Annotated in this window: 58 protein-coding genes and 2 tRNA genes (2 of these 60 only partly in view); 39 read left to right on the forward strand and 21 right to left on the reverse strand. The window is 50.4% G+C overall.

What is annotated here, in order from left to right:
* Positions 1 to 360: the 5' portion of a 3-hydroxyacyl-[acyl-carrier-protein] dehydratase FabA gene (gene fabA, locus ACIDE9_RS07905; protein ID WP_024929930.1), read on the reverse strand. The gene continues 156 nt to the left of window position 1, outside the view; only the first 360 of its 516 coding nucleotides appear in the window; its start codon is at positions 358 to 360; its stop codon lies beyond the left edge, outside the window.
* Between the two features lie 266 nt (positions 361 to 626).
* Between fabA and ACIDE9_RS07910 the strand changes: the two genes are divergently transcribed.
* From ACIDE9_RS07910 to ACIDE9_RS07935, 6 genes are read left to right on the forward strand one after another with little or no spacing between them, the layout of a single operon-like run.
* Entirely contained in the window at positions 627 to 1,643 is a 1,017-nt protein-coding gene (locus ACIDE9_RS07910) for an AAA family ATPase (protein ID WP_194753403.1), read from the forward strand.
* Between the two features lie 21 nt (positions 1,644 to 1,664).
* On the forward strand, positions 1,665 to 2,522 hold the full coding sequence (locus tag ACIDE9_RS07915) for a DUF58 domain-containing protein (protein ID WP_411994002.1): 858 nt from the start codon (positions 1,665 to 1,667) through the stop codon (positions 2,520 to 2,522).
* 12 nt (positions 2,523 to 2,534) lie between these two features.
* Positions 2,535 to 3,515, forward strand: a complete 981-nt coding sequence (locus tag ACIDE9_RS07920) for a hypothetical protein (RefSeq protein WP_194753401.1) — start codon at positions 2,535 to 2,537, stop codon at positions 3,513 to 3,515.
* Positions 3,515 to 4,501 carry a vWA domain-containing protein gene (locus ACIDE9_RS07925; RefSeq protein WP_194753400.1) on the forward strand — a complete coding sequence of 329 codons (987 nt, stop codon included), beginning with the start codon at positions 3,515 to 3,517 and terminating at the stop codon, positions 4,499 to 4,501. The genes ACIDE9_RS07920 and ACIDE9_RS07925 overlap by 1 nt, the downstream gene beginning before the upstream one ends.
* The gene (locus ACIDE9_RS07930) at positions 4,486 to 5,025 is read left to right on the forward strand and encodes a hypothetical protein (RefSeq protein WP_411994003.1); all 540 of its coding nucleotides are present in this window, start codon (positions 4,486 to 4,488) and stop codon (positions 5,023 to 5,025) included. Before ACIDE9_RS07925 ends, ACIDE9_RS07930 begins: the two co-directional genes overlap by 16 nt.
* 54 nt (positions 5,026 to 5,079) lie before the next feature.
* Complete coding sequence (locus ACIDE9_RS07935) at positions 5,080 to 6,111, forward strand: vWA domain-containing protein (RefSeq protein WP_194753398.1); 1,032 nt, start codon at positions 5,080 to 5,082, stop codon at positions 6,109 to 6,111.
* A 22-nt stretch (positions 6,112 to 6,133) separates the two neighbouring features.
* Here the strand turns inward: ACIDE9_RS07935 and ACIDE9_RS07940 are convergent, their stop codons facing one another.
* Positions 6,134 to 6,631 (reverse strand): hypothetical protein, encoded by a 498-nt coding sequence (locus ACIDE9_RS07940; protein WP_228519743.1) that lies wholly within the window; start codon positions 6,629 to 6,631, stop codon positions 6,134 to 6,136.
* 57 nt (positions 6,632 to 6,688) lie between these two features.
* On the opposite strand from ACIDE9_RS07940, the gene ACIDE9_RS07945 reads away from it, so the two are divergent.
* Entirely contained in the window at positions 6,689 to 7,690 is a 1,002-nt protein-coding gene (locus ACIDE9_RS07945; RefSeq protein WP_411994004.1) for a YgfZ/GcvT domain-containing protein, read from the forward strand.
* A gap of 45 nt (positions 7,691 to 7,735) precedes the next feature.
* On the opposite strand, the gene ftsB is transcribed toward ACIDE9_RS07945, so the two are convergent.
* The 4 genes from ftsB to ACIDE9_RS07965 are packed head-to-tail and all read right to left on the reverse strand — an operon-like array spanning position 7,736 to position 11,950.
* On the reverse strand, positions 7,736 to 8,116 hold the full coding sequence (gene ftsB / locus ACIDE9_RS07950; protein ID WP_194753396.1) for a cell division protein FtsB: 381 nt from the start codon (positions 8,114 to 8,116) through the stop codon (positions 7,736 to 7,738).
* Positions 8,117 to 8,149: 33 nt separating this feature from the next.
* Positions 8,150 to 9,436 (reverse strand): phosphopyruvate hydratase, encoded by a 1,287-nt coding sequence (gene eno / locus ACIDE9_RS07955; protein WP_411994005.1) that lies wholly within the window; start codon positions 9,434 to 9,436, stop codon positions 8,150 to 8,152.
* 30 nt (positions 9,437 to 9,466) lie between these two features.
* The gene (gene kdsA / locus ACIDE9_RS07960) at positions 9,467 to 10,306 is read right to left on the reverse strand and encodes a 3-deoxy-8-phosphooctulonate synthase (protein ID WP_411994006.1); all 840 of its coding nucleotides are present in this window, start codon (positions 10,304 to 10,306) and stop codon (positions 9,467 to 9,469) included.
* 9 nt (positions 10,307 to 10,315) lie between these two features.
* On the reverse strand, positions 10,316 to 11,950 hold the full coding sequence (locus ACIDE9_RS07965) for a CTP synthase (protein ID WP_411994007.1): 1,635 nt from the start codon (positions 11,948 to 11,950) through the stop codon (positions 10,316 to 10,318).
* Between the two features lie 100 nt (positions 11,951 to 12,050).
* Here ACIDE9_RS07965 and ACIDE9_RS07970 point away from each other — a divergent pair, with 100 nt between their 5' ends.
* Positions 12,051 to 12,947 carry an NAD(P)H-hydrate dehydratase gene (locus ACIDE9_RS07970; protein ID WP_411994008.1) on the forward strand — a complete coding sequence of 299 codons (897 nt, stop codon included), beginning with the start codon at positions 12,051 to 12,053 and terminating at the stop codon, positions 12,945 to 12,947.
* Positions 12,948 to 13,008: 61 nt separating this feature from the next.
* Here ACIDE9_RS07970 and ACIDE9_RS07975 read toward each other — a convergent pair whose 3' ends face one another.
* Positions 13,009 to 13,209 (reverse strand): hypothetical protein, encoded by a 201-nt coding sequence (locus tag ACIDE9_RS07975; RefSeq protein ID WP_194753393.1) that lies wholly within the window; start codon positions 13,207 to 13,209, stop codon positions 13,009 to 13,011.
* Positions 13,210 to 13,465: 256 nt separating this feature from the next.
* Positions 13,466 to 13,921 carry an SsrA-binding protein SmpB gene (gene smpB / locus ACIDE9_RS07980; RefSeq protein WP_194741031.1) on the reverse strand — a complete coding sequence of 152 codons (456 nt, stop codon included), beginning with the start codon at positions 13,919 to 13,921 and terminating at the stop codon, positions 13,466 to 13,468.
* Positions 13,922 to 14,013: 92 nt separating this feature from the next.
* Between smpB and ACIDE9_RS07985 the strand changes: the two genes are divergently transcribed.
* A complete protein-coding gene (locus tag ACIDE9_RS07985) occupies positions 14,014 to 14,448 on the forward strand; it encodes a type II toxin-antitoxin system RatA family toxin (RefSeq protein ID WP_194753392.1) in 435 nt (144 codons plus the stop codon).
* Between the two features lie 5 nt (positions 14,449 to 14,453).
* A complete protein-coding gene (locus tag ACIDE9_RS07990; protein WP_411994009.1) occupies positions 14,454 to 14,777 on the forward strand; it encodes an RnfH family protein in 324 nt (107 codons plus the stop codon).
* A 14-nt stretch (positions 14,778 to 14,791) separates the two neighbouring features.
* Here the strand turns inward: ACIDE9_RS07990 and ACIDE9_RS07995 are convergent, their stop codons facing one another.
* Positions 14,792 to 15,265, reverse strand: coding sequence for a DUF4124 domain-containing protein (locus ACIDE9_RS07995; RefSeq protein WP_411994010.1), 474 nt, complete (start codon positions 15,263 to 15,265; stop codon positions 14,792 to 14,794).
* Between the two features lie 142 nt (positions 15,266 to 15,407).
* Here ACIDE9_RS07995 and guaB point away from each other — a divergent pair, with 142 nt between their 5' ends.
* The 12 genes from guaB (at position 15,408) to ACIDE9_RS08055 (ending at position 28,280) form a co-directional block, all read left to right on the forward strand.
* A complete protein-coding gene (guaB, locus tag ACIDE9_RS08000; protein ID WP_194741027.1) occupies positions 15,408 to 16,868 on the forward strand; it encodes an IMP dehydrogenase in 1,461 nt (486 codons plus the stop codon).
* A gap of 103 nt (positions 16,869 to 16,971) precedes the next feature.
* Positions 16,972 to 18,579 (forward strand): glutamine-hydrolyzing GMP synthase, encoded by a 1,608-nt coding sequence (gene guaA, locus ACIDE9_RS08005; protein ID WP_411994011.1) that lies wholly within the window; start codon positions 16,972 to 16,974, stop codon positions 18,577 to 18,579.
* A 44-nt stretch (positions 18,580 to 18,623) separates the two neighbouring features.
* Positions 18,624 to 19,643 carry a tryptophan--tRNA ligase gene (gene trpS / locus ACIDE9_RS08010; protein WP_411994012.1) on the forward strand — a complete coding sequence of 340 codons (1,020 nt, stop codon included), beginning with the start codon at positions 18,624 to 18,626 and terminating at the stop codon, positions 19,641 to 19,643.
* Positions 19,644 to 19,660: 17 nt separating this feature from the next.
* Positions 19,661 to 20,158: a GreA/GreB family elongation factor gene (locus tag ACIDE9_RS08015; RefSeq protein WP_411994013.1), complete on the forward strand. Its 498-nt coding sequence runs from the start codon at positions 19,661 to 19,663 to the stop codon at positions 20,156 to 20,158.
* A gap of 12 nt (positions 20,159 to 20,170) precedes the next feature.
* Positions 20,171 to 20,773, forward strand: a complete 603-nt coding sequence (locus ACIDE9_RS08020) for a nitroreductase family protein (protein ID WP_194753386.1) — start codon at positions 20,171 to 20,173, stop codon at positions 20,771 to 20,773.
* Positions 20,774 to 20,864: 91 nt separating this feature from the next.
* Complete coding sequence (locus ACIDE9_RS08025) at positions 20,865 to 22,460, forward strand: ABC-F family ATPase (RefSeq protein ID WP_194753385.1); 1,596 nt, start codon at positions 20,865 to 20,867, stop codon at positions 22,458 to 22,460.
* Between the two features lie 107 nt (positions 22,461 to 22,567).
* Positions 22,568 to 23,026, forward strand: a complete 459-nt coding sequence (locus ACIDE9_RS08030; protein ID WP_194741021.1) for a Spy/CpxP family protein refolding chaperone — start codon at positions 22,568 to 22,570, stop codon at positions 23,024 to 23,026.
* Positions 23,027 to 23,125: 99 nt separating this feature from the next.
* Positions 23,126 to 23,893: a response regulator gene (locus tag ACIDE9_RS08035; protein WP_194741020.1), complete on the forward strand. Its 768-nt coding sequence runs from the start codon at positions 23,126 to 23,128 to the stop codon at positions 23,891 to 23,893.
* Between the two features lie 32 nt (positions 23,894 to 23,925).
* Positions 23,926 to 25,302 carry an ATP-binding protein gene (locus tag ACIDE9_RS08040; RefSeq protein ID WP_411994014.1) on the forward strand — a complete coding sequence of 459 codons (1,377 nt, stop codon included), beginning with the start codon at positions 23,926 to 23,928 and terminating at the stop codon, positions 25,300 to 25,302.
* 159 nt (positions 25,303 to 25,461) lie between these two features.
* Positions 25,462 to 25,552: transfer RNA gene (locus tag ACIDE9_RS08045), tRNA-Ser, on the forward strand.
* A gap of 102 nt (positions 25,553 to 25,654) precedes the next feature.
* Complete coding sequence (locus ACIDE9_RS08050; RefSeq protein WP_411994015.1) at positions 25,655 to 27,214, forward strand: DUF6538 domain-containing protein; 1,560 nt, start codon at positions 25,655 to 25,657, stop codon at positions 27,212 to 27,214.
* 433 nt (positions 27,215 to 27,647) lie between these two features.
* A complete protein-coding gene (locus tag ACIDE9_RS08055; RefSeq protein WP_411994016.1) occupies positions 27,648 to 28,280 on the forward strand; it encodes a recombinase family protein in 633 nt (210 codons plus the stop codon).
* A gap of 81 nt (positions 28,281 to 28,361) precedes the next feature.
* Here the strand turns inward: ACIDE9_RS08055 and ACIDE9_RS08060 are convergent, their stop codons facing one another.
* Complete coding sequence (locus ACIDE9_RS08060; RefSeq protein ID WP_411994017.1) at positions 28,362 to 28,682, reverse strand: helix-turn-helix domain-containing protein; 321 nt, start codon at positions 28,680 to 28,682, stop codon at positions 28,362 to 28,364.
* A 104-nt stretch (positions 28,683 to 28,786) separates the two neighbouring features.
* On the opposite strand from ACIDE9_RS08060, the gene ACIDE9_RS08065 reads away from it, so the two are divergent.
* On the forward strand, positions 28,787 to 29,530 hold the full coding sequence (locus ACIDE9_RS08065; protein WP_411994018.1) for a hypothetical protein: 744 nt from the start codon (positions 28,787 to 28,789) through the stop codon (positions 29,528 to 29,530).
* A 3-nt stretch (positions 29,531 to 29,533) separates the two neighbouring features.
* Here ACIDE9_RS08065 and ACIDE9_RS08070 read toward each other — a convergent pair whose 3' ends face one another.
* Together ACIDE9_RS08070 and ACIDE9_RS08075 are read right to left on the reverse strand one after the other, a co-directional pair.
* Positions 29,534 to 30,826, reverse strand: coding sequence for a Y-family DNA polymerase (locus ACIDE9_RS08070; RefSeq protein WP_411994019.1), 1,293 nt, complete (start codon positions 30,824 to 30,826; stop codon positions 29,534 to 29,536).
* Positions 30,804 to 31,517, reverse strand: coding sequence for a LexA family protein (locus tag ACIDE9_RS08075; protein WP_411994020.1), 714 nt, complete (start codon positions 31,515 to 31,517; stop codon positions 30,804 to 30,806). The genes ACIDE9_RS08070 and ACIDE9_RS08075 overlap by 23 nt, the downstream gene beginning before the upstream one ends.
* 612 nt (positions 31,518 to 32,129) lie before the next feature.
* On the opposite strand from ACIDE9_RS08075, the gene ACIDE9_RS08080 reads away from it, so the two are divergent.
* A complete protein-coding gene (locus ACIDE9_RS08080) occupies positions 32,130 to 33,329 on the forward strand; it encodes a reverse transcriptase domain-containing protein (protein ID WP_411994021.1) in 1,200 nt (399 codons plus the stop codon).
* Positions 33,330 to 33,552: 223 nt separating this feature from the next.
* Here ACIDE9_RS08080 and ACIDE9_RS08085 read toward each other — a convergent pair whose 3' ends face one another.
* Entirely contained in the window at positions 33,553 to 33,807 is a 255-nt protein-coding gene (locus ACIDE9_RS08085; protein ID WP_411994022.1) for a hypothetical protein, read from the reverse strand.
* Between the two features lie 199 nt (positions 33,808 to 34,006).
* Here ACIDE9_RS08085 and ACIDE9_RS08090 point away from each other — a divergent pair, with 199 nt between their 5' ends.
* On the forward strand, positions 34,007 to 34,363 hold the full coding sequence (locus ACIDE9_RS08090; RefSeq protein WP_411994023.1) for a hypothetical protein: 357 nt from the start codon (positions 34,007 to 34,009) through the stop codon (positions 34,361 to 34,363).
* Between the two features lie 366 nt (positions 34,364 to 34,729).
* Here the strand turns inward: ACIDE9_RS08090 and ACIDE9_RS08095 are convergent, their stop codons facing one another.
* From ACIDE9_RS08095 to uvrB, 4 genes are read right to left on the reverse strand one after another with little or no spacing between them, the layout of a single operon-like run.
* Positions 34,730 to 35,281, reverse strand: a complete 552-nt coding sequence (locus tag ACIDE9_RS08095; protein ID WP_411994024.1) for a hypoxanthine-guanine phosphoribosyltransferase — start codon at positions 35,279 to 35,281, stop codon at positions 34,730 to 34,732.
* 6 nt (positions 35,282 to 35,287) lie between these two features.
* Positions 35,288 to 36,157 (reverse strand): UTP--glucose-1-phosphate uridylyltransferase GalU, encoded by an 870-nt coding sequence (galU, locus tag ACIDE9_RS08100; RefSeq protein ID WP_194741016.1) that lies wholly within the window; start codon positions 36,155 to 36,157, stop codon positions 35,288 to 35,290.
* Between the two features lie 52 nt (positions 36,158 to 36,209).
* Complete coding sequence (locus tag ACIDE9_RS08105; RefSeq protein WP_194753379.1) at positions 36,210 to 36,476, reverse strand: SemiSWEET transporter; 267 nt, start codon at positions 36,474 to 36,476, stop codon at positions 36,210 to 36,212.
* Positions 36,473 to 38,506, reverse strand: coding sequence for an excinuclease ABC subunit UvrB (gene uvrB / locus ACIDE9_RS08110; RefSeq protein WP_411994025.1), 2,034 nt, complete (start codon positions 38,504 to 38,506; stop codon positions 36,473 to 36,475). The genes ACIDE9_RS08105 and uvrB overlap by 4 nt, the downstream gene beginning before the upstream one ends.
* 182 nt (positions 38,507 to 38,688) lie before the next feature.
* Between uvrB and ACIDE9_RS08115 the strand changes: the two genes are divergently transcribed.
* Both ACIDE9_RS08115 and ACIDE9_RS08120 read left to right on the forward strand, forming a co-directional pair.
* Positions 38,689 to 39,681, forward strand: coding sequence for a trypsin-like peptidase domain-containing protein (locus ACIDE9_RS08115; RefSeq protein WP_411994026.1), 993 nt, complete (start codon positions 38,689 to 38,691; stop codon positions 39,679 to 39,681).
* Between the two features lie 139 nt (positions 39,682 to 39,820).
* Positions 39,821 to 41,032, forward strand: a complete 1,212-nt coding sequence (locus ACIDE9_RS08120) for a pyridoxal phosphate-dependent aminotransferase (protein WP_411994027.1) — start codon at positions 39,821 to 39,823, stop codon at positions 41,030 to 41,032.
* Between the two features lie 65 nt (positions 41,033 to 41,097).
* Here ACIDE9_RS08120 and ACIDE9_RS08125 read toward each other — a convergent pair whose 3' ends face one another.
* Positions 41,098 to 41,637, reverse strand: coding sequence for a hypothetical protein (locus ACIDE9_RS08125; RefSeq protein ID WP_411994028.1), 540 nt, complete (start codon positions 41,635 to 41,637; stop codon positions 41,098 to 41,100).
* A 221-nt stretch (positions 41,638 to 41,858) separates the two neighbouring features.
* On the opposite strand from ACIDE9_RS08125, the gene ACIDE9_RS08130 reads away from it, so the two are divergent.
* Positions 41,859 to 41,934: transfer RNA gene (locus tag ACIDE9_RS08130), tRNA-Asn, on the forward strand.
* Between the two features lie 100 nt (positions 41,935 to 42,034).
* Here ACIDE9_RS08130 and ACIDE9_RS08135 read toward each other — a convergent pair.
* Complete coding sequence (locus ACIDE9_RS08135) at positions 42,035 to 43,276, reverse strand: type II toxin-antitoxin system HipA family toxin (RefSeq protein WP_411994029.1); 1,242 nt, start codon at positions 43,274 to 43,276, stop codon at positions 42,035 to 42,037.
* Positions 43,266 to 43,610 carry a helix-turn-helix domain-containing protein gene (locus tag ACIDE9_RS08140; RefSeq protein ID WP_411994030.1) on the reverse strand — a complete coding sequence of 115 codons (345 nt, stop codon included), beginning with the start codon at positions 43,608 to 43,610 and terminating at the stop codon, positions 43,266 to 43,268. Before ACIDE9_RS08140 ends, ACIDE9_RS08135 begins: the two co-directional genes overlap by 11 nt.
* Positions 43,611 to 43,881: 271 nt before the next feature.
* On the opposite strand from ACIDE9_RS08140, the gene ACIDE9_RS08145 reads away from it, so the two are divergent.
* The 3 genes from ACIDE9_RS08145 to ACIDE9_RS08155 are packed head-to-tail and all read left to right on the forward strand — an operon-like array spanning position 43,882 to position 46,420.
* The gene (locus ACIDE9_RS08145) at positions 43,882 to 45,312 is read left to right on the forward strand and encodes a cytochrome ubiquinol oxidase subunit I (protein ID WP_411994031.1); all 1,431 of its coding nucleotides are present in this window, start codon (positions 43,882 to 43,884) and stop codon (positions 45,310 to 45,312) included.
* The gene (gene cydB, locus ACIDE9_RS08150; RefSeq protein WP_411994032.1) at positions 45,313 to 46,314 is read left to right on the forward strand and encodes a cytochrome d ubiquinol oxidase subunit II; all 1,002 of its coding nucleotides are present in this window, start codon (positions 45,313 to 45,315) and stop codon (positions 46,312 to 46,314) included.
* Positions 46,298 to 46,420 (forward strand): DUF2474 domain-containing protein, encoded by a 123-nt coding sequence (locus ACIDE9_RS08155; protein ID WP_411994033.1) that lies wholly within the window; start codon positions 46,298 to 46,300, stop codon positions 46,418 to 46,420. The genes cydB and ACIDE9_RS08155 overlap by 17 nt, the downstream gene beginning before the upstream one ends.
* Before the next feature lie 48 nt (positions 46,421 to 46,468).
* Here ACIDE9_RS08155 and ACIDE9_RS08160 read toward each other — a convergent pair whose 3' ends face one another.
* Entirely contained in the window at positions 46,469 to 47,053 is a 585-nt protein-coding gene (locus ACIDE9_RS08160; RefSeq protein ID WP_411994034.1) for a hemerythrin domain-containing protein, read from the reverse strand.
* 240 nt (positions 47,054 to 47,293) lie between these two features.
* Here ACIDE9_RS08160 and ACIDE9_RS08165 point away from each other — a divergent pair, with 240 nt between their 5' ends.
* The 8 genes from ACIDE9_RS08165 to ACIDE9_RS08200 all read left to right on the forward strand — a co-directional run.
* Entirely contained in the window at positions 47,294 to 48,577 is a 1,284-nt protein-coding gene (locus tag ACIDE9_RS08165; protein WP_411994035.1) for a PqiA/YebS family transporter subunit, read from the forward strand.
* Positions 48,564 to 50,237 (forward strand): intermembrane transport protein PqiB, encoded by a 1,674-nt coding sequence (gene pqiB, locus ACIDE9_RS08170; RefSeq protein WP_411994036.1) that lies wholly within the window; start codon positions 48,564 to 48,566, stop codon positions 50,235 to 50,237. The genes ACIDE9_RS08165 and pqiB overlap by 14 nt, the downstream gene beginning before the upstream one ends.
* A 12-nt stretch (positions 50,238 to 50,249) precedes the next feature.
* Entirely contained in the window at positions 50,250 to 50,852 is a 603-nt protein-coding gene (locus ACIDE9_RS08175; protein WP_411994037.1) for a membrane integrity-associated transporter subunit PqiC, read from the forward strand.
* A 93-nt stretch (positions 50,853 to 50,945) separates the two neighbouring features.
* The gene (gene lysM, locus ACIDE9_RS08180) at positions 50,946 to 51,443 is read left to right on the forward strand and encodes a peptidoglycan-binding protein LysM (protein WP_194753321.1); all 498 of its coding nucleotides are present in this window, start codon (positions 50,946 to 50,948) and stop codon (positions 51,441 to 51,443) included.
* Between the two features lie 49 nt (positions 51,444 to 51,492).
* Positions 51,493 to 51,741: a hypothetical protein gene (locus ACIDE9_RS08185; protein ID WP_411994038.1), complete on the forward strand. Its 249-nt coding sequence runs from the start codon at positions 51,493 to 51,495 to the stop codon at positions 51,739 to 51,741.
* Between the two features lie 166 nt (positions 51,742 to 51,907).
* On the forward strand, positions 51,908 to 53,479 hold the full coding sequence (locus tag ACIDE9_RS08190; RefSeq protein WP_411994039.1) for a GGDEF domain-containing protein: 1,572 nt from the start codon (positions 51,908 to 51,910) through the stop codon (positions 53,477 to 53,479).
* A 198-nt stretch (positions 53,480 to 53,677) separates the two neighbouring features.
* Positions 53,678 to 54,883, forward strand: coding sequence for a cation:proton antiporter (locus ACIDE9_RS08195; protein ID WP_411994040.1), 1,206 nt, complete (start codon positions 53,678 to 53,680; stop codon positions 54,881 to 54,883).
* 81 nt (positions 54,884 to 54,964) lie between these two features.
* Positions 54,965 to 56,311: the 5' portion of an EAL domain-containing protein gene (locus ACIDE9_RS08200; protein ID WP_411994041.1), read on the forward strand. It continues 897 nt past the right edge of the window; the window shows 1,347 of its 2,244 coding nt (coding positions 1-1,347); the start codon lies at positions 54,965 to 54,967; the stop codon falls past the right edge of the window.

A 56,311-nucleotide genomic window follows, 5' to 3' on the forward strand; every position in this document is an offset into this window, starting at 1 on the left:
TGATGGCAATACCTGGCCGGTAAACTTCACTTCACCAGAACCCAGGGCACGGCCACGGCCAGGGCCACCTTTCCAACCCAGGAAGAAGCCAACCAGTTGCCACATGGCATCCAGGCCCAAACAGCCAGGCATCACCGGGTCACCGGTAAAGTGGCATTCAAAAAACCACAAATCAGGACGAATATCGAGCTCTGCAATAATTTCGCCCTGGCCGTATTTTCCACCCTCGTCAGAAATCTTTACGATACGGTCAAACATCAGCATTGGTGGTAATGGCAATTGTGCGTTACCTTCGCCGAACATTTCGCCGCGGCCGCACGCCAACAAATCCTCTTTGCTGAAACTACTTTTTCTAGTCATGTATTTTTAGATTTTTAGTATAAAACAATATTTTCGCCGGAAATTGCGTTTAGTGAAAGCTTTTTGTCATCCAATAACTATACCGACCTGTATACTTTTTGGAAGAATATAGGTAGTATTCACTAAATTGTTACTGAATTTTACAACTTGATAATGACCAGCCTATCAGGCTTTAAAGGATAATTTCGCATCATCAAGCCGTTTTCAATTACAAATTAGTTACAATTCAGCACCAACTAACGTTCAACCTTATCAGGAAATCAGGCATGCAAGATCAACAACTAAACGATTGGCGTACCCATGCGCTCACATTAGAGTCGGAAGTTAACAAAGTCGTCGTCGGTCAGGAAAATCCAGTACGCCTGATCACCACTGCCGTATTTGCACGCGGCCACGTGTTGCTGGAAGGCGATGTCGGTGTGGGTAAAACCACTTTGCTGCGCGCCTTTACGCGCGGCATTGGCGGCGGTTACCAACGGATTGAGGGTACGATTGACCTGATGCCAAATGATCTGGTGTATCACACCTATCTGGGTGAAGATGGCAAACCTCATGTGAGCCCAGGCCCACTGTTGATGTCCGGCCAGGATTTATCGATTTTCTTTTTTAACGAAATCAACCGCGCCCGCCCGCAAGTACACTCACTGATGTTGCGCGTGATGGCAGAACGCACGCTGACGGCTTTTAATAAAGAACATTACTTCCCGCACATGCTGGTTTTTGCTGACCGCAACCAGGTCGAGCGTGAAGAAACCTTTGATATCCCGTCTGCGGCGCGTGACCGTTTCATGATGGAAATCCCGATTGTGGTGCCGCCTGCGCATGACATTATGGAGTCATTGATTTTTGACACACGCTTCCACGATGTAGACCAGCTGATTTCCAACGTGCCCGCTGACATTCTCAAGTTTGACCAGTTAAACAGCTTCGCCAAGGTCATCCAGGAAAATATCCAGGCCAGCCCTGCCCTGCGTAAATATGCGCTGGACTTGTGGTTAGCAACTAAAGACCCAGTGGCTTACGGCGTCAAAGTATCCAATGTCGATATGAAACGCCTGGTACTGAGTGGCGCCAGCCCGCGTGGGATGGGCATGTTGCTGCGTGCGGCCCGCGTTAACGCCTGGCTCAATAATCGCCAGGCCGTGGTGCCGGAAGACATTCATGCCGTGTTCCACGAAACAATTGCGCACCGCCTGGTATTCAGTCCGGTTTACGAAATGCGCCGTACCGAAATCGCACGCGAATTGCTGACCGGCATTATCAATGCCGTCGCAGCACCTTAAAGTTTTTGTTGCTGGAACGTTATGGAAACCATTAAGGAATTCAGCTACCACATCGGCTGGCGTTCCCGTTCGCGTCGCCCTGGCCGCCACAAGAGCAACCAGCGCGGTATGGGCATGGAGTTTCGTGGCCACACCACGTTGCTGTCATACCCTGACCCGCGCCGGATCGACATCCGCCAGACCATCCGCGACCCGATGGAGCAGGTCTATGTGCGTATCTTTAACCAGAAAAGCGCCACGCCGGTATTTGTGATGTGCGATATGTCGGGCTCCATGCAATATGGCACACCGCACACCAAACTGGTCACCGCCGCCCATATCACCCGTTCGGTGGCACAATCGGCTAGCCGCAATACGGATCCGGTCGGTTTTATAGGCTTTGATGATGATGTGCATGACGAATGGCTGAGCACGCTCTCGCTGCGCCCGCACACCATGTTTGACCTGGCGGACCGCCTGGAAAACCATTTACCGAATGAAGTCGGTGCAGGCGCGCTGCTAGAGAGCGTACGCCTGTTGCCTCGCGAACGCTCGCTGATATTCCTGGTATCTGACTTTCATATGCCGCTGGAGCAGCTGGAAGAAGCGCTGCTACTGATGCTGCGCCACCATATCGTGCCAGTGATCCTATGGAACAGCACCGAATACAAAGAGTTGCCGGAGTTTGGCATTACCAGTATCAACGACCCGGAAACTGGTGAACGGCGTACCTTGTTCCTGCGCGCTTCTTATCGTGAACGTATCCTGGAAGCGTTTGCGGCCAGACGCCAGGCGATTGAAGATATTTTTATGAGATTTGATATGCAGCCATTTTTTGTGGAAGACGCGTTTGATGCAGACCTGCTCACCGACTACTTCCACCAATATGTGCCTGCCTGAGGAAAGCGACCGATGAAAGCGCGCAACCATTTATTGTCATTATTTCTCGCATCGACCTTGCTCTGCACCGCATTGAGCAGCGCGGCCGATGTCGTTCTACCTTCGGTAGACAGCAAGTTTGTCAGCGTTAAAGAAATCAACCCCAGCCGCGATGCCGGCTATGTGGTCGGCGACAAATTGCAACGCACCATGATACTGACAGTCAAACAGCCTTACGACCTGATCAAGGAATCGCTGCCTATCGTTGGTTATGAGCACAGGTACCGCGGCCAGGTATCCGGCATAGAATTGACTGCCATTGACGTTGAGGAACAACGTGAAAGCAAGCAATCCGTCTATACCATTCACCTTGAATACCAGGTGTTTAAAATCGGCCGCGTCGCCAAACCGGCCATTTTAAGAGGCGAAATCGTCAAAGTGCGCCAGCAAGGCAGCAAAGACGTCAAACAATTCCGCATGCCATCGTTTAACTTCCGCACTTCACCGCTCTCGGTGTATGGCGAGGTCAACCTTAAAAATGAAATGAGCCCTTTTGTGGCGCCACTCAAACTGCATGCAGACAAAGAATGGCTGGCCCTCAAAGTCGCGGCAGGCGTGTTAGCCGCCAGCCTGTTGGCTTTGTTATACATCTTAGGCGCACGCACCTGGCTGCCATATATGGGCGGCGCCTTTGCCAAAGCCTATCGCAAGATCAACAAACTGCCTGAAGATGAACAAGGCTTGCAACAGGCTATTTCAACCGTGCATGCCGCTTTGCACCAGGTGGCAGGCCACAGCGTATTTGGTAATGGTGTTGAGCGGTTTTTACAAACCAAGCCCGCTTTTGCTGTAGCCAAACCAGATATCGAACGGTTTTTTGCGCTATCACGCCAGGTGTTTTTCGATACCAACACACCGCTAGAGCTGGGCATGCCGCCCAAACAATGGCTGAAAAAGTTCTGTCGCCATATGCGTGACTGCGAGCGCGGCTTACGCCCTGAGGTAAAAGCATAATGGCATTCACACATCCCTGGCTGCTATGGGCGCTGCCATTAGCGCTATTGCCACTATTGCTGGAGCGTGCACACAGCAGACATTATTCGTGGATAGGTCTGCTGCCGCCGGATCCACTGTCCAGTACCATCGGATTTCTGCTCAAGGTGCTAGCCGTGGTCAGTATCTTGTTTATCATTCTGGGCCTGGCCGGGCCACACAGCCTGGAACAACAAATTGAACGCACTGGCATCGGCGCGCAGATTGGCCTGGTGCTGGACCGCAGCGCCAGTATGGATGACCCGTTTGCAGGCGATAAGGACGGCCATGTCGGTGAAACCAAGTCGGTCGCAGCGGCCCGCATCATGACCAGCTTTGTCGAGCACCGTAGTAACGACATGATGGGCCTGATCACCTTCAGCAACTCTGCCATGTATGTGCTCCCGCTGACTGAAAACAAAGAGGCCATGTTATCCGCCATTCAGGCCACCGCAGGCAACTCCTTGTTTCAAACCAATATTGGCGGCGGCTTAACCAGCGCGGTGGAACTGTTTAAAGATGTGCCGGACTCTGGTTCGCGCGTCATCATCCTCATTTCGGATGGTGCGGGCCGTGTCAGCGACATGGTGCAGCAAAAACTGCGTGACTGGCTGCAACGCTACAACATTGGCCTCTACTGGATCGTGCTACGCCAGCCTGGCGGCGTCACTATTTTTGACCCGAAATATGCCGAAAGCAGCTACGACGGCCCGATGCCTAGCGAGGTCTTGCTGTACCAGTTTTTTCAAACCCTGCGCACACCTTTTAGCGCTTATGAAGCGGCTGACCCCAAATCACTCGAAGCCGCGATTGCCGACATTAATAGCAAAGAGAAAAAGCCGATTCAATACCTGGAGAAAATTCCAGGCCACGATTACACCAATGTCTGTTACTGGATTGCATTTGTCATGATTGCTTTCCTGCTGGCGGTTAAATATCTGGAGATACACACATGGCGCTCAGCGTAAATAAACTGGTGACCGGCCTGCTGGTCGTGGCAGTCGCGTCACTCGCCACCATGGCTTATAGCTGGCAACGCATACAGCAGGTAGAAGCCTTCAACGAAGCCGTGATGGCCGCCAAAAGCCCGCAAACCGACCAGCAAAGCTTTGAGGCAAAGTTTGCTGTCGCCTATTGGCTAGGCAAAAACGAGCGCTATAAAGAGTCTACATTGCTGTTCACCAAGCTCATAGACCAGGCCAATGCCAGCCAACGAGCGGCCATATTGCACAATGTAGGCAATATGTTCTTCCTGCGCGCCATCCAGTTAACGGGCGGCAACGACAACAGCACGCGTGACGAGCTTGAATACCTGCTGTCACAAGCGGCCACCTCTTACAAAACGGCCCTCAAGGCAGATAACCGTAATTGGGGTACACGTCGTAACTTTGACCGCGTACTGGGCCTGCTGCCGGAAAAACCGACCCCAGGCGTGGGCGAATCAGACAACCCTGGGCTGATCATGGGCAATATCCCTAACGGCTTGCCATAACAAGTTGTGTGTAACGCGTAAATCATTTGACTGAACATTATTGACTGGCACCCCATGAAGATCTGGCTACGACACTTTATCAAACACCGTGACACCGCCCTGCTCGGACTGGCCCTGCTATTTTTGCTGATTGCTATCCTACGGCCCAGCATTCCGTTCAAACACAATATCTACGCCTATTTTTTGATTGCAGATATCTCGCAGAGCATGAACGCAGAAGACATGACCTTGCATGGCAAAAAAGTCACGCGCATGGCCTATATGCAGAATATGATGCACGAGGTCGTCGCCTCCCTGCCCTGCGGCACCAAGGTCAGTATCGGCATGTTCGCTGGCAACTCGGTGGCCGCCATGTACTCACCGATTGAAGTATGCAGCAACTTTGCGGCGATTCAGGACACGATTGCACACCTGGACTGGCGTATGGCCTGGTCGGGCAATAGCCGCGTGCGCGAGAGCCTGTTTGTGACGGCCAAAGTGGTACGCGCCATGCCAGAACCGGCACAAGTGCTGTATTTCACCGACGGTGAAGAAGCCCCTAAACTACATGCGTTTAACACCAAGAACCTGGAAGAATTCCAGGGCGGTGACGACTGGCTATTTGTCGGTATCGGCTCAGAAGAAGGCGTGGCCATTCCCAAACTCAGCCCAGAAAATCAGGTCATTGGTTACTGGTCTAACGAGAGCTTTGCCATGCAGCCAGGCATTGCCCAGATTTCTGAAAGCACCTTGGGCGTGCGCGATGACAACATTGCCTTTGGCGACAATGACCGGTTTATTTCAAAACTATCGACAGAATACCTGGAAAGCCTGACCAAAGAGATTGGTGCTAAATATATCAAAGGCGACAGTACTTACAACGTGCTACAAGCCATGAAGGCGCAGAAACCTGCTCGCCACGATATTGCCCCGCTGCCACTCAGCTGGCTGTTTGCCATCCTGGCTGGCCTGTGTGTGTTGGGCACCTATGCCAGCCGCCACCCATGGCGCCAAATCAAACAGAACCTGCATCTATACCGTAACCAGATCCGCTCAAAATTCTCGGTACGTGCGGAATCTGTCGCGCACGACAATCATTTTCAATAAATACCTTTAATCAATACGGCAATTACTCGCGTAGCCCCCACTTTAACCAGACACGTAAGGCCTGCAAAGCTTGCGTGTCTGCCTGGTCAGACAGAATCAACAAGCGTTTAGGCCGCAGCCAGCGCATCATTGGCGTTGAGGGCGTTTGCACCAACGTACTAGCATCAGCTTGCAGCGCCAAAGCCGAGATATGCAACACGATGCACGCCGGATGCACTACCGTGTCGGGCAAGACAATCAAAGACCAGATCTGGCCACGCTTGTCCGTCAACGTCATCTGCCCAAACACATCTACCCTTAATGACTGCACGCTCCATGGCCAACGCGTGGCGGGTAACTGCGTCCATTGCCAAACGCACGCCAGCAGATAAGCCAGCACGCCCAGCGCCGCCCATACTGGTGGCAGGCAATCAACCAGGCTGAACACCACCAGTATTGAAAACAGCCACCACCACCCCCATAAAAATTTAGAGGGTCTGAGACGCAGACCGATTTCACTTGATAGAATAGCTTTTTTCATCGCAATCATACGGGTGGCACATACAAGCATGTCCTGCCCCGGAAGGAACCCTTTTTTATGTCCAGTCCAGCAAACGCCTGGCAATCTTTTTTGATCTCACAAGGCGCAGCATTTAATGCTTTGGGCGAAGCCGCATTCCCGGCCACCAGCGCCAGTGCACAATTGTTTGACCTTTCCAGCCAGGGGCTGATTGCCATCAGTGGCGCAGACAGCCAGACCTTTTTGCAAGGGCAAGTGACTAACGATATTAAACTGCTAGCCCAAGGCGCGCAATTCAATGGTTACTGCACGCCCAAAGGCCGCTTACTGGCACTGTTCTTCAGTTTTATCATCGATGATGTCATTTATCTGCAATGCCCGCGTGACTTGATCCCGGATTTGGTCAAACGCCTGCGTATGTACGTGCTGCGCAGCAAAGTGCTGGTAGAAGACGCCAGTGAGCGACTCGTGGCTTTAGGCCTGGCCAGCGACACACTTGCAACAACCATGGAAGCGTTACCCGCCACGCCATACCGACAAGCACAGACGCCTTACGGCACCCTGATACGCCTGGCCGACACAGGCGTACAGCAACGCGCCCTGTTAATCGCCGCCAGCGAACAGGCACAAGCCAGCTGGCAAGCATTGTCGGCTACATTCACGCCAAGCAGCACCTCACAGTGGGAGGCATTGGAAATCCAGGCAGGCATTCCGCAAGTCTATGCCGCCACCAAAGAGCAGTTTGTACCGCAAATGGTCAATCTGGATGCACTTAATGGCATCAACTTCAAGAAAGGCTGCTATACCGGCCAGGAAATCGTGGCGCGCACGCACTACCTGGGCAAGGTTAAACGCCGCACACTGCTGGCACAACTCACTAGTGAACACGCGCCTCAGCCAGGCGATGTATTACAGGATGCGCAGCAACAGGAAGCCGGGCAACTGGTACGTGTCGCACCAGCGGCAGGCAATACCTGGTGGGTGTTGGCTGAATGCCGCCTGGAGGCTAAAGAGGCAGGCACGATCAGTTGGCAAGGCCAAGCCCTTACCTTTCAAGAATTACCTTATGTGCTGTCATAACGCCATAACCATCAGACAATAAAAAAGGCGCTGTAAGCGCCTTTTTTATTGTGCGTGCGGACTGGTTTCCGGTAACACTGGTTTAATTTCTACTGTTTTTGGTTCTGCAGGTTTAGCATCCAGCGGCGACGTCGGCTTGTTGCTTGCAGCTTGTTTATTCTGGATGACCTGGAAAAACACTTCATCCTGCTTGACCAGCCCCAGCTCGCTACGCGCGCGCTCTTCAATCGCTGACTGGCCCTGTTTCAGGTCGCGCACTTCTTCACGCAAAGTATCATTACGCTGACGGTAATATTCATTACGTTTTTCGTGCGCCTCGATCTGCTGCGAATACTGCCAGACGCGCAACCAGCTGCCCTTGCCCAGCCACAATGGATATTGCAGCAGGGCAATCAGGACCACCAATACGACCGTCAGTTTACGCACGTTGACCTATCAGTGACCTGAATGAGGTTGCGGTTATTTAAACAACTGGTAGAACGCGGACAAGCCAGCGTAGCTGGTTGCGTCACCCAACTCTTCTTCAATACGCAGCAACTGGTTGTACTTGGCTACGCGCTCGGAGCGGCACAGGGAACCGGTTTTGATCTGCAATGCATTGGTTGCCACGGAAATATCGGCAATCGTCGTATCTTCAGTTTCACCGGAACGGTGTGACACCACCGCCGTGTAGTTGGCACGCTTAGCCATCTCGATGGTCTGGAACGTCTCAGTCAAGGTACCGATCTGGTTCACTTTGATCAACACAGAGTTGGCCACGCCTTTCTGGATGCCTTCACGCAGGATTTTCGGATTGGTCACGAACAAGTCATCGCCGACCAACTGTGTGGTTTTACCTAAGCGTTGTGTCAGCAGATCCCAACCAGCCCAGTCAAACTCATCCATACCATCTTCAATGGTGATGATAGGATATTTGCCTGCCAGCGTCGCCAGATAGTCACAGAACTCTGCAGAAGTCAGCGCAGCGCCTTCTGATTCCAGGTGATATTTACCATCTTTAAAGAACTCGGTGCTGGCGCAATCCAGACCCAGGTAGATGTCTTTACCTGGCTCGTAACCGGCCGCTTCAATCGATTCCATGATCAATTGCAAGGCAGATTCGTTGGATGGCAGGTTAGGCGCAAAACCACCTTCATCCCCCACAGTCGTTGCCAGGCCTTTGGCATGCAAGGTTTTCTTCAAGGCATGAAATACCTCGGCACCTGCACGCAAGGCTTCACGGAACGTTGGCAAACCGGCTGGCACAATCATGAACTCCTGGATATCTACGGAGTTATCAGCGTGTGCACCACCGTTAATGATGTTCATCATCGGCGTTGGCAATTGCATGAAAGCAGAACCACCCAGGTAGCGATACAAAGGCAAACCGCTTTCTTCAGCCGCTGCACGGGCGCAGGCCATAGATACGCCCAAAATCGCGTTTGCGCCCAAACGGTCTTTATTGTCCGTGCCATCCAGCTCAATCAGGGTTTTGTCGATAAAGCTTTGCTCTTCAGCGTCCAGACCGATAATGGCTTCGGTAATTTCTGTGTTGACGTTTTCAATCGCATTTAACACGCCCTTACCCAGGTAACGGCTCTTGTCGCCATCACGCAGCTCTACGGCTTCTTTGGCACCGGTAGAAGCGCCTGAAGGCACTGCAGCACGGCCAATCACACCACTTTCCAGCAATACATCGACTTCAACGGTCGGGTTACCGCGTGAATCCATAATTTCGCGGGCGATAATATCTACAATAGCGCTCATGATTTATCCTTATCTTAAGATGTCAAAAAATTATAGGGTCTGTTCTGCGAAACCGGCTTTTTTCACCAGTTTGTCGAGGTCGACCAGCAGATGCAACAAATCTTCCATTTTGCCCAAGGGCCAGGCGTTTGGTCCGTCTGACAAGGCTTTGCTTGGGTCTGGATGCGTTTCCATAAAGACACCGGCAATGCCGCTTGCAACCGCTGCACGCGCCAACACTGGCACAAACTCTCGCTGACCACCACTCTTGTCGCCCTGCCCACCAGGTTGTTGTACCGAGTGTGTCGCATCAAATACTACCGGGCAATCGGTTTCACGCATAATGGCCAGGCCACGCATATCAGACACCAGGGTGTTATAGCCGAAAGAAGCCCCGCGCTCGCAGACCATAATGTTGTCGATACCGCCGTTGGCTTCTTTCGCCTTATTAACCACCTGTTTCATATCACCAGGCGCCAAAAACTGGCCTTTTTTGATATTCACCGGCTTGCCGGACTGGGCACAAGCCACAATAAAATCGGTCTGGCGGCACAAGAAGGCAGGCGTCTGCAGCACATCGACTACGGCTGCCACATGTGGCACCTGCTCTTCAGTATGCACATCAGTCAAAATCGGCACGCCAATCTGTGCTCGCACTTCGTCCAGAATCTTCAAGCCTTCATCCATACCAAACCCTCGAAAAGTTTTGGTGGAGCTACGGTTGGCTTTGTCATAAGAGGACTTATAAATAAATGGCACGCCAATACGCGCAGCCATTTCTTTTAACTGGCCAGCTGTATCAATCGCCATTTGTTTGGATTCGATGACACAAGGACCCGCGATCAAAAACAGCGGATGCTCCAGGCCAACGTCAAAACCACATAATTTCATCAGTATTCCTTACTTTTTGGACGCTTTTTGCGCCAAGGCTGCCTGCACATAGGCTTTAAATAATGGATGGCCGCTACGTGGATTAGAAGTGAACTCAGGGTGGAACTGGCAAGCCACAAACCATGGATGTTCTGTTTGCGGCAATTCAATCATTTCACACAGTTCCTCACGTGGCGTACGTGCAGAAATCACCAAACCTGCAGCTTTCAACTGATCCACGTAATGGTTGTTGACTTCATAACGGTGACGATGACGCTCATTCACTTCATTGCCATAAATGCTGGCCGCCAGGGTATTTGGCACGATAGGACAGCTCTGTGCGCCTAAACGCATGGTGCCACCGAGATCAGAATGCTCGTCACGTTTTTCAATCTTGCCAGAAGCATCCTGCCACTCATCAATCAGGCCAATGAGTTTGTGCTCTGCTTTCGGGTTGAACTCGGTACTGTTAGCATCTTTCAGACCAGCAACATTACGTGCATATTCAATCACAGCCAGTTGCATGCCCAGGCAAATCCCCAGATAAGGCACTTTGCTTTCACGTGCATAACGAATGGCAGCAATCTTGCCTTCGGTCCCGCGCACGCCAAAGCCACCAGGAATCAGAATCGCATCCATGCCATTCAGGCCATTGGTGCCATTCTTTTCAATATCTTCACTATCAATATAATGAATTTTGACTTTGGACTCGGTATGGATACCGGCATGGATCAAGGCTTCAGTCAGCGACTTGTAAGACTCAGTCAGGTCTACGTATTTACCGACAAAAGCGATATCGACGATTTCTTTCGGGTTGGCCTGCGCGTGCGTAATTTTTTGCCAGGCGGACAAATCGGCCGCCTTGGCCAGAATATTCAATTTATGACAGACGATTTCGTCCATCATTTGCTCATGCAGCAAGCCTGGAATCTTGTAAATAGAATCGCTATCAATCGCGCTAATCACAGCCTCAAAAGGCACGTTGGTGAACAAGGCAATCTTGCGCTTTTCATCTTCAGGGATTTCACGCTCGGCACGACACAACAGGATGTCTGGCTGAATACCAATCTCGCGCAATTCTTTCACTGAGTGCTGTGTCGGCTTGGTTTTCAATTCGCCAGCGGTCGGAATCCAGGGCAACAGGGTCAGGTGCACATAACAGGCGTTGTTTCGGCCTTCTTCAAAGCCCATCTGGCGGATGGCTTCCAAAAACGGTAAAGATTCAATATCGCCTACCGTGCCACCGACTTCAACAATCGCTACATCTGCGCCTTCGGCACCACGTTTGACGTGTGCCTTGATTTCATCGGTAATGTGCGGAATCACCTGCACGGTTTTGCCCAAATATTCACCGCGACGCTCTTTTTTAATCACGGTTTCGTAAATCTGGCCCGTCGTAAAGTTATTGCGCTTGGACATCTTGCTACTGATAAAGCGCTCATAATGGCCAAGATCGAGGTCGGTTTCTGCACCATCATCGGTCACGAACACTTCGCCGTGCTGGAATGGCGACATGGTGCCTGGGTCAACGTTAATATAGGGATCGAGTTTCAACATGGTGACTTTAATGCCACGGGACTCGAGAATCGCGCCAAGACTGGCGGCTGCGATACCTTTTCCAAGAGAAGAAACAACACCGCCGGTTACGAATACATATTTGGTCATGGATAAGGTACTTAGAGATTGTTACAGACGGGAGAACATTTTACCGTAAAGCCCTCTCGCCGACAATGAAGGCAAACGATAAATCCTGCGCAGATTCGCCATGATGCTCGCTCAGGCATACAATAAGCAAATGCACAATCACGCCATCAACCAGCCAAAATACTGGCAACACCTATTACCCAAGCTAGGCCCATCCAGCCATAAATACAATCGCGGTTATGCTTTTATCTATGGCGGCTACCCGATCACGGGCGCTGCCAGGCTCGCCGCGCTGGCAGCGGCACGTGTAGGCGCAGGTATCACTGCCATCGCCGTGCCCGAGATTGCCTTTCATGTTTATGCCAGCCAGTTACTGAGCATCATGGTCAAGCCATATGGCGATGACACAGGAATAGACCAACTGATTGCCGACCCTCGCATTAATGCTTACCTGATTGGGCCTGGCGCCGGCCTGAATCAGCAAACCCAAACGAACACCTTGCGCATGCTGCAAACCGGTAAACCCGTGGTGATTGATGCAGATGCGCTGACTATATTTGCTGGCGAGGCCGAATCTCTCAGCCGCGCGATCACGAGCACTTGCGTACTCACGCCTCATGCAGGTGAATTTGCCAGGCTGACAGGCACAGAAGTCGCCTCGCCACTCTCACTTAGAATCTCACAAGCGCAGCAGGCAGCGCAGACGTTTAATGCCACCCTATTGTTAAAAGGCGCAATCTCCATTATCGCTGCGCCAGATGGTCGCGTCCTGCTCAATGACAATGCGCCGCCCACGTTGGCAACGGCGGGTGCAGGCGATGTCTTAGCCGGGTTGATTACGGGATTATTAGCGCAAGGCCTGCCAGCGTTTGAAGCCACTGCAGCAGCGAGCTGGATGCATGGCAGAGCCGCCGCAACATTTGGCCCAGGCCTCATTGCAGATGACCTGCCTGCCATGATCCCTGCCATATTACAGGCGCTTGAATCCCCTGCCCCTGGACTCCGCCTTAATCAATAGAGTAGCCAAAAAAAAGCGCCATTGCACGATGTGCCATGGCGCTTTTTCTAACAGCTTAAATTTAGAATGGACGTGGTGTCGCAATACCCAATGCTTCATTCAAGCCCAATGCCAGGTTAGTACCGGCAACCGCGATAATGTAACCAGCGCCAGTCAGGATCGTAGCGATGCCACCTACCAGGCCCAGAGATGTTGGAAACTCAGGAATAATGGAAAAACCACCAGAAACCACTTCTACTTCAGTCATTGTTAATTCACGCATAACTTCTTCCTTATTTAATATTGTTAATCAAAATAGTTGGGCCTTAAACAAGTGAATCTCCTCCACTCAAAACGGCACCAACCGACTTAAGATTAACACAATTTAATTACATTAAAACAACTTATATTAATAAAAATTAACAATTAGGATTGCGCAAGAAAGACCATTCATGGATACGAACTGAGAACAAACACAAAGAGATTGAAAATAAAAACGCACCATGAATATGGTGCGAGTCATAAGGAATAAGCTGGATTTAACGACTGCGCTGCTTGTTTTTTAACAGCTGGTTTTGCTCACGCTTCCAGTCACGCTCTTTTTCAGTATCGCGCTTGTCGTGTTGCTTTTTACCTTTTGCCAGGCCAATCTGGATTTTGATACGGCCACGTGTAAAGTGCATATCCAGCGGTACAATGGTGTAGCCCGCGCGCTCGACTTTACCAATCAGCTTGTCAATTTCCTCGCGGTGTAACAACAGTTTACGCGTACGGATCGCATCAGGACGGATATGGGTGGAGGCAGCGCCCAGCGGCGTAATATGGCAGCCGATCAGGTATAACTCGCCGCGCATGACCACCACGTAAGCCTCTTTGAGGTTGGTGCGGTTATCGCGTATGGCTTTGACTTCCCAGCCCTCAAGCACAAGGCCGGCTTCGTACTTCTCTTCGATAAAGTAGTCAAAAAACGCTTTTTTGTTTTGCGCGATGCTCATAACGCTGGTGTGCAGACTTAAATCACTTAAAATAGCATTTTAACTCAAAACCCAATTCCGTTCCGGAACCATCGCTGAAATGGCTTAACACAATGGCGCAAGTAGAAAAAACCGTTTTAGTCATGCACTCCTGTGCAGCCATGTTTCAACTGGTTGATGCCGTGGAAGACTATCCACAATTCCTGCCCTGGTGTGGCGGTAGCGAGCTCACCGAGCGCACAGAAGTGGCGACGCAAGCGACGATACATATTAACTATCACGGGATTCAGCAGCACTTCACGACGCGCAACCACAAACAGTTCCCGCACCGCATGGACATTACCTTGGTCGATGGCCCGTTCAAGCAACTGGCCGGGCATTGGCATTTTATCCCCCTGCGCGAAGATGCCTGCAAAATTGAGTTCAAACTGGAGTACGTGTTTGCAAATGGCCTGGTCGAACGCATTATTGCACCGGTGTTTAGCCATATTGCCAATACCTTTGTAGATAGCTTTGTCAAACAGGCGGACAAGCTGCATTTGAAGTAGTCCCAATGCCAAACAGACAACGCGAGAGCATCACCGTAGAAGTGGCCTATGCCTTACCACAGGCGCAAAGTATTCTTACATTAACTGTCAGCGCAGGCACCACCGCGCTAGAGGCTGTTATCCAATCAGGCATTGCTCAGCAATATCCTGACATTTCGCTGGATCACCTGGCACTGGGGATTTTTGGCAAGAAGGTAGAAGCCGGGACGGTATTAAAAGCCATGGACCGGGTAGAAATTTACCGGCCACTGCTGGCCAATCCTAAAGAGGCGCGCAGACAACGCGCAGCTGCCAAAGATGGGAAGCAAACGCGGCTCAGAGACGTATAAATGAGCACTTTTGGTTACTCTCCCAGACAATTTTCGTCAATTTCCTGTTGCGCCCTCGCCATGCCCTCTCGAATCTGATCATCCGTCAGATATTCTTTTTGACCATTTTCATTGACATTTTGCATGCGACCGCCAACGGCATAGTTACGGTAGTTGGACCTTGCGGCAGCACAGTTTTGCGCTTTTAAACGCTCCTGCATGGCCTTCAAGGCCTCAGCCTCTGCGGAGGGCGCAGGCTCACGATTCTCTACAGGTTTCTTATTCGCAGACGCGGCTTCCTCGCGCTGGTAGGCGTCTGAGCGCGTGAGTGGTACATCATTAGGCACCGTGGCGGCCTTGATTTTTTGCGTACTATTGCCCCCTGCCTGTGGTGGCACGTCCGAATAATTCATCACGCCTTTTTCATCGCGCCACTTATAAATTTCGGCGCTTGCCTGCATAGACCACAACAAGCATCCCGCCAAAATCACTTTCAAAATAATCTTCATCGCCCACACCCTGCTCTTAATTAAAAAAACATCCATGCACAAACCATGCCAAACACAGCCAGCGTCGTAGCAAGTAATGCAAAACGCTTTGTCAAGGCAAAACGAAATCGGTATAATTATATTTTGGAGATAAGGAATTCACATGCGTTTGTTGCAACAAGCCCTGACCTTTGATGACGTTTTACTCGTTCCAGCCCATTCGAATGTCATGCCTCGCGAGGTCAACCTCAGTACCAAGCTGACCAAAAGCATCACTTTAAATATCCCACTGTTATCTGCTGCAATGGACACTGTCACTGAAGCACGCATGGCGATTGCTTTGGCACAATTGGGCGGCATGGGCATTATTCACAAGAACATGACGGTTGAGATGCAGGCTTCCCGCGTCTCCCGCGTAAAACGTTTCGAATCTGGCGTCGTCATTGACCCGGTCACCATCCACCCCGCCATGAGCGTGCGCGAAGTGATGGACATCACCAAACAACAAAAAATCTCCGGCCTGCCAGTCTTGCAAGATGGCAAAGTCGTCGGCATTGTCACCAACCGTGACCTGCGTTTTGAAACCAACCTCGATCAAGCCGTCAGCAATGTCATGACACCGCAAGATCGCCTGGTCACGGTGCGTGAAGGCGCCAGCCGTGAAGAAATCATGGGCCTGCTGCACAAGCACCGCCTGGAACGCCTGCTGGTCGTCGGCCAAAACTACGAACTCAAAGGCCTGATCACGGTAAAAGACATTCAAAAATCGCACGATCACCCATTAGCCTGTAAAGATGAAAAAGGCCGTTTGCGTGTGGCTGCAGCGGTGGGCGTGGGCGAAGGCACTGACGAGCGTATTGATGCGTTGGTTGAAGCTGGCGTAGACGCCATTGTCGTCGACACGGCACATGGCCACTCACAAGGCGTACTGGACCGCGTGCAATGGGCGAAAACCAAATATCCAAAACTGCAAGTCATTGGTGGCAACATTGCCACGGCTGAAGCTGCACTGGCCCTGGTAGACCACGGTGCTGACTGCGTGAAAGTCGGCATTGGCCCGGGCTCTATCTGCACCACCCGTATCGTCGCTGGTGTTGGTGTGCCGCAAATTACAGCTATCAGCAATGTGGCCAAAGCGCTGGAAAAATCCGGTGTGCCGTTTATTGCAGACGGCGGTATCCGTTTCTCGGGTGATATTTCTAAAGCGATTGCAGCTGGTGCCTACAGCGTAATGCTGGGCGGCATGTTTGCTGGTACTGAAGAAGCGCCTGGCGAAGTCGAACTGTTCCAGGGCCGTTCATACAAATCCTATCGTGGCATGGGTTCTATCGGCGCCATGCAAAAAGGCTCGTCTGACCGCTACTTCCAGGATAACACCGCCAATGCTGACAAACTGGTACCAGAAGGCATTGAAGGCCGCGTACCTTACAAAGGCAGCGTGCTGGCCGTGGTCCACCAATTGATGGGTGGTTTGCGTGCTTCCATGGGCTATGTTGGTTGTGCCACCATTGAAGATATGCGCAATAAAGCCGAGTTTGTACAAATCACCAGTGCCGGTATGCGCGAATCGCACGTACATGATGTACAGATTACTAAAGAAGCTCCTAACTATCGCGTAGATTAAGCTTTACTGACCATTATTAAACCAAGCCACAGAGGACACAGATGTCACGGAGAAAAGTTTCTCTTAGACGCTGTGTCCTCTGTGCACTCTGTGGCTAAAAAAAATGTCTCACTCAAAAATCCTCATTCTAGATTTCGGTTCACAAGTGACCCAACTCATCGCCCGTCGCGTACGCGAAGCGCATGTATATTGTGAAATCCACCCTTGCGACGTATCTGACGACTTCGTCAAAAACTTTGGCGCAGACGGCATTATCCTCAGCGGCAGCCATGCCAGCGTTTATGAAGAAGAAACCGACAAAGCACCGCAAGCCGTGTTTGAACTGGGCGTACCAGTCATGGGCATTTGCTACGGCATGCAAACCATGGCACAACAACTGGGCGGCAAGGTAGAAGCCGGTGCCAAGCGTGAGTTTGGCTATGCCCAGGTGCGCGCACGCGGCCACTCTGCCCTATTCCGCGACATCCAGGATGCCACCAACGCTGAAGGCCACGGCCTGATTGACGTCTGGATGAGCCACGGTGACAAAGTGACCGAGCTGCCAGCAGGCTTTAAAGTCATCGCCAGCAACGACACCACGCCGATTGCTGCCATGGCCGATGAAGACCGCAGATTCTACGCCGTGCAGTTCCACCCTGAAGTCACACACACCAAGCAAGGCCAGGCCATGCTGGAGCGCTTTGTATTGGATATCTGTGCGGCAAAGCCAGACTGGATCATGGGTGACTACATCAGCGAAGCCGTAGCCAAGATCAAAGCCCAGGTCGGCGATGAAGAAGTCATTTTAGGTTTATCCGGTGGCGTTGACTCTTCCGTCGCCGCTGCATTGATCCACCGCGCCATTGGCGACCAGCTGACCTGTGTGTTTGTAGACCACGGCCTGTTACGCCTGAATGAAGGCGATATGGTGATGGAAATGTTCGCTGGCCGCCTGCATGCCAATGTGATCCGCGTTGACGCTACTGAGCAATTTATGGGTAAACTGGCTGGCGTCAGTGACCCGGAAGCCAAACGTAAAATCATCGGTGCCGAGTTTGTGGAGGTATTTAAAGCTGAAGCGGCCAAACTCAAAGCCAGCGGCGCTGGCCACAAAGGCGCGACTTTCCTGGCGCAAGGCACGATTTACCCGGATGTGATTGAATCCGGTGGCGCTAAGTCTAAAAAAGCCGTCACCATCAAGAGCCACCACAACGTCGGCGGCTTGCCTGAACAATTAGGCCTTAAATTGCTGGAGCCATTGCGCGACCTGTTCAAGGACGAAGTACGCGAACTCGGTGTTGCACTCGGCTTGCCACGCGACATGGTCTATCGCCACCCGTTCCCAGGCCCAGGCCTGGGTGTACGTATTCTAGGTGAAGTGAAAAGCGAATTTGCCTTATTGTTGCAACGCGCAGATGCTATCTTTATTGAAGAGCTACGCAACACCGTAGACGCTGCCACAGGTAAAACCTGGTACGACCTCACCAGCCAGGCATTTACCGTGTTCTTGCCGGTGAAGTCAGTCGGCGTGATGGGCGATGGCCGCACTTATGACTATGTGGTTGCATTGCGCGCCGTCGTCACCAGCGACTTTATGACCGCGCACTGGGCAGAACTGCCATACAGCTTGCTAGGCAAAGTCTCCAACCGCATCATTAACGAAGTGCGCGGCATTAACCGCGTGGTGTACGACATTTCTGGCAAACCGCCTGCCACCATCGAGTGGGAATAACCTTCATTCACTAACCAATCTCAGACCGATTAGAGCACAATACGATGAGCACACAATCCATTATCCTCACTGGCGACCGCCCAACTGGCCCGTTACACCTGGGGCATTTTGTTGGCAGCTTGCGCAACCGCGTCAAATATCAGCATGAATACAAGCAATATGTGATGCTGGCCGACGCACAGGCGCTGACCGATAATATGGATGATATTGATAAAGTGCATCGCAATGTGGTGGAAGTCGCGCTGGATTACCTGGCCGTCGGAATAGATCCTAAACTGTCCACCATTTTTATCCAGTCACAAGTGCCTGAACTGACTGAACTGGCGTTTTATTACCTCAACTTAGTCACAGTGGCGCGCCTGGAGCGTAACCCGACTGTGAAAGAAGAAATTCGCCTGCGTGATTTTGAACGTGATATTCCGGCGGGTTTCCTCACCTACCCGGTCAGCCAGGCAGCTGACATTACGGCGTTTAAAGCGACGCTGGTGCCGGTGGGTGAAGACCAGATCCCGATGATTGAACAAACCAACGAGATCGTACGCCGCTTTAACCGCACCTATAAGAATGCCAGCACCAAACAAGAGATTCTGGTTGAAACCAAAGCGCTGGTGCCAGAGCTTGGCCGCCTGCCAGGTATTGATGGCAAGGCCAAAATGAGCAAATCACTGGGTAACGTGATTAACTTGGGCGCGACGGCTGACGAAGTGACTAAGGCAGTGAAGCGCGTTTACACCGATCCGCTGCATTTGAAGATTGAAGACCCAGGCCATGTTGAAGGCAATATCGCTTTCACCTACCTGGATGCGTTTGATACTGACAAAGCGGCTATCGCTGAGCTTAAAGCCCATTACACACGCGGCGGCATGGCAGACAGCATCGTTAAAAAGCGCCTGGAAGCTGTATTGCAAGAGATGCTGGAGCCGATCCGTACGCGTCGTGCCGAGCTGGCGAACGACAAAGGCTATATTCTGCAATTGCTGCGTGAAGGCACTGAACAGGCGCGTGAAGTGGCAGCAAACACCATGAGTGAAGTGCGTGCCGCGCTGGGCCTCACCTACTTTTAAGCAATTAAGCACTGAGCATGAGTCGCGGTTTTGTTAAAGAAGATGATCTGGAGCTAGCGGGAACTGACTTACCGGAACGCCCGCTGAGCCCACATGCGAACTATGTGACACCAGACGGCTTGCAGCAATTACAGCAAACCGTCAGAACGCTGGAAACTGCACGCAGCCAGTACGTTGCGCGTAAAGAAGACCCAAGCGCGCAGCAAAAGCTGGCTGAGATTGACCGCGACCTGCGCTACTTTGTCGCCAGGCTGGACTCTGCGCAATTGGTGGATCCGGCACAGCAGCCGCAGCACACCGTATTATTTGGTGCCAAAGTGCAGGTAGAAGACGAAACCGGTGAACAATCTGTGTTCCAGATTGTTGGCGAAGATGAAGCAGATATTGCGCAGCAAAAAGTCAGCTATGTTTCACCGGTGGCGAAAGCCCTGCTCGGCCGCAAAGCCGGTGATAGTACAGTCTGGCAGCGCCCGGCTGGCCCTTTGCAGCTGGATATTTTAACTATTGAGTATTGATTAACACACAACATGAACGTATCACAAGCCATACAGGAACGCCGCTCGATCAAAGCTTACGATCCTGCCCACCGCATGACAGAAGCAGAAATCCAGCAGCTGTTCTCGCTGGCCATGTTATCGCCGACCGCTTTCAATATTCAGCACTGGCGCTTTGTGGTGGTCACGGATCCGGTGTTACGCCATCAAATCCGCGCGGTGAGCTGGAACCAGGCACAAGTCACCGATGCCTCATTGCTGGTCGTAATTACGGTGGATTTGAAAGCCTGGGAAAAAGACCCGGCGCGCTACTGGGTCAATGCACCGCAACAAGTGAGCGACTACCTGGTGAAGGCGATTCACGATTATTACACCGATCACGCCCAAGCTGAGCGTGATGAAGGCATGCGCTCGGGTGGCATGGCCGCCATGACGCTGATGCTGGCAGCCAAGGAAATGGGCTATGACACCTGCCCGATGGATGGCTTTGATTTTGACGCTGTGGCCAAGCTGATCAACCTGCCTGCCGACCATGTACCAGTGATGTTTGTCGTCGTCGGCAAAGCGATGGAAGAAGCCAAAGCACGTGGTGGCCAGTTGCCTATGGATGAAGTTGTCATCTACAACACCTTTTAAACCACCGGCACGCCGCAGTTTGCGCGCCCTGTATTTTTGAAGCATTTATTTATCCGCATTCAACCGCGGCAAAACTTTTTGAAAGTTGTTCATGTTAATTGCAAACAATATCACCATGCAGTTTGGCTCCAAACCACTGTTTGAAAATGTCTCTGTCAAATTTGGCGACGGCAACCGTTATGGCCTGATTGGCGCCAATGGTTGTGGTAAATCCACCTTTATGAAGATTCTGGCCGGTGTGCTTGAGCCAACCAGTGGCAACGTCAGCCTGGACCCCAATGAGCGCATGGCGTTCTTGAAACAGGATCAATTCGCCTACGAAGACCAGCGCGTGCTGGACGTAGTGATGATGGGCCACGAACAAATGTGGAAGGCCATGCAGGAACGTGATGCGATTTACGCCAACCTCGAGGCGACCGAAGACGACTATATGCGCGCAGCAGAGCTGGAAGGCGTGTTTGCCGAATATGACGGCTATACCGCCGAAGCGCGTGCGGGCGAGTTGCTATTGGGCGTAGGTATTCCTTTAGAGCAACATACCGGCCCGATGAGCGCAGTGGCGCCTGGCTGGAAACTGCGTGTACTGCTGGTACAAGCGCTGTTCGCTAATCCAGACGTATTACTGCTGGATGAACCGACCAACAACCTGGATATCAACACCATCCGTTGGCTGGAAGACGTGGTCAATAATCGTGACTGCACCATGGTGATTATTTCGCACGATCGTCACTTCCTGAACCAGGTATGTACGCATACCTGCGATATGGATTACGGCAAAATCACTTCATACCCAGGCAACTATGATGATTACATGGAAGCCAGCATTGCCGCACGTAACCAGCAAGCCAAAGACAATGCCAAGGCCAAACAGCAAATTGCCGACTTGCAGGACTTTGTACGCCGCTTCTCTGCCAACGCCTCTAAGGCCAAGCAAGCGACCAGCCGTGCCAAGCAGATTGATAAAATCAAGGTGGAAGAATTCAAACCTTCCAGCCGCCAATATCCGTTTATCCGCTTTGAATTTGACGACAGGGAAAAGCTGCACCGCAATGCAGTGGAACTGAAAAAACTCAGCCATGGCTTTGACAAGACTTTGTTTAATGACGTAGAACTGATGTTTGAAGCCGGGGAAAAAGTCGCCATCATTGGTGAAAACGGTATCGGTAAAACCACCTTTCTGCGCTGTTTAGCTGGTGATCTCGCGCCCAAACACGGTGAAGTCAAATGGGCAGAAAAAGCCAAGCTGGGCTATTTTGCGCAAGACCATGAATACGAATTTGAAAAAGGCGAAGACCTGTTTGAGTGGATGACTGCACAGCGTCAGCAAGGCGATGATGACAACACCGTACGCAGTATGCTCGGCCGCTTGCTGTTTCCGACCGAAGCCACCAGAAAATCCGTCAAGGTCCTCTCCGGTGGTGAAAAAGGCCGCATGCTGTATGGCAAGCTGATGCTGGCAAAAACCAATGTATTACTCATGGACGAACCAACCAACCACATGGACATGGAATCTATCGAAGCGCTGAACACCGCGCTGGATAAATACAAAGGTACCTTATTCTTTGTCAGCCATGACCGTGAATTCGTGAGCTCGATTGCCACCCGCATTATCGAAATCAAAGCCGATGGCATTGTCGACTTTACCGGCAACTACGAGGATTACCTCGCCAGCCAAGGCATTGAATAAACGGATACACTCCGTTACATAGCCAGTTTCACCAGACAAACACCCGATACATTCGGGTGTTTTAATGTCAACATTGCAATTTCGCAATGATGATTAAAGGATACATCATGAAACTGAATAAACTGGCATTCGCAGGGCTTCTGGTTTTGGTGTGCGGCACCGCCTTTGCCGAACCCGGCCATGGTTGCGACAAGGGTAAATTTGACAAAGCCAACTGGCAGGAACACCGCCTGGAGCATTTTGAAAAACATCAGGAAAGATTGCACACTATTTTGCAACTGACCAGTGCCCAGGAAAACGCCTGGAAAAACTACCAGGCACAAATCAAGCCACAAGACAAAGCTGAGCATCCGGATGTGGCTGAGTTAAACAAACTCAATACGCTGCAACGCCTGGATAAAATGGAAGCCTGGGACAAAGAACGTGATACGCGCCAGGCTGAACGTGCAAAAGCAGTACGTGCGTTTTATGCGCAATTGAACGATGCGCAGAAGAAAGCCTTTGATGAAAATGCGTTTCCGCAACATGACGGACCACACCATGGTGGCCCCCGCCATGAAAAATAGTACCGTGCGTAAAACCATCCTGGTTTAATGCTGGAAACCGGCCACAATGGCCGGTTTTTGTGCTCAAATATTCACTCTTGTAAGCCCGAGACTTTGTTTATGACTGACGGCCATCCCGACACACATGTACTGGTAGTAGATGACGATGATGCGATTCGTGATCTGCTGTGTGATTTTCTGCAAGATAATCAGCTCATCACCCATCAGGCGGCCAATCACGCCCAAATGTGGCAAGCGTTAGAGCGACAACTGCCAGACGTGATTATCCTCGATATCAACATGCCGCAACGTAGCGGCATTGAACTGTGCCGTGAACTGCGTGAGTCACCCAAGTACCGCTTGCTACCGATTATCATGCTGACAGCGCGTACCAGCTCGCTGGATACCATTATGGGCCTGGAAACCGGTGCCGACGATTATGTGGCGAAACCGTTTGAACCACTGGAGCTGTTATCGCGTATCCGCAGTGTGATTCGTCGCGCGCGTATGCATGCAGAAAATCCTGGCAAAGCCCATCATGAAGAGTCTGCAGATAGCGGCATTTTGCGTTTTATTGAGTTTAATGAATGGAAGCTGGATATCCATAACCGCACCTTGATTGACCAAAGCAATACCAGCATTCCACTGTCTAATGCCGAGTTCAAATTCCTGCGGTTCATGCTGCTGCACGCTAACCGCACCCTGAGCCGCGATCAATTGATGGAAGAAATGCACGGCCGCGAAGCCGGCCCGTTTGATAGATCAATAGACTTACAAATCAGTAGATTAAGACAGAAACTTGAAGTGGATACTAAAAGTCCGTCCATGATCAAAACGCTACGTAATGAAGGCTATCTGCTCACCGCAGATGTCCGTTATCTTAAATAAAAGCGCACCTGACCATAAAGAGCACTACAGTGATGATAAAAAAATTGTTGGGCACCATGTCGGTCCGTATCTTCCTGATCACCGTCATTGGTATTCTGATCACCGCCATGGTAGTGAACATGCTGGGGCAACGCGACTCGCGCGAGAATGAAACACGCCTGCGCGACCAGTTCGCATTCGACCGCATTGAAAGCATGATCCGCATCCTGGAAGCGACCGTGCCCGAAAAACGCTCCGAGATACAAGACGTGTTTAAACGCATGGGCAGCCATGTCACACTGGGCGTAGAACCGCCGCAAAATGCGCCGCTGTTGCCAGCAGAATTAGCCAACCTCAACAACCTGCTGGTGCCTGAAGTGGCAGACTTTATCAGCCTGTCCAAGGCCAGCCATTGTGCACCGCGCCGTCCTCCACCACCGCCCGGATTTGGCGCACCGCCACCACATCCACATGGCCAATGCCTGGCGGTTTACACCCACCTTGAAGACAACACCCCGATTTTGATCGAACTGCACTACGGCGGTCATCGCCCTCCGGCCGGGCCACCGCATGAACGCAATCCGCTCACCATTGTGCTAGCATTCTTTGGCTTGATAAGCATTATCTGGGCCGTGGCTTCTGTCGCCACCCAGCCATTGCGCAAACTGGCAAACGCCGCCTTGCAACTGGCACACAATATCGAGCACGCGCCTTTAGCGGAAAATGAAGGTTCCACCGAAGTGCGCCATGCGGCTAAAGCCTTTAACGAAATGCAGCGCAGCATCCTCAAGCATATTCAGGAGCGCGGCTTTATTCTGGGCGCGATCGCACACGACCTGCAAACCCCGCTCACACGCTTGCGTTTGCGCCTGGAAAAGGTCAAAGACCAGGAGCTCAAACAAGGCTTAATCAAAGACCTCACCGCCACCCAGGAAATGGTACGCGAAGGCCTGGATTTTGCCCGCCTGTGCGGGGAAAACATCCATAAAAGCAAGGTAGACCTGACCGCACTGGCCACCGCAGTCTGTGATGACTTTGAAGATGCAGGCCACGCCATTGCCAGCAGCCTGCCCGCACAATCCATTACCATTCTCGGCTCGGCACACCTGCTTACACGTTGCCTGACCAACTTGCTGAACAATGCGACCACCTATGCGAAAACCCCTGCCCTGTCACTACACACCGAGGGCAACCAGGTGATATTCGTGATCTCCGATGACGGCCCCGGTATCCCGGCACAAGAACTGAATAACGTCCTGGAACCCTTCCGCAGGCTAGAGGACTCCCGCTCGCGGCAAACGGGCGGTACTGGCCTGGGCCTTGCTATTGCGCGCATGATTGTTGAAAAGCATGGTGGCAAACTGTCTATCAGCAATAAACCACTGCCTGCCTCCGGCCTAGTGATACGGATCACATTGCCGCTGCAATAATCGGGTTTGCAGCAGCGGACAACCTGGCAATCATGATGATTGAACTGCACAGGCGCCAAGGTGTAGACTAGTGCCCTTGCTTAAGGCATAAGCTATTAGTGCTTGGCAAAAAATCCGCACCGCCTAATTGCCTATCTTGTAAGCCATTGATTTAAAAACGGAGAAGTGGCAGAGCTGGTTGAATGTACCTGACTCGAAATCAGGCATACGCGTAAGCGTATCGAGGGTTCGAATCCCTCCTTCTCCGCCAACTAGTCTCTGAGCCTTATAGAATAAGGACTCCTAGCTAAATCAATGACTTAAAGAGTAATTTACCGCAGTGTGTGTTACACCGAACATATGAAAGAACACTATGTGCACACATCTTGCTAAACGCGGCTCTGTCTACTACTACAGACGAAAAACTCCTGTCGAACTTGTCCACCTCTTCGGCAAAGAGGTCATGAAATCCTTGGGTACAAAAGACCGCAAATTAGCGGAAACTTTAGTGCGTCAGTTTGCGACAGAATATGACATGCTTTTTGCGGCGGCTTCCGCAAACCTTGTACTAGAGCCTGAGCCAACCTCACAGGCAGATACACAGGCCACGCCTAAGGCAAAAGAATCCATTGGTAAAGGGCTTACCATTGATGACTCAGCGATTTACGCTTATCGCTTCCTTAAGCGCTTGAGAGAGCATAGAGAACAGGCTGCTCAAAGTGGGAATTATCAAGACTTCCAGCAGCGCTTAGATAACACGCTTGCCGATGCAAAGGAGTACTTAGTTACAGGTGTTCATCCGTTTGAGGACAACCCTGCGCCTATGTGGAAGCTGGAAGCTCAGATAAAGGCCATAAAGGCTCTTCGCAAGAACAAAGACCTACCATACATCGAAACGTATAAAAGCCCCGCCAGCGCCGCCGCAATGCCTCCTGAGCAGATAGGAGAAAGTCTGTCTCAACTCGTCGATAAATGGGCAGCAGAGCGCACGCCTAGACTCAAGACAGTTTCAAAAATGAGAACTGTCGCAGCTAGACTGGAGAAAGTTACAGGCGCTAAACCTATAGAGCAAATCTCTAAGCGGGACGTGGTAGCTTTCAAGGATGAGCTACTAGCATCAGGTAGCTCAGCAGCTAATACTAATCAGTACCTAACTGAACTGAATGTTCTACTCAACTTTGCTAAACAGCAAGCTATCATCGAGACCAACCCTGCTCAGGGTGTGCGCGTTAAGGTTAATGAGTCTGCGAAGGATAAGCGCCTTCCTTTTGACCTTCCGGCACTTACAGCTATATTCAACTCCCCTATCTATACTCGAGGAGAGAGACCTATTGGCGGTAAGGGCGAAGCCTCTTACTGGTTACCACTTCTTGCGTTATACACTGGAGCAAGGATTGAGGAGCTTTGTCAGCTTCAAGCCGAAGATATAAAACAAGAGCGCTATCAGGATGACAATGACGAAACCCGCGAAGTCTGGGTCATTAGCATTTCTGACGAAGGCGAAGACCAGAAGCTCAAGAACTTAGGTAGCAGAAGAAGAATCCCTGTTCACAACGTATTAATCGACCTCGGTTTCATCAAATATGTACAAGCACTAAACTCCAGCAGACTTTTTCCGCAGCTGACACCAGCGAAGAACTACGGAACATACAGCGCTAACTGGTCAAAATGGTTCGGTAACTACTTACGTAAGGTCATTGGCATTACTGACACACGCATGGTATTTCACAGCTTTAGACATTGCTTCAAAGACTACGCTAGAGCTGCCAGTATATCGACAGAGGTGCACAATGCGCTTACAGGCCATAGTAGTGGTGATGTAGCTGAACATTACGGCTCTAAGCACTATCCACTCCAGCCGCTTGTCCTAGCCATGGATAAATATAAAGTATCTGGTTTAGAGCTTACTCACGTCACTAAAGCCCAATACTAATTAGCAAAAAAAGTTTTGTCCTTGTATAGGAATACGCAATCGCAACATTTGCATATATCTAGCTGAGTACTAGCGCAGCAACTGCTAGCATTGCCCGTAGTGATAGAACCATTAAAGTCATGCAGTAAAATAAGTAGTAATGATTGAACAAAACATACTTGCTCACTCGAGACCAAGAAAAGTACTAGAAGTACGTAAATACACCTCGAGCATGAGCAAGTACTAGTATCCCCCGCACTCCCCTGCTCTCCAGTCCTACTGACTACAGCAATCCTCCTGAGTACAAGTGTAACGATAGAGTGTACTTATACGTGACACAAGTTACTCTCTATGTACTATCTTAAAAGTGTGTCAATAGACTCTAAATAGCAATTTATTGACAAGTGTTTCACATACTCTTAGACTATATTTAACACTTTCGCTAGGAGTCATTATGAGTAAAGCTACACAAGCCTCTGGTCATATCATCGGTTATGCAAGAGTCAGTACAGTAGACCAAGATACAGCTAGACAACTCGAAGCATTAAATCAACTAGGAGTAGATAGGTTGTTCGAGGATAGAGCAAGTGGTAAGGACGTTAATAGGCCCAAGCTAGATGAAGCAATGCAATATGCTCGTTCTGGAGACACTCTGGTAGTACATAGCTTAGACCGTCTTGCTCGTAACCTAGTAGACCTATTAAGGATTGTGGATGACCTAACTGCTAGAGGTGTGACTGTGAAGTTTCTCAAAGAGAACTTAGCTTTCACTAACTCTGAGAGCGACCATCTCTCTAAACTGATGTTACAGATGCTTGGTGCGTTTGCTCAGTTCGAGCGCAGTCTTATCAGGGAACGTCAGCGAGAAGGTATAGCTATCGCCAAGAAAGCTGGAGCCTTCAAAGGTAGGAAACAAGCTCTTACCGAAGAGCAAATCAAAAACCTGATTGCTCTCGATACTGCTCAACACGGCAAGAATCGCAGCGCACTTGCTGCACAATTTGGTATTAGTCGAAACAGTTTATATCGCTATCTTGATAAGTCAGAAACTGCCTCTCAACAGCAAATTATAAACGCTCACAATTAAACAGCATCGCGCTATGAGGCATTAACACTTTCGGCTGAAGCAATGCCCTTAGATTTGCAAGAAAATGCGTTTAAGAGGGGTTTATGTAGTTCGATTTTTTAGCTCTATTACAAGCTGACCAATAGCTTCTAATCTATTCTCAGCGGGTACTTCATTAATCAACAATACTAGTTCTTTAATGTCGTTTTCGCAGATGAACCAAATAGCTGGCTTACCTAGAACACTAGCTATCTTGTCGAGCATTGATAAAGGTGGACTGTGTTTACCGTTTTCGTATTGGTTTATGCGCACCTTTGCAGTAGCTTCATCTATGCCAGCCAGAACACCCAAAGCCTCTTGAGAAAGCTCAGCTTCCTCTCTTGCTTCACGCATCCGTATAGCTACAAGACTTTCTAACCGCATACTAGCTCTTTAAATTAAGAACTAGTTTTTACCTTTTTTCGCTTGCGCTGGAGTTAAGTTAAACTTAACCTTGTGTTTTACACTCTGACTTAACTTCACGCCACATGTATCAAGTATCAACAAAAAAACTATCGCTCTCAATAACAGCACTTTTATTCTCAAGCATTATTAATGCTGGCACCGATGCAAACCATAACTCCGAACAAGGAGAAACTTTAACCAATAGAATGACACAGCGTCCTATTGATAACTTTAACCCGAACATATCAAAGCTTCCTGTAGTACCTTCGGCAAGCAGTACAGGTAGTAAAGGCGAATATAAAGCTCTTACTCCATTACAACGAGAGGCAGACGCGGCAGGAGGTGCAATGCCTTTGCACTACAATGGCCCTACTTCCCGCAACAAAAGCGAATACGTTGAGACACAAGCCGACGTAGATGCCCGTAACGCGGCTCGTGCAGCTATCGAGAAAGACCTAAAGGCTACACCTGTCAAGGATGCCTTCAAAGAGTCCTTTGACGGCTATGCTCACAGTAATAGCGACGGCATCAAACAACTTCAATCCCAAGAGGATACAGACCCTAGCTATGATATAGGTCAGTATAGACAGCAGTTTCGTAGTGTTTATGATGAAGAAGACTGGGGTTTGCTAGAGCGCACCACTAACAAATATCAGTACGATGCGTTAGTTAAGAGTCTTAATGAAAAAGCTAGATTAAAATCAGTCGCAGAGAAAAGTCCGCTGGGTCACATTCTCGGCAGGATATTTGACCCTTTATTGATTATCCCTGGATTATTAGTAGTCTGGCTTTTTCGTCGCAACAAGACCGCAACCTCACAACCTTAAGAATTATTTAGCAGGAGCAAGCTCTCGCCAGTCACCAGTGTAGTTCGGGCTTTTAAGCTCCCGCTTCATAGCCCATTGCTTATGCACTCCCTCGGCAGCTAACCTAATAGCCCCCTTAGAGTACTTTTGATTAATTGCGTCCATAGTGCTCATTAGTAAGCCAGCCTTACCATCGCCAAGAGTAAACCCAAAAAGGTCAACTTGCTGGCTAGTAGCTGGTACTAAATCCATCAGCATTACGCCCGCCTTTTGGTAGTATATGTCCCTTTTATAAATACGTTTAAGCGCCCACAGTGCTGCTTTAGTTATCTGCATAGAGTTATCAGTAGATGCAGGCAGTGGCACTACTAAGCTAGCGCTGTAGTATTCTGCTTTATCAAATGGGCTGTTCTGGATAAATACGTACAACGCATTAGCAAAAAGCTTTTGCTTACGTAATCTAGCGCCTGCATTGCTAGCATGGAAACTTACAGCCTCTTGAAGCTCAACTAACGTGCTGACTCTTGAGCCAAACGAGCGTGAACTCATCACCTGCTTAGACTCGGGTAGTGTTTCCTCTAACTCTAGCCACGACTCACCATTAAGCTCTCTGACAGTTCTCTCCAGTAGCACACCGAACTCATCACGTATGCGCTTAGGGTTAGCGCGCTTTAGCCTAAGGACATCATGCACACCTAGTTTGTTAAGCTTAGCCTCGAGCTTATTGCCGATACCCCACACTTTGGACACAGGCAAGGTCTGCATTAGATTATCTAGCTCTGAATTGGTCATACTGGTGAAGTCACATACACCACGCATTTGCTCTTGTTTCTTAGCGCAATGATTAGCGAGCTTAGCTAGGGTTTTAGTTGTTCCAAAGCCCACACAAATAGGTAGCCCTGTCCATTGCATAACCGTGTCTTTAATTTCCTGTCCGTACTCAATCCAGTTACGCTTCATCCCCGTTAGCTCGAGAAAGGACTCGTCTATCGAGTACACCTCCTGCCTTGGAGCAAACTGCCTGAGGGTAGTCATAAAGCGATTGCTCATATTGGCGTATAGCTCGTAGTTTGACGAGAATGCGACTATACCCAGCTTCTTAGCCTGCTCCTCTATCTCGAACCAAGGCCTACACATCCAAAGCTCTATAAGCTCCTTAGCCTCTTTGCTCTGAGCTACCACGCAACCATCATTATTAGAGAGGACTACAACAGGCTTGCTTTTAAGGTCAGGCCTAAAGACTTTCTCGCATGATGCGTAAAATGAGTTCGCGTCACAGAGCGCGTACAAGCGTTTATTTGGGCTGATGAATGACATAGGTCACCACACCGAAGATTGTAAGCTCCTGCCCCTCAGAAAACGCAATTGGAGCATGGTCTGGATGCTCAGAAAGTAGCTTAACTGTATCCCCGCGCTTATACAGCCTCTTCACCATCCACTCACCATCGACAGCAGCAATCACTATGCTAGAGGACTTCGGTTTAAGTGCTCTGTCTACAATCACAGTGTCACCCTCGAAAATACCTGCTCCCTCCATGGAGTTACCTTTTACCTCAAAGAAGAACGTAGCTGGAGGATTGCTAATGTATCGCTCATTAAGGTCTAAAAACTTCTGCTCATAGTCTTGAGCTGGCGAGGGAAACCTAGACTGCCCCGCTTGCACAGTTCCACTATAAATTGGACGTAGTAGCTTAAGAGGGCTTAATGAAGCTGGTAGGACATTAGTAGCAGAATTTAAGCTTTGTGCTAAACGGATAGCTTTATATGTCTCGAGAGCGTTAGCAATATCTATAGCTACACTATTAGGTATTCGCATAGCTGTAGTTTTTTCCCCGTAGGGACTCATTGACTTCTTAGGGCCGGAGTTAGGTCTTTTTCCACCACGTGACATGATTGCATTTGAATAGTGTACACAGTTCAATAGTAACACATTAAACTTAAACCTTGCATTAAGTACACTCTGCCAAAAAAACACCACACCACTATATATTGTGTTACAAACAAACATGATGTACACTTATTGTGTTCGTATGCCCAATGCACACCTTCGTGTGTTGCGCTTCACTTACCAACGCGGCTTCATGGCTTCACGGCAAACAATCGCCATGTCGTCATACGCAGTGACCTTGAATTAGCAGCATCGATAGATGACGAGCTATTCGCGGTTAATGTAAGGCTAGCAAGCGAGTCTTCTACTCCCAGACATGATGGGAAGGCTCGTTCCAAACGTGAAGCTCAGCGCGATTGCGGGGGCCATGGTATGCGAGCAGCGGCTACAAAGAGCGTCTTGGGGCTCTTCATGGCAGCTCTCATGGTTACAACAGTGCTTAATTGCACGCTAACAGGGGAGAATGTTATGATAATGGGAATCATTCGCATCTGGTCGGCGCGGGAATTTGTGGAGACAGCAGCTCCAGAGGGCGATGCCCAATGCACACCTTCGTGTGTTGCGCTTCACTTACCAACGCGGCATAATGGCTTCACGGCAAACAATCGCCATGTCGTCATACGCAGTGACCTTGAATTAGCAGCATCGATAGATGACGAGCTATTCGCGGTTAATGTAAGGCCTTACTAGGGCGCATGTCTGGGGGAAATCATCGCATGCGCAACCTGCTAAATGAGTAATGCACTGCACTCTATAGCTTCATATGAAGCACTCCATACAGCTTGGAAACGCCTATTCAACGAGGCCAGACCTAAGTCAAGAGATACATACGGCATAGATAAAGTTAGCCTTAACGACTTCAAAGTCAATGAAGTCGCAAATCTCAAGCAAATCTCCAATGAGTTAAGACACGGAAAGTATACTTTCTTAGGTCTTAAACCCTACTTCATTCCAAAGCCTGGAGGTAAATTAAGACTTATATGCGTACCCTGCACTAGAGACCGTATCGTACAAGGGGCACTACTTAACTTTCTCTCTGAGCGCTACACCAGCAGGTTTAGTAATGCTGTTAGCTACGGATTCCTTAAGGACCGTGGCGTCAAGAAAGCGCTTTTAATCGCTCAGAGCAAAAGGACAGCTAAACCATGGGTCTTGAAAACTGACATTAAATCATTCTTCGATAATATAGACCGCGTAGACTTGAAGCTTAAATTAAAGAAAGTGGTAAGAGAGACTTCATTACACCCTCTTTTAAACAGCATCGTCGACGCGGAAATTGTGACATTCACTAGAACAGAAAGAAAAAAAGTGGCGTCACTAGAGATTAAACAAGGTAGAGGTGTGCGGCAAGGCATGCCGTTATCACCGTTCTTTTCAAATGTAGTACTAGAGAACTTTGACAAAGCCACTACTAAAGCTGGATATTCAGCGTTGCGATACGCAGATGATTTAATTTTCTTTGGACCTAATAATGACTTTTGTAAAGAAATCGAACGCTTTTGCATAAGGGAACTAAGTAGAATAGATTTAGCGATTCCCCCTTCCGGCATTCATGGCTCAAAGACTGTAATCTACGACCCAACCCAAGATGCAGACTTTCTAGGCCTAACGATAAGCCCTAGTGGAAAAGGTTATATAGTAAAGGTCTCTGACCAGCAAATCGCAAAGATTGTAGAAACATTCAATGATTTGAGCAAAGTTAGCGAACTTGTGGCTCGAAAATTGTCATTGGGCAACTTGGGAAACTATCTGAGGGCTAGGAAAGCAGGTTTTATCAATGCTTATGATGCCTGTACGAATCTAGCATCATTAGAAAGTCAACTTGATGACGTTGAACAACGGGTGCTAAGGATATTGTACGTTAAAGAATTAGGTATCAATCTAAGCGAGATTAGTGCAGAAGCATATGGCTTCCTAGGACTAAGAACCTGATATACATACAGGTAAAATGAGCTACAATTTAACGGTAAACTATTACACCTGACTCCAACAGGTGTAACACCGCATGGCGCTTATGTCATTGATTTTATTGGAGTGGTTAAGAATCCCTCCTTCTCCGCCAGAAACTATCTTGCATTGATCGCGCTCAACCGTAAGCCGCGTAAATATGTCGCGGCACCACCAATGCGCTCAGCAGTGCCAATTCATCAGTGATTTAGTGCGTTTCAAGCTTCATGTATACGTCTTCGTCTAACACCATATCCAAGACTTTTTCTGTGAACTCATCTGAACATTCGCTTGACCATTCAGCATTCTCACTGAACTCTTTGGTCATCATCGGCAAAAAGCTCATGTGCATGTATTGCCCATCATCCATTTTGAGTGCCTGCACTTGGTCGGGATGCTCAACTAATTCCCAGGTGTCTGGGATGTCTAATTCCACTTGAATGGTGACTAATAGTTTTTTCATATATGCCTTGTATTAAGTTGCTTGTTAAGGTTGTGGACTATAGGTGTTCTTTAGGTGAACCACAAGCAAACTTTCACTATCCATCCGTACAAAATTCTATTGGGGTATCAGCGAAGTTAAACTGAGACGGTGTGTGCCTCAGAGATAATAAGATAAGCCATGCTAGTATGACTAGCATTCAAGAGAAGTAGGAAGCGACATGAGAGTTAAAGGATTAAACAGTCGATACAACCAGGGCAGCGTCAAAGCAAGGATGTTTGCCGTGCTGTTTATAGTTGCACTCATTGTTGCTGGGTATTTTCTCCGAGAGAGCAATAAGACCCGGCAGGCAACCGTGGTTGACTCCGTTGATGCGGGGCATGTGGTGAGTATCGCTTTCATATCCACTACTTTTGGGGCAGATCACACCAAAGTTGAAACGGACAAAGGGACGTATATCGCTCATGGCAAACTTCAAGCAGAACAAGGAGCGGCGTTAAGGCTTGAGAAGCGATTGAATAAGCAGAAGTTTCTTTGTGAAACCTCAAGCAACGAATGTTGGAGGTTGGTCCTTTAAGCACAGATATTTAGGGCAGTAAATCCAACTCAGGAACAACTCCTATATCCATCGCTAATGATTCCTCGCATCCTAACTATTCGTGTTTGATGACACCTAAAATAGCTTGAAGGAGACAACTCGTTTGAGCTCGATAATCAGCGCTTCCCCGATCCGGTTAAGACGTACCGTCTCCGGTTTAAGGCACCTTTTGATGAGGTGCCTTTTTCTTTTCCGGTTGGCTTTAGTTTTAACAACCAGTTATAAACATGGAGGTCATTGCCAGCAAGGAAGTCACCTTGTATAACGAACCTAGGCTGTTGAGAGCTGAGTGGCGAATACGGTTCTGTGCTGCGTGCATGAACCATGTGCATAGATGGGCGAAAACTAGGCTTGCAAGGCGCGAATTTCTGGCAGATTTCGCCACCAGCCATACACATCCATGCCGCAACCAAACACATAGCGATTAGGCACGGTTAATCCCACGACATCGGCCAGCAACGGTTTTTGCAAGCCATTGTCTTTTTCGGTGAGCACAGCGGTCAGTACCTGTTCGGCACCTGCTTCACGGCAGTGTGCAACGACTGCTGCCAGCGTCACACCTTCATCCAGAATATCATCGAGTACAACAACGGTTTGCCCGGCCAGATCCAGTTCCGGGCGTTTACTCCAGACAATCTCTTGCCCGGTGGTGCCGTGATAACGGTTGGCCTGCAGGTAGTCCAACCGGGCAGGCAAGGCCAAGCGGCTCATTAACTGCCCAGCCAGGTATAAACCACCACGCATCACACACAACAGCACCACAGGCTGGCCGCCGGATAAGCGCTCGCGCAATTGTGCCGCCATGCGGTCTATCGCGAGGCCGACCTCTTCCGCAGTAAACACCACGTCCGAGTGTGCCAGCCAAAAGTCTGGCGATTGCTGTTGTGCTGCCTGCATGGTTGTTTAGATGGACAATGTTTTCAGGTAGCTTTTGAAGCTATCAGCAATTTCAGGATGCTTCAATCCCAGCTCCACGTTGGCCTGCATAAAGCCCAGTTTGCTACCGCAGTCATAACGCTTGCCTTTGTAGCGATAAGCCATGACTTTTTCGAATTCCATCAAAGCAGAAATACCATCGGTCAGCTGAATTTCACCACCCTTGCCTGGCTTCACATGCTCCAGGCAATCAAAAATACGTGGGCTCAACACATAACGGCCGACTACTGCCAGGTTAGAAGGCGCTTCTTCTGGCTTTGGTTTTTCTACCATGCCTTTCACTTCAAGCAAGTCGTCAGTTTTAGCCACGGCATCCACCACGCCATAGCTGCTGGTTTCTTCCGGCGCCACGGTTTCAATGCCCAAAATAGAACATTGCTGCTCGGTATACATATCCACCATTTGCTTGGTGATAGAGACATCACCCACCAGTAAATCATCAGCCAGCAATACCGCAAATGGTTCGTTACCCACCACCGGCTTGGCACACAACACCGCATGACCCAGGCCCAACGCTTGTGATTGACGGATAAATACGCAGCTCACGCCTTTTGGCAGGATGCTGTGCACGATATCCAGCAGTTTTTGCTTGCCTGCGGCCTCCAGCTCGGCTTCCAGTTCGTAGGCTTTGTCAAAATGGTCGGCAATCGAACGCTTGTTGCGGCCAGTGATAAAAATCAGCTCGGTGGCACCAGCTGCAATCGCCTCTTCTGCGGCATATTGAATCAACGGCTTATCCACCACCGGCAGCATTTCCTTGGGGCTGGCTTTGGTCGCCGGCAAGAAACGGGTACCTAGCCCCGCTACCGGGAACACTGCTTTTGTAATTTTCTTCATGGTCGTATCCTAAAATAAAATAGTTATAAACATCATTAATAAAAAATCTGATTCAGCGTGCCAAGCATGATTTCAATTTTAACAACAGAACCACACTGGCCAACATCGCCGTGATCGCATTAGCAATAATGACCGGCCAATCCTGGATGAGGATGCCGTAAATCAGCCAAAGCAACACGCCGACGGTAAAAATCGTATACATAGGCAGTGAAATACCACTTAAGTCTCTGGTACGCCAGGATTGCACGACCTGTGGCACAAATGCTAGCGTAGTGCACACGGCAGCAATCGAGCCAATACAGAGATGGAAGGTGGTCATTTCAAATCTTCTACTTCGGCACCGAATGCCTGTAACTTAAGTTTTTTCAGCTGATCACGGTATTGCGCCGCTTTTTCAAACTCCAGGTTCTTGGCTGCATCATGCATGGCTTTTTCAATCCGCTTGAGCTCTTTGGTCAAGGTTTTTTCGCTCATGTTTTCGTAGCTGGCCTGCTCCTGCGCGGCCTTGCGTTCACGCTGGGCTTCGTCCTTATCGTAAACGCCATCAATAATATCCTTGATGCGTTTGGTCACGCCTTTAGGCGTGATGCCGTGTTCGGCATTAAATGCCAGTTGGATCTTGCGTCTGCGATCGGCTTCATCCATCGCCAGTTTCATGCTGCGGGTAATTTTGTTACCGTAAAAAATCACTTTGCCGTTGAGGTTGCGCGCTGCGCGGCCTGCGGTTTGGATCAATGACCGTTCAGAACGCAAGAAGCCTTCTTTGTCTGCATCCAGCACAGCCACCAGCGACACTTCTGGAATATCCAGGCCCTCGCGCAACAGGTTAATGCCCACCAGCACATCAAACTCGCCCAAACGCAAATCGCGGATAATTTCCACACGCTCTACGGTATCAATATCACTATGCAGATAGCGCACTTTGACGCCATGCTCGCTTAAGTAATCGGTCAAATCTTCGGCCATGCGCTTGGTGAGTGTGGTCGCCAGCACGCGTTCGCCCACCTCTACACGCAATTTAATTTCGCCCAGCAAATCATCCACTTGCGTATCAGCTGGTTTCACTGTGATCTCGGGGTCAACCAGGCCAGTCGGACGCGCGATCATCTCTACCACTTGCTGCTGGTGGTTTTTTTCATAATCTGCAGGCGTTGCTGACACAAACACGCACTGGCGCATAATGTGCTCAAACTCTTCAAACTTGAGCGGACGGTTATCCATGGCCGAAGGCAGCCGCCAACCATAATCGACCAGGTTGGATTTACGCGAGCGGTCACCTAAATACATGCCACCCACTTGCGGCACGGTGACGTGGCTTTCATCAATAATCATCAACGCATCTGCAGGCAGATAATCAATTAATGTGGGCGGTGGATTGCCTGGAGGACGGCCCGTTAAATGACGGCTGTAGTTCTCAATGCCTTTACAGAAGCCGATTTCATTGAGCATTTCCAGGTCAAAGCGTGTGCGCTGTTCAATACGCTGCGCTTCTACCAGCTTGTTTTCACTGAGGAAAAAGCTCACGCGCTGGCGCAGCTCTTCTTTAATCGTATCCATCGCCCGCACCGTGGCTTCACGCGCCGTCACATAATGGCTGGAAGGGAAAATACGGAAGTTATGGATTTTGTTAAACACCTGGCCGGTGAGCGGGTCAAACAACTGGATGCTCTCAATTTCATCATCAAACAGGCTGATGCGCACCGCTGTTTCACTGTTTTCTGACGGGAACACATCAATAATATCGCCACGCACCCTGAAACAACCACGGCTAAAGTCGAAATCGTTGCGGTCATACTGCATGTTAATCAGCTGCGTCACGATGTCTTTTTGCGCGACCTTTTTACCCTGGTGGATATGCAGCACCATGCCATGGTACTCACCCGGGTCACCTATACCGTAAATCGCCGACACCGTCGCCACGATCACCGTATCTTCGCGCTCCAGGATGGCTTTAGTCGCAGACAAGCGCATCTGCTCGATATGGTCGTTGATGCTGGAGTCTTTTTCAATAAACAGGTCGCGCGAAGGCACATAGGCTTCGGGCTGGTAGTAATCGTAATAACTGACGAAATACTCCACCGCATTATTGGGGAAAAACTCCCTGAATTCACTATAGAGCTGTGCCGCCAGTGTCTTGTTGGGGGCCATGACAATCGCCGGTTTACCCGTGCGTGCAATCACGTTAGCCATGGTGTAGGTTTTGCCTGACCCCGTCACGCCGAGCAAAGTTTGAAATTGCAGCCCCTCTTCAATGCCTTGCGTGAGCTTTTCAATCGCCTGTGGCTGATCGCCAGCAGGGGGAAACGGCTGGTGCAATTCGTATTTACTGCCAGGAAAAGTGACGATCACAAGAACAATCTGGAGACAAGAATGGTATAAATCATATTTTAACTGTTTTTGTGGTCACAGGCGCAGGATTTACAATTTTCGGAGATGCTTGCGGCCCGAACTTTTATCGCAAGAATCAGTCATTTTAAAAACATCAAAACGGGCACCTGGGGAATCACGTGAAACACTTGTTTTTAGCATGCATGTTACTCGGCACATCCGTTGCCAACGCCTATAACCAACAGGCCCTGATGGAAGCCTATTTTAGCGTCGTCATGATCCGTGGCTACAATCTGGATGGCGGCATGGCTTATGGTTCCGGCGTGGTGGTGGCAGACAATCAAGTGGTGACCAACTGCCATGTATTGCGTGCCACCAAACAACCTTGGGTATCACGCGGTGAGGACAGTTACCCGATTACCGACGTACGCGCCGACGCCTGGCACGACCTCTGCCTGGTCACCACCCACAACATGCCCTTTAAACCCGTGCAGCGCGGCAACAGCCTAACCCTCACGCGCGGGCAGGAAATCACCGCCATCGGCCACTCCAATGGCGTCCCGGCACCCATCACCTCCGTCGGTGAAATTCAGGGTCTCTACCCTACACAACCGGGCAATATGATACGCAGCAGCGCCAAGTTTCTCATGGGCGCCAGCGGTAGCGGCCTGTTTGACATGGAAGGCAGGCTGGTCGGCATCAACACTTTCAAAACTGCGGGCAATGGCGGCAGCATCCACTTTGCACTGCCTGTGGAATGGCTGGAAACCCTGGAAAAAATGCCTGCCAGCACAGAGTTTCCGGTACACGGCAAAGCGCTGTGGGAAGAAGATGAAGACAAAAAACCTTTTTATATGCGTGCCGCAGTGCCTGAGTCACGGCAAGACTGGGCAACCTTGCAAAAAGTGAGCACCTTATGGACGCAGCAAGAACCCACCAGCGCAGATGCCTGGTTTAGCCTGGGCCTGGCACAATTATCCTTAAAACAACTCACCTCGGCGGCCAGCGCCTTTGACCAGGCAGTCAGCCTGGACAAACAATTTGTCGAAGCCTGGTTCAAACGTGGTGAGGTCGCCCAGCAGCTCGGTGACCAGCAAACCGTGCATCAGATCGAGGCACAACTGCAGCAAATCGACCCCTTGTTGGTTTCCGTCTACCAGGCCTATCTCAGCTGCGAACAACATTGCCAGAAATAACGGCTTGATTATTTTGACAAAATAGCGTGCGCCAGCTTCCACAGCGGTGTTTTTTTGCGTAAAATATTGCGTTTTTCAATTTTTTGCAGGTCGCACTTAGCGGCCTGTTTGAGCATAGTCGACCAACAAGGAAGCAATCTTGAGCCAAGCTGCCGCCAACGTGCTGTCTGCACGCGTGTTATCCATTAAAGAATCCCCAACTTTGGCCATTACTGCCAAAGCTGCGAAATACAAATCCGAAGGTCGCCCGATTATTGCCCTGGCTGCTGGTGAGCCAGACTTTGATACGCCACAACATATTAAAGATGCAGCCAAGGCAGCGATTGATGCCGGTTACACCAAATACACGCCTGTCAGCGGCATTCCTGCGCTGAAAAAAGCCATTGTTAACAAGTTCAAAAATGAAAACGGTTTTGACTATGCCTTGAACGAAGTGATCGTCGGCGTGGGCGGTAAGCAAACTATTTTCAACCTGTGCCTGGCGGTATTGAATGCTGGCGATGAAGTGATTGTGCCAGCGCCTTACTGGGTGAGCTATGCCGATATCGCCATGGTCGCCGAAGCCAAACCGGTGATTCTCGAATGTGGCATTGAGCAAGGTTTTAAACCGCTGCCAGCACAACTCGAAGCGGCCATTAACGCTAAAACCAAGTTGGTCATGTTTAACTCCCCTTCCAACCCAACCGGCGCCGTCTATACCCTAGACGAATTAAAAGCCCTGGGGGAAGTGCTGCTGAAACACCCGCATGTGCTGGTTGCCACCGATGATATGTATGAGCACGTCAACCTGACGGGCGACAAATTCCATAACATCCTCAACGCAGCGCCAGGCCTCAAAGACCGTTGCATCGTGTTGAACGGCGTTTCAAAAGCCTACTCCATGACCGGCTGGCGTATTGGTTATGCTGCAGGCCCGGCTTACATTATTAAAGCCATGGAAATCCTGCAAAGCCAGTCCACCAGCAACCCGGCTTCAATTTCACAATATGCTGCCGAAGCAGCACTGAGTGGCTCACAAGACTGTATCAAGCCAATGGTAGCTGCCTTCCGTGAGCGCCATAAATATGTGGTAGACCGCTTTAACGCCATGCCAGGCCTGAGCTGTTTAATGGCCGGCGGTGCGTTCTATGCCTTCCCGGATGCACGTCAGGCCATCGCCAGCCTGCACCAGGCCGGCAAAATCAACGCAGCCACAGACATGGCATTAGCGGAATACCTGCTGGAAGAACACAATGTGGCCGTCGTGCCAGGTTCCGCTTTCGGCGCTGAAGGCTATTTCCGCATCTCATTCGCCACCAGCATGGAAAACCTGCGTGAAGCATTGGATCGTATTGAAAAAGCATTAAAGTAAGTAGCAAGCCAATGACTTACAATAAAAAAAGCGCCCTGGGGCGCTTTTTTTATTGGTGTGACAGATCAATCCTTAATAAAGTCTTTTAGCAGGCTTTGCTGCAATGCCACTTCACTCGGCAACCCGGTGTTCGCCATCAAACCAGCCACATCACTTGCCACCAAGCCTGCATGCCCACCAGCGGACGCAGAATGGTCCTGAATCAAATCCTCAATATGCAAAGCAACCGGCGCCTCAGCCGCAAATGCGCTAAAACCATCGCCCGCTGGCATCGCCCCCAGCAAAGCAGACAAATCCAGCACATCGTCTTTAGACTGAATCGCAGACAGCACCTGCTGCAATAACCACGGGTTCACCGCATCGTCACTGCTATCGGCCATAAAGTCAGCACTCAACTGCGTGTTCAAGGTGATGGTCTGCGACTCACTCACCTGCACCAGGCCACCCACAGTCGTTTCAACCGTCACAGCAGCACCGTGGCTGGTGACCAAACGATCGCCCTCACGCAACCAGTCGCCTGCTGCCAGACGATGATGCTGACCGCGGGCATCAATCACTTCTGCCACGCCATCCACACTCGCAATTTTTCCAACCATGGTTCGCATAGTATTCTCCTGACGCACATTATAAGTCAGCACCCTGACAAACCTGCCGCTGTCAAGGCCAGAGGCTCAGAATATTACAAAAATTTGCTTAAAACAGGGCGCGTGCAAGCCATTTCTAGCTGTCGATTTGTCAACTACAAAAAATATAAAATATTTCGCAAAAAGTGGTTGACCAAGGGGCGTGGTCTCAGTAATATAGCGCCTTCAAACGACGTACCGATTCCTCAATAGCTCAGTCGGTAGAGCGCCGGACTGTTAATCCGTAGGTCCCTGGTTCGAGCCCAGGTTGAGGAGCCAAATAAAAAAGGCCTTGCAGAAATGCAAGGCCTTTTGCTTTATTCGCCGTACTGAATAATGGTTTTCTAAAAAGACCACCTTTACCCCAGCTTCACGCAAGCTACTCCGCGTGAATAAAAGCCATCTGCCGATCCAAACACTGCTGCACTCTTCTCATCAGCACATCACTGCCACCTAACCTTTCAACAATAGGCAATAACTGTTGACGCGTTTTATCTTCAATATCGTCAATGATTGCTTTGGCAATATTTTCGTTAATACCGAAATGTGAAGCCGCACGTATGGCCAAGCTGAGCTTGGAAAGATTGTTGCCCGGGAAAATAGCCAGCGCCTGGTAATGGATGTTGCTGAGTTGCATTACCATGTCAAACGCGGGTGATAGTTGATATTGATTGCCTTTGACATGCAGCATGCCATGATTTTTGACGTGATCATCCGTATTGTCGATGATGAGGTTGAAGACCATTCTGCGGTACAGCTGATTTAAATCGTGCTCGGGGTTGGCCGAAATCTGCCTGATCACCTGCGCGAACTCAATATAACTGCCGCCATTTGAGTTGTAGGGGACATTAAGTAACGCAGATGCCGAGAGGTAATGTATGCGCGTTTCGTCATCCACCGTGCCAGCCCGGTCAAAACGTTGCACTAACAAAGCATACCCGCGATGTATCCGCTCCAGCTTGTGTGGAGGGACGTCTATGCCACAGAGTGCGGCCAGTGCCAGCACCGCGGCCTCAAGCAACTCTACATCGTGGTCATCGCTGCTTGCCGGAAATTTTGCAATCCACCTTTTATTATCGTGGATGAAATCCGCTTTGGGCCTGGCCCCACCCAGGCTGCCCCCTTTATTGAGCAGTCGACGCAGGTGCAACGGTATCTCCATGGCGACCTCTAGTCGCTTGACCGCCTCAGCCATTTCATCAAGTGAAAACAGTTCACTGTCGGCTGCTTGCAGTTGAATCGGCAAGGTCTCGGCGAAAGTCATTGCGCCAACGCGATTGGCGTTGGTGAGTAGCAATACATCAATATCATCGAGTGTGCGGCCCTGCTGCGACTCGAGCACCTTGCGGCCCCAGGCATCCGGCAACGCGTCACACAAAGTCAAAGGTAACGCGCCACCGTCACGCACGCGACGCTCGGCCACGCTGACGACTTCATTTTTAAGCGGTAGATGTAGCGGATTTAGTGCAAAGGCCTCAGGCGCCGCCAAAAATCCGGTGCCATAAGCCAATTGGCTGGACTCAATCACGCCTCTGCGCGCAAGTTTCAAAATCACCGCGGGCCTGACATCGTTATCGAACCTGGCAGCCAGGCCTATATAAATGGTGCGATTAGAAATCACGCTCGTCCTCTGAAATGAATGCGGCATCGGTTACGCCAGTTTTTTTTCTGGCGCGAATAGACGCACTAGCACTCACGGAGACAGGCGCAACAGCCTCCAGACTGTCCAATTGGCCAAACAGCCACAGTGCATTGGCAATAATGCCCACACTCGCGCTAGGCTTGCCAGCCTCAATCGCCCGGTAAGTATTCTGTGAACAGAGCAAGCGGGTTGACATCTCCTTCACTGTCCAGCCCAAAGCCACGCGGTTGGCACGCAGGCGCAAGCCTAGCGTTTCTAATGCCTTTAGCACATCCGGGTTAGCACTCGCTAGTGAATTTGTTTTTTTAGACATCAATAAATTAATATTTAATAGACTTAAAGTTCATTATATTGCGTTTTTATACGAAATCAATTCATTTTTAAGCAGCGTGATTAGGCCACATTTTGCATCATTCACAGGAATAGCCAGCCCGCCCGTAAAACTTATTGCCAGCAATACGAGTCAACGCTGATAATATTCCTCGGCGAGTTAATATTTCCTGGCGAGTAATTTCCACGCAAGTGAGCGCAAGCACGTGACGTCACGCCTATGCGAATATTGCCAGTGATGTAAAAGGATATGTATGTCTGATTTGGCATTGACCTTGGCCAGAATCCAGTTTGGGTTCACCATTTCGTTTCATATTGTGTTTCCGGCGATCACCATCGGCCTGGCCAGTTACCTGGCGGTGCTGGAGGCAAGCTGGTTAAAAACCAAAAATACGGTTTATCTGGACTTATATCATTTTTGGGTGAAGCTATTTTCTCTCTGTTTTGGCATGGGCGTGGTGTCTGGCCTGGTCATGGCCTATCAGTTCGGCACCAACTGGTCAGGGTTTTCAAGCGTCGCGGGCAGCGTCACCGGGCCATTGCTGGCTTATGAAGTGCTGACGGCCTTTTTTCTTGAAGCAGGATTTCTGGGCGTGATGTTGTTTGGCTGGAACAAGGTTGGCCCCACATTGCACTTTGCAGCCACCGTGATGGTAGCCATTGGTACGCTGGTCTCGGCCACCTGGATATTGGCCTCGAACAGCTGGATGCATACGCCACAGGGCTTCACATTGGTCGATGGCAAAGTGATTCCTGTTGACTGGTTCAAGATCATCTTTAACCCTTCTTTCCCCTACCGGCTGGTGCATATGGTCATAGGTGCTTACCTGGCAACGGCATTGTTTGTGGTTGCCTCTGGCGCCTGGCAATTACTGCGTGGCAAAGACAATGCCAGCGTCCGCAAAATGCTCTCTATGGGATTATGGTTGATTTTGCTGCTGGCGCCATTGCAAGTGGTGGTGGGCGACATGCATGGTTTAAACACCCTGAAACACCAGCCAGCAAAAATTGCTGCCATTGAAGCGCACTGGGAGAATAAAGGCGATGAAGCCACACCGTTAATACTATTAGCCTGGCCGGACATGGCGCAGGAAAAGAATCACTTTGCCTTAGAAATCCCCGTGTTAGGCAGTTTGATTTTACGCCATTCGCTCACTGCGCAGATCCCGGCACTCAAAGACTTTTCGCCGCAAGACAGGCCTAACGCCACCATTATTTTCTGGACCTTCCGCATCATGGTCGGTTTGGGCATGCTGATGATGTTGCTGGCCGCCACCTCATTATGGTTACGTTACAAAAAACAGCTATACCAACATAAGCCTTTCCTCACATTTGCCACCGCCATGGGCCCTGCCGGGGTGATTGCGATCCTGTCGGGCTGGTTTACCACAGAAATCGGCCGCCAGCCGTGGGTGGTGTATGGCGTGTTACGCACGGCAGATGCCGTGACACCGCATACCGCCAGTGAAGTCGGGCTAACCTTGGCTTTGTTCGTCATTATTTACCTGGCCGTATTTGGCATGGGCACGCTGTATGTATTGCGGCTGGTGAATATCGGGCCAAAAACGGATGAAGCGCTGCAAGGGGATGCCATCTCGGTGAACCCGGGCGTCGTGAATGCCTTTGCGCTGGCGCCAGAGTTTCATCCTGATGCCAAATCCCCCGCGACCGGAAAGGAAAAGTAAATGGACTTATCACTGGTATGGGCCATCATTATCCTGTTTGGCATCATGATGTATATCGTCATGGATGGCTTTGATCTGGGCATAGGCATCCTCTATCTTTTCTTTAAAGAAAAAGACGACCGTGACCTGATGATGAATACCGTCGCCCCGGTATGGGACGGCAACGAAACCTGGCTGGTGCTGGGCGGTGCAGGCTTGCTGGCCGCTTTCCCGCTGGCTTATGCGGTGATTTTAAGCGCCCTCTCCTTACCCTTGCTGTTGATGCTGATGGCATTGATTTTTCGCGGCGTGGCCTTCGAGTTCAGGTTTAGAGCCAAAGACACGGAAAGACACTTTTGGGACAAAGCGTTCTTATGCGGCTCAATCGCAGCGACTTTTTTCCAGGGCATGACGCTGGGCGCTTACTTGCAAGGCATTAAAATGGTCAACCAAGCCTATGCAGGTGGGCCGCTGGATTGGATTTCACCGTTCTCAATCTTTACCGGATTTGGTTTATTGTTCACCTATGCTTTATTAGGCAGCACTTGGCTCATTTTCAAAACCACAGGCGAACTGCAAGCCCGCTGTTACAAGCTGTCAAAGCACATTTCTATTATCTTGCTAGTCATTATTGGACTGATCAGCCTATGGACACCCTGGATGGATAGTCGCATCGCCGAGCGCTGGTTTAGTATGCCTAACCTGCTATGGCTATCGCCAGTCCCCTTGCTGGTCATTTTTTTCTTTTACAAATTGCAATGCGCACTTAAAGCCAAGGCTGAGACCAGCCCGTTTATGTATACGCTTGGCCTGGTGCTACTAGGCTATGCGGGCTTAGGCATCAGCATCTGGCCCAACATCATCCCGCCAGAAATGACCATACACGCGGCAGCCGCACCACCACAAAGCCAACAGTTTGCCCTCATTGGTGCCGTGATTATTATCCCGATTATCCTGGTCTATACCGCCTGGGGCTATTATGTGTTTCGTGGCAAAGTGAATAAAGATGAAGCCTATCATTAAGCGTCTGGGCTGGTTTGTGCTGATCTGGTTGGCCAGTATTGTGGCCTTGGCAACCGTCAGTCTACTCATAAAAGGATTGATGGTTGCGGCAGGCTGGCATACTTAAACTCAAACCATAAAAAAGGAGCCTAAGGCTCCTTTCTCACGAACGCCATTAATGCTGGCCAGCCAAGCCTAATTTGGCGCGTAGTTGCTGTGGCACAACCTCCCCGGCAGAATTACACAACTCTTTCATTAATGCCTGTTTACGCTGTCTTAATATCTCACCCATCTCTTTCAGGTTGAGTTTTTTCGACGCGCGTACCATGGGAAACATTTCGGTTTCCTCTTCCTCCACATGGTGGGCAATATATTCGCCCAACACTTTGACCTTGGCATCGTACATCTCATCTTGAGGATCCATGCTCTGAATCTGCCCAATCAGGTCTCTCGCACTATCATGCTCGACATTGGCTTCATTGAGCATATCGTCATCATGGGTAGCCTGACGGGCAGCCGGATAAAAGATTTCTTCCTCGGCAAGGGTGTGCGCAATCAACTCGGCACAGATTTGATTGGCGATTTTTACCTTACCGTGCATATCTGCTTGTTTGGCCAGTTTTTCATATTGGCTGAACAGTTTTTTAACCGCTGCATGGTCTTGCTTGAGCAGCACAATCACATCATGCCTGCCCCTACTCGTTTGTGCTCTGTTTGTCGTCGCCCGCTGGCCTGATTTCAAATGCGTTTCGGTTCTCATCACCTTCTCCAAAAATTGATAGAAAGCGTAATATTGAAACGAAATCTGGCGGCAATATAGGCAGCATAGACTGATAAAGCTGTCAGATACGCTTTACCAACCATTGGGCCACAATTGGCTTAACCAGCATGCAGCGGGATGGCCGAGGGAATTTTTCTTGCGTGTTCAAATCCAACCCGTTTACCATGCTCATGAAAAGCCAACTAAAATAGTCAGGTAAATCCACGCGCTATCCACCGCATGACAATGACCCAGCAACCTACCAAATGGAGAAGATTACGCGCCTGCCATGCCTGCGACATGGTCAGCGCGATCCCGGTGCTGCGCCCTGGTGAGCACGCCTGCTGCCCGCGTTGTGGACACGTGCTGGCCAGGCGTCACTTGCATCCGGTCCAGCGTAGCATTGCGTTAGCCATTAGTGCATTACTCACCTTACTGATTGCTGTCGCTTTCCCGTTTATCAGCATGGATACCAATGGCCTGGATAGCCAGATTGAGTTGCCCCAGACAGCCATCACCCTGGCGAATGTCCATCAGCCATTCGTGGCACTCATTGTCAGTTGTACTGCGTTTGTCCTGCCAGCCTTATATTTGATTGGGGTGATCCTCATGCAGGCCAATGTCCTGCGCAGGGTGCCGCGCGCTTACAGTGATGTCATTGCGCGCCTGTTTTCGCGCCTGCACCCCTGGATGATGGCCGATGTGTTTATGGTGGCCGCGCTGGTCAGCCTGGTGAAGTTGACCGACATTGGCGAGGTGCAGCTAGGCGCTTCATTCTGGGCCTATTGCGTGTTTGCGCTGCTGTTGCTAATGACCACGCGCTCAGTCGATATTGACTGGTTATGGTACCGGCTGGCTGGTGAGCCGCCGCCAGATACCAGCATTCATTGCGGCAGCAATGCGGCACAGCAACATGCCACCGGTTGCACTACTTGCGGTTTAATCAACACCCTCCCCGCCTCTATGACAGCAACGACTTATGCATGTAGCCGCTGTGGTAGCACCCTGCATATGCGCAAGCCCAACAGCCTGGAGTTTACCTGGGCATTATTAATCACCGCCGCAGTGCTCTACATCCCCGCCAATGCTTACCCGATGATGATCACCACTTCATTGGGACAGACACACTCGTCCACCATTATTGGCGGCATGCTGGAGCTATGGCAACATGGCTCAGAGCCGATTGCAGTGGTCATTTTTGTCGCCAGCGTACTGGTGCCGATTATTAAGATGCTCATACTGGTCTTACTCACCTGCCTGGCACAACATCCAGGCCCACTCAGTGCACAGCAAAAAACCAGGCTTTACCGCCTGACAGAACTCATAGGCCGCTGGTCCATGGTCGATGTATTTGTCGTCGCCATCATGGTTGCCTTGATACAATCAGGCAACCTGATGTCTGTGTTGCCAGGCCCGGCAGCACTGGCGTTTTGCGCGGTGGTGATTACTACCATGCTGGCTGCCATGGCGTTTGACCCGCGCCTGCTCTGGGACACCCAAGGAAACACGCATGACCGAGAATAATCAAGAGAATTCCCAAGAAAATACCCAGCTGCTGGCCAAAGTCAGCAAACAGGCACGGCTGTCACCCATCTGGATCGTCCCTATCGTCGCCCTGCTCATCGGCTTGTGGCTCATTTACGACAACTACACCAAGGCGGGCAAGCAAATCACCCTGTCACTCACCAATGCCGAGGGCATAGAGGCAGGCAAAACCAAAATCAAGGTGCATAGCGTAGATATCGGCCTGGTGGAACAAGTCACGCTGTCAGAAGACCTCACCCATATTGAAGTACTGGCGCGCATTACGCCTAAAGCACAGCCCATGCTGGTCAAAGACACCCAGTTGTGGGTGGTCAAGCCACGCATCGGGCTAGAAGGCATCAGCGGCCTGAATACGGTGATTTCCGGGTCTTATATTCAATTGCAACCGGGCAAAAGCCAGGAAGAAACCGACCAGTTCACCGTGCTGGATCAACCGCCGATTTCACTCAATGGTGCGCAGGGTGTGCACGTTAACCTGATCGGCAAAGTCGGAAACTCTTTGCGCGTGGGTGATCCGGTGAGTTATCAGGGCTTACGCGTAGGCCGTGTGGTCAGTGCCACTTTTGACCCCAAGCAACGCCAGATGCAACATGAACTCTTTGTCGAACATCCTTACGATGTGCTGGTCACCGACAACACACGCTTTTGGACCACCGTGGGCATTGATGTCAAACTGGATTCCGAAGGCTTTAAGGCCAATATTCCAACCGTGGAGTCTCTCATCGCAGGTGGCGTCAGTTTCGGCCATGTCGATGACAGGCCGATGGGCAAACCGGTGCGCTCCGAGGCCACCTTTGAACTGTTTGCCAATGAAGAGGCGGCACGCCAGCAAACCTACGACCAATACCTGGAATATGTGCTACTGGTAGATGACACCGTACGCGGCCTATCCAAAGGCGCGCCGGTAGAATTCCGCGGCTTGCGTGTGGGCACAGTGATGAATGTGCCGTGGAAATTTAACTCGCCAGAACGTAAAAAAGACTTCCGTTACGCCATCCCGGTGTTGATCCACCTGGAACCTGGCCGCCTAGCCGATAATGACAAGGCTGACCTGGAAGAATGGAAAACCCGCATCGCGCAGATGTTGCAGCGAGGCCTGCATGCCACCCTTAAATCCGGCAACCTGATTACGGGCTCGGTATTTGTTGACCTCAATATGGACGGACACGGCCCTAAGGCTTACAAGCGCGAGCGTTTTGAAGGATTGCCAGTGATGCCAACCACCTCGACTAACCTGGCCCAGATTGAACAAAAACTGTCTGACCTGCTGGATAAACTCAATGGTTTGAAAGTCGAACCGGTCTTGTCCGGCCTGGATAAAAACCTGCAGCAGTCTGAAAAAACCATGCAGGAAATCCGTGCCCTGAGCCAGCAAGTGAACCAACTGCTCAGCCAGCCTGACTTGCAGCAGATGCCAGCCAATATCAACCAGACCATGCAGGACCTGCGCACGACATTAAAAGGCTTGTCGCCAGAATCGCCGGCCTACCAGGAACTCACCACCACCCTGCAACGCCTGGATAAAGCCTTGCGTGATATCCAGCCGCTGGCGCGCACCTTGAATGAGCAGCCAAATGCCATCCTGTTTGACCGCAAACCAGCTAACGACCCAGTGCCAATGGCGCCGGCAGCCCCGTAAGGAACGCGACTGATGACAAAAACAATACAATTACGATTTGGGCTGGCGGTATTGCTGGGACTCAGCTTAAGCGGCTGCTTCAAATCCAACCCACCGGTGAAAACCGAACGTTACAGCCTGCCGGAAGTCACAACGCCGCAGCCTGCCACCACGAAAACGCCCACACTGACGCGCACCCTCGCACTTGGCCGTCTCCAGTTGGCCGATTACCTGGATACAGACCGCATCATCATCCAGACCGACGATATCACCATGCAGCCAGCACGTGACCATCTTTGGGTAGACAACCTGTCGCAGGAGTTACGACGCGGCCTGCGCGCACGCCTCGCCAGCCGATTAGGAAATACCCTTGTGGTTGACCCGCAACCTGGCTTGCCCGCCGCCAACACCCTGCACCTGACCATAGAGCAGTTTCACGGGCAGATGCGCGGTTATGCCGTCCTCAGCGGGCAATGGCAACTTATCAGCGCCAATCAGGTGGCAGGCCCCAGCCGGGCATTCAAGTTCAGCACACCGTTGGCTGAAAACGGTTATCCAGCCTTGGTACGTGCCTTGGGCCAGGATCTGGACCTGCTGAGTGAGCAAATTGTCAGCCAGTTACAAACTTTGCCCTAGCAACGACATTTTTAAGCTCAACGGGTAGTGACCGCGGCGCCAATTTGCTATGATGAAATTTCTTTTCATAAAATAACAAGTCAGGAGCAAGTGATGGGATTATTTTCTTTTATCAAAGAAGCAGGTGAAAAACTATTTGGCGCCGGAGAAGCCAAAGCCGCACAGGAAACAGCAAGCAAGGCACCTACCCCGGTAAACGTTGACGCGGCTAACGCGGCCGCGGCCAAAGCCATTCAAAGCTATATTGCCAAAAACAATTTACCGACCACCGGCTATGATGTGAAGTTTGATGGCGCCAGTGGCACCGTGATCGTACAAGGCAATATTGATACGCAAGAAAATAAAGAAAAAATCTTGCTCTGCTGTGGCAATGTCGCGGGTGTTGAGGCGGTACAAGACCAGCTTCACGTCCCCAGCCCAGCACCTGAAGCCAGGTTTTACACGGTGGTGAAAGGGGATACCTTGTCTAAAGTCGCCAAAGAAATGTATGGCAATGCCAATAGCTATATGAAAATTTTCGAGGCCAATCGCCCTATGCTCAACCATCCAGACAAAATCTATCCTGGCCAGGTCTTGCGTATCCCAGATTAAACATCTCACATCACAATAGCTAATCACTCATCTTATAAAGGACACGACTATGTCATCATTCATTCGTTTATTACTGATTGCTACCTTGAGCAGCACGCTGTTGGTGGCTTGCGGTGACAAAGAGCCACAGATTGAACAAGCCATTGAATCTGCACAAGAACATGCTGACACAGCGGCCAGCGAAGCCAAAGATGCCGCAGCTGATGCCGTCAAGGCAGCGAAGGAAGCAGCGGCTGCCGCTGAGCAGCAAGCCGCCGAAACGGCAGACGCAGCGAAAGCCGCTGTCGAAGATAAATAAGCATTTTATAGCCTGCTTGCAACCCGCATTTATGCGGGTTTTTTATTGGCTATTTGCCACACGTTAGTTAGTAATTCTTTGCCTTATTTAATGCTTGCTCACGTCCGCCCTACGGAATGTTTCATGTACACTGCGTCGAGATTTGATACTTTACTGGACAATAGGCTTGCAACGTTTCTTATTCTGGATGCTGATTGCGTTATGGGTTTCCCTGATGCCGCAGGCCTCAGCAGCCGCGCCGACCCTGCTTGGCACGACCTGCATGAACAGCAAAGGGGTGATTGTTGCCAGCATTCCGCTGCAAGGCGGTAAATTCGTCTGCCAAAGCGTGTTGAATATTTCACATGCCGACCAGTATGTGATTGACTTCAAAAACACCTCGACCATCGCGCATTTTCAACATGAAATCACCGACAGCAACCAACAAACCAGCATTATCAAAGGTGGTTTAAGCAGTCCGGAAAGCGATCCTTTCATGCTCAGGCATGGCCGTATTATTCACCTGACGCCTGGTACTTACCGGTTGATCACCTGGCTGCAATCTCCTTATTACCTGGCACAACCTGAAGTGTTTGTCTCTGAACTGGCCAGCTACCAGCAGCAGGTCAACTTCACCAGCGCGACCAGCCTGTTGCTGCTCGGTGTGCTATTAGGTATCTTCACCTATTATGCAGCAATAGGCGCCGCCCCCGGCCATGCGACCGAGCGTATGTACGCCCTGTTTATCCTCGGCAACCTGGTTTTCCAAAGTGCGGCGCTGGGTGCCTTTAAACAGTTGTTTGAATGGCATTGGTTCTACCTCACCAGCTTGCCTATTCTGTTCTCCAACCTGGCTTATGTCAGCTTTGTCTGCCACTTGCTGGGCATCAACCCGTTGCACCATCCAAAGCTTTACCATCTGTCCCTGCTAGCCCGCATCGCCCTGCTGGCCCTGCTGGTCACAGCCATGATCTTCCCTAACTGGATGCTGGAAATGGATAGATTTGGCGTGGCCATTTTCCTGACATTTGGCCTGATCTGTGGCATCAGGCTCAGTTTAAAAAAACACCGCATTGCCCAACTCTACCTGATTGCCATCACCGTCTTTGGTGTACTGGGGGGATTATCCATCACGGCAGAACGCCTGACTTCCAACGCCTGGACCATAGAACAACTCGGCCTGATCGCCGTTGCGGTCGAAGCCATCATGCTCTCGCTACTGGTTGCTTTCCAGATTAACCGGTTGCATAAAGAAAAAGAGCACATGCTGGCTGAACTGCAAAGCACACGCTCATTAGCCATGACAGACAGGCTCACGGAAATGCCGAACCGGCATGCGCTTGAGAACCAAATGCTGCAGTTTCCAGAGCATGGTTGCTTGATGTTTCTAGACATGGATAACCTTAAGTATGTGAACGACCATTTCGGCCACGAGGCTGGCGATCATTTATTAAAAAGCTTCAGCCAGATCCTCTCCAAAAAACTGGATATCCACGGCCAGTTATATCGCCTGGGTGGCGATGAATTTGCCATCGTGTGCCATGAGGATGATGTGGAATGGTGCCAGCATCAGCTTGAATACACACATCTGCAAATGCAGAAAGAAGGGTTTGTCAGCGCTGGCGCCAGCATGGGCGTCGTCTTTGCCCATGAAGCCAGCAATACCGAAGAACTGATGCGCATTGCCGACAAACGCATGTACGCCAACAAACGTTCGCGCAAAAACCGCAAAGAAATGATACAAGTGCTCGCCAACTAAGGCTGACAGCTGCACTCTGCTTTACCTTCCTCAGCGTTGAATCACCTGTTTTTTTTACAAACTAGGCGTGCCATTGCCTGTATAAATGATTTACACTCTAAATAATTATACATTCATGAATGTATTTTTATTGTGCGTCCCCACATGCAGAACCATCCAACGCTGGCGGCTGTCTGGTAACAAAACAAAGAGAGAATCATGCCTTTATTGACTACCCTGCTTATCCTCATCGTCACCGCCCGCCTGCTAGGCCAGGTATTCAGCCGCTTTAACCAACCGGCGATTATTGGTGAAATGCTGGCCGGGGTGATTCTGGGCCCCAGCATTCTCAACCTGATTGCGCCAACCCCGGCGCTATCAGGCATCTCTGAGTTCGCCGTGTTTTTGATCGTGCTTTCTGCAGGTCTGGAGATGAACTTCAAGGAAGTGATCGATTCCATGCGCGGCAAAGGCGTGGTCATTGCCCTGTTAGGATTTTTACTACCACTCACCGGTGGCATCCTGGTGGGCATAGGCTTTGGCCTCGATGTCAGCCGCACGATTTTTCTTGGCTTGTGCGTGTCGATTACGGCACTGCCAGTCACCGTCAGCATCTTGCAGAGCTTTAAATTACTGGACTCCAACATCGCGCGCTACTCGGTCGCTACCGCTATTTTTAACGATATTGCTGCCCTGCTGGTATTGGGCGTGATTCTTAACCTGCCGGAACAAAAATCCTACCAGGCCGTGGGCGGTGCTATTTTCCATGCCAGTTGGAAGCTGATCCTGCTGATTGTACTCATTGTCAGCGTCAGCTTGCTGATTAAAAAAGTCATTGAAAAAGGCATCAGCATAGACCAGTGGTCAGAAAAGCTGGTGGAATTGATAGGCAACGAAGCCCTCTTCGGCCTGCTATTGCTGCTGGTGCTGATATTCGGCTCGGTCAGTGCTGCGCTGGGCTTCCATTTCGTCATAGGCGCATTTTTTGGCGCTCTGCTCATAGACCGCAAGTTCTTCCTGCCCGCTCGCTACAAAGAGCTCGAGTTAACCCTGAGCTCAATTACAGGTGGATTCTTGGCACCGGTATTTTTTGCCTACCTTGGCCTGGAGTTCAAAATGCAAGTCATCGACTCATTCTGGTTTGTCGCGGTCGTGCTCGCCGTGTCTATCGTGACCAAAATCCTCGCTGGCTGGCTGGGTGGCCGCCTCATCGGCCTCTCTAAAAGCGACTCACTAGGCATAGGCTTTATCCTCAATGGCCGTGGCGTCATGGAGCTGGTCATTGCCAGCATCGCCTACGACCGCGGCTTTATTGGCCAGGACCTGTTCTCGGTGCTGGTGCTGATGGGTGTGGTGACCACCATGATTACGCCACTGATGTTCCGCAAATGGGTGATGCCGCAACTGGAAAACCGGACTCGCTAACATCAAACCTATTGACATCAATTGACAAAAAGAGAACACTAATTAGCAAACAAACCATTCTATAAAAGACTGGATACTCCTTTGAGCGCACACCCTACTGCTTCATCGGTTCAACATGTCAACCCAATAGACAGCGGGCCGCTGTCTATTGCGGAGCAAAACCAGCTGCTCACCTTACAACGCGCCATCCTGGAGTCAGTCGCACGCGGCGCAGATCACATGGAAGTGATCAACCAAATCTGCCGCCTGGCCGAAAACCTGCTCACCAATGCCTTCAGCTCTGTCATGCTGATGGATGACAATAACGAATTGCTCAACGTCTACGCCGCACCCAGCCTCACCCTGGCACAAATCCACAAAATCAACGGTTTGCGCCCCAGCCCAGGTGGCGGCTCTTGCGGCAATGTGATTTACCAGCAAAAAGTGCAATATGTCAGTAATACCTTTACCGACGAACGCTGGCAAGATATCCGCCACCTGGCCTATGAGTTTGACGTCAGATCCTGCTGGTCTATCCCAATTTTTTCCGCCGAAAACAAGGTCATTGGTACCTTCGCCCTCTCCAGCTTTGAGCACCGTGAGCCAGGCCAGTTTCACCGCATGCTGCTAGAAATCGGCTCAGCCATCATAGGGATCGTGCTCAACCGCAATAAATCACAAGAGAGCCTGCGCCAGTTTGAAAAAGTGTTTGAAGGCAGTGAGCAAGGCATTATGGTGACCGATGTACGCCAGGTGATTTTGTCTGTGAATCCGGCATTTACCAAGATGCAAGGCTTTACCCTGGATGACATTAAGGGCAAAACGCCTAAAGTCCTTTCCTCCGGCCTGCACGATGCAGGTTTCTACCGCAACCTGTGGGAGAGTGTCACCAACTTTGGCCATTGGCGTGGTGAAATCTGGAACCGGCGCAAAAACGGCGAAGTGTTCCCCGAGTGGCTCTCTATTACCGAAGTCAAAAATACCGCCGGAGAAGTCACGCATTACGTAGGCACCTTCAGTGATATCAGTGACCTCAAGTCGGCACAAAAAGAGATTCAGTATTTATCCTCACATGACGCCCTGACCGGCCTGCCAGACATTACCCTGTTCCGCGACAGGCTGGAAAACGCCATTTCCATGGCGGCTACGGCCAATAGCAACATTGGCGTACTCGCGCTCAACCTGGATAACTTCAAGTTCCTCAATGACTCACTAGGCTATGCCTCGGGCGACAAGCTGCTGAGACTATTTGCCGAGCGCCTCAAAGCCTGCTTGCGCGAGACTGACAGCATCTGCCGCCACGGCGGCGATGAATTCATTATCCTGCTCAATCATATGCACGATGATGAGTCCATCAGCTACATTGTAGATACGCTGCTCAACGAAATCTCGTCGCCATTCGCCTTTGCCGGTAACAATATTTCCACCTCCTGCTCAGTCGGTGTCGCC

The sequence above is a fragment of the Methylophilus sp. 'Pure River' genome (assembly GCF_046765995.1).
Lineage (GTDB): Bacteria > Pseudomonadota > Gammaproteobacteria > Burkholderiales > Methylophilaceae > Methylophilus.

What these genes read in the sequence shown, in the direction of transcription:
- ACIDE9_RS07910 (WP_194753403.1), top strand. Translation starts at nt 627, where the DNA reads ATGCAAGATCAACAACTAAACGATTGGCGTACCCATGCGCTCACATTA.
- ACIDE9_RS07915 (WP_411994002.1), top strand. Translation starts at nt 1,665, where the DNA reads ATGGAAACCATTAAGGAATTCAGCTACCACATCGGCTGGCGTTCCCGT.
- ACIDE9_RS07920 (WP_194753401.1), top strand. Translation starts at nt 2,535, where the DNA reads ATGAAAGCGCGCAACCATTTATTGTCATTATTTCTCGCATCGACCTTG.
- ACIDE9_RS07925 (WP_194753400.1), top strand. Translation starts at nt 3,515, where the DNA reads ATGGCATTCACACATCCCTGGCTGCTATGGGCGCTGCCATTAGCGCTA.
- ACIDE9_RS07930 (WP_411994003.1), top strand. Translation starts at nt 4,486, where the DNA reads ATGGCGCTCAGCGTAAATAAACTGGTGACCGGCCTGCTGGTCGTGGCA.
- ACIDE9_RS07935 (WP_194753398.1), top strand. Translation starts at nt 5,080, where the DNA reads ATGAAGATCTGGCTACGACACTTTATCAAACACCGTGACACCGCCCTG.
- ACIDE9_RS07940 (WP_228519743.1), bottom strand. Translation starts at nt 6,631, where the DNA reads ATGAAAAAAGCTATTCTATCAAGTGAAATCGGTCTGCGTCTCAGACCC.
- ACIDE9_RS07945 (WP_411994004.1), top strand. Translation starts at nt 6,689, where the DNA reads ATGTCCAGTCCAGCAAACGCCTGGCAATCTTTTTTGATCTCACAAGGC.
- eno (WP_411994005.1), bottom strand. Translation starts at nt 9,436, where the DNA reads ATGAGCGCTATTGTAGATATTATCGCCCGCGAAATTATGGATTCACGC.
- kdsA (WP_411994006.1), bottom strand. Translation starts at nt 10,306, where the DNA reads ATGAAATTATGTGGTTTTGACGTTGGCCTGGAGCATCCGCTGTTTTTG.
- ACIDE9_RS07965 (WP_411994007.1), bottom strand. Translation starts at nt 11,950, where the DNA reads ATGACCAAATATGTATTCGTAACCGGCGGTGTTGTTTCTTCTCTTGGA.
- ACIDE9_RS07970 (WP_411994008.1), top strand. Translation starts at nt 12,051, where the DNA reads ATGATGCTCGCTCAGGCATACAATAAGCAAATGCACAATCACGCCATC.
- ACIDE9_RS07975 (WP_194753393.1), bottom strand. Translation starts at nt 13,209, where the DNA reads ATGCGTGAATTAACAATGACTGAAGTAGAAGTGGTTTCTGGTGGTTTT.
- smpB (WP_194741031.1), bottom strand. Translation starts at nt 13,921, where the DNA reads ATGAGCATCGCGCAAAACAAAAAAGCGTTTTTTGACTACTTTATCGAA.
- ACIDE9_RS07985 (WP_194753392.1), top strand. Translation starts at nt 14,014, where the DNA reads ATGGCGCAAGTAGAAAAAACCGTTTTAGTCATGCACTCCTGTGCAGCC.
- ACIDE9_RS07990 (WP_411994009.1), top strand. Translation starts at nt 14,454, where the DNA reads ATGCCAAACAGACAACGCGAGAGCATCACCGTAGAAGTGGCCTATGCC.
- ACIDE9_RS07995 (WP_411994010.1), bottom strand. Translation starts at nt 15,265, where the DNA reads ATGAAGATTATTTTGAAAGTGATTTTGGCGGGATGCTTGTTGTGGTCT.
- guaB (WP_194741027.1), top strand. Translation starts at nt 15,408, where the DNA reads ATGCGTTTGTTGCAACAAGCCCTGACCTTTGATGACGTTTTACTCGTT.
- guaA (WP_411994011.1), top strand. Translation starts at nt 16,972, where the DNA reads ATGTCTCACTCAAAAATCCTCATTCTAGATTTCGGTTCACAAGTGACC.
- trpS (WP_411994012.1), top strand. Translation starts at nt 18,624, where the DNA reads ATGAGCACACAATCCATTATCCTCACTGGCGACCGCCCAACTGGCCCG.
- ACIDE9_RS08015 (WP_411994013.1), top strand. Translation starts at nt 19,661, where the DNA reads ATGAGTCGCGGTTTTGTTAAAGAAGATGATCTGGAGCTAGCGGGAACT.
- ACIDE9_RS08020 (WP_194753386.1), top strand. Translation starts at nt 20,171, where the DNA reads ATGAACGTATCACAAGCCATACAGGAACGCCGCTCGATCAAAGCTTAC.
- ACIDE9_RS08025 (WP_194753385.1), top strand. Translation starts at nt 20,865, where the DNA reads ATGTTAATTGCAAACAATATCACCATGCAGTTTGGCTCCAAACCACTG.
- ACIDE9_RS08030 (WP_194741021.1), top strand. Translation starts at nt 22,568, where the DNA reads ATGAAACTGAATAAACTGGCATTCGCAGGGCTTCTGGTTTTGGTGTGC.
- ACIDE9_RS08035 (WP_194741020.1), top strand. Translation starts at nt 23,126, where the DNA reads ATGACTGACGGCCATCCCGACACACATGTACTGGTAGTAGATGACGAT.
- ACIDE9_RS08040 (WP_411994014.1), top strand. Translation starts at nt 23,926, where the DNA reads ATGATAAAAAAATTGTTGGGCACCATGTCGGTCCGTATCTTCCTGATC.
- ACIDE9_RS08050 (WP_411994015.1), top strand. Translation starts at nt 25,655, where the DNA reads ATGTGCACACATCTTGCTAAACGCGGCTCTGTCTACTACTACAGACGA.
- ACIDE9_RS08055 (WP_411994016.1), top strand. Translation starts at nt 27,648, where the DNA reads ATGAGTAAAGCTACACAAGCCTCTGGTCATATCATCGGTTATGCAAGA.
- ACIDE9_RS08060 (WP_411994017.1), bottom strand. Translation starts at nt 28,682, where the DNA reads ATGCGGTTAGAAAGTCTTGTAGCTATACGGATGCGTGAAGCAAGAGAG.
- ACIDE9_RS08065 (WP_411994018.1), top strand. Translation starts at nt 28,787, where the DNA reads ATGTATCAAGTATCAACAAAAAAACTATCGCTCTCAATAACAGCACTT.
- ACIDE9_RS08070 (WP_411994019.1), bottom strand. Translation starts at nt 30,826, where the DNA reads ATGTCATTCATCAGCCCAAATAAACGCTTGTACGCGCTCTGTGACGCG.
- ACIDE9_RS08075 (WP_411994020.1), bottom strand. Translation starts at nt 31,517, where the DNA reads ATGTTTGTTTGTAACACAATATATAGTGGTGTGGTGTTTTTTTGGCAG.
- ACIDE9_RS08080 (WP_411994021.1), top strand. Translation starts at nt 32,130, where the DNA reads ATGAGTAATGCACTGCACTCTATAGCTTCATATGAAGCACTCCATACA.
- ACIDE9_RS08085 (WP_411994022.1), bottom strand. Translation starts at nt 33,807, where the DNA reads ATGAAAAAACTATTAGTCACCATTCAAGTGGAATTAGACATCCCAGAC.
- ACIDE9_RS08090 (WP_411994023.1), top strand. Translation starts at nt 34,007, where the DNA reads ATGAGAGTTAAAGGATTAAACAGTCGATACAACCAGGGCAGCGTCAAA.
- ACIDE9_RS08095 (WP_411994024.1), bottom strand. Translation starts at nt 35,281, where the DNA reads ATGCAGGCAGCACAACAGCAATCGCCAGACTTTTGGCTGGCACACTCG.
- galU (WP_194741016.1), bottom strand. Translation starts at nt 36,157, where the DNA reads ATGAAGAAAATTACAAAAGCAGTGTTCCCGGTAGCGGGGCTAGGTACC.
- ACIDE9_RS08105 (WP_194753379.1), bottom strand. Translation starts at nt 36,476, where the DNA reads ATGACCACCTTCCATCTCTGTATTGGCTCGATTGCTGCCGTGTGCACT.
- ACIDE9_RS08115 (WP_411994026.1), top strand. Translation starts at nt 38,689, where the DNA reads ATGTTACTCGGCACATCCGTTGCCAACGCCTATAACCAACAGGCCCTG.
- ACIDE9_RS08125 (WP_411994028.1), bottom strand. Translation starts at nt 41,637, where the DNA reads ATGCGAACCATGGTTGGAAAAATTGCGAGTGTGGATGGCGTGGCAGAA.
- ACIDE9_RS08140 (WP_411994030.1), bottom strand. Translation starts at nt 43,610, where the DNA reads ATGTCTAAAAAAACAAATTCACTAGCGAGTGCTAACCCGGATGTGCTA.
- ACIDE9_RS08145 (WP_411994031.1), top strand. Translation starts at nt 43,882, where the DNA reads ATGTCTGATTTGGCATTGACCTTGGCCAGAATCCAGTTTGGGTTCACC.
- cydB (WP_411994032.1), top strand. Translation starts at nt 45,313, where the DNA reads ATGGACTTATCACTGGTATGGGCCATCATTATCCTGTTTGGCATCATG.
- ACIDE9_RS08155 (WP_411994033.1), top strand. Translation starts at nt 46,298, where the DNA reads ATGAAGCCTATCATTAAGCGTCTGGGCTGGTTTGTGCTGATCTGGTTG.
- ACIDE9_RS08160 (WP_411994034.1), bottom strand. Translation starts at nt 47,053, where the DNA reads ATGAGAACCGAAACGCATTTGAAATCAGGCCAGCGGGCGACGACAAAC.
- ACIDE9_RS08165 (WP_411994035.1), top strand. Translation starts at nt 47,294, where the DNA reads ATGACAATGACCCAGCAACCTACCAAATGGAGAAGATTACGCGCCTGC.
- pqiB (WP_411994036.1), top strand. Translation starts at nt 48,564, where the DNA reads ATGACCGAGAATAATCAAGAGAATTCCCAAGAAAATACCCAGCTGCTG.
- ACIDE9_RS08175 (WP_411994037.1), top strand. Translation starts at nt 50,250, where the DNA reads ATGACAAAAACAATACAATTACGATTTGGGCTGGCGGTATTGCTGGGA.
- lysM (WP_194753321.1), top strand. Translation starts at nt 50,946, where the DNA reads ATGGGATTATTTTCTTTTATCAAAGAAGCAGGTGAAAAACTATTTGGC.
- ACIDE9_RS08185 (WP_411994038.1), top strand. Translation starts at nt 51,493, where the DNA reads ATGTCATCATTCATTCGTTTATTACTGATTGCTACCTTGAGCAGCACG.
- ACIDE9_RS08195 (WP_411994040.1), top strand. Translation starts at nt 53,678, where the DNA reads ATGCCTTTATTGACTACCCTGCTTATCCTCATCGTCACCGCCCGCCTG.